This window comes from Candidatus Brachybacter algidus (assembly GCF_016707225.1).
Lineage (GTDB): Bacteria > Bacteroidota > Bacteroidia > Chitinophagales > Saprospiraceae > Parvibacillus > Parvibacillus algidus.
In genome coordinates, this window is the sequence record NZ_JADJID010000001.1 from 1,054,045 (window position 1) to 1,111,715 (window position 57,671).

The window sequence follows — 57,671 nt, forward strand, 5'->3', positions numbered from 1 at the left end:
CATTGATTCCGGCATTGTAGGGAGAGACATTGCTTCCCTGTATCCAATAATGTTTTTCTTATCAATGGCAATTCCCGGTAGTTCTTTTGCTCTTGCTCCTGTGGCGATTATTATATGATCTGCTTCATAAGTTGTCTTCGTGCCATCCGCGGCAGTTACTTCTATTTTTTTATCTTTTTTCAAGATACCATTGCCCATAATGGCGTCGATCTTGTTCTTTTTAAAAAGAAATTGAATTCCTTTGCTCATGCCATCAGCCACACCTCGGCTTCTTTTGATCACAGCGCCAAAGTCTGCCTTTCCGCCTTCAACAGTGATTCCAAAATCAGAAGCATGGTTCAGATATTCAAATACTTTAGCGCTTTTAAGTAAGGCTTTTGTAGGAATACAGCCCCAATTAAGACAGATACCACCCAAAGATTCGCGCTCGATCACTGCTGTTTTCAAACCTAATTGTGAAGCTCTTATAGCAGCTACATATCCTCCAGGACCACTTCCTAGCACTAAAACATCGTATTTCATTCTAAAGAATTTTATAGATTGAAGTCAATTTGGAATATTGACTTGTAATTTTAAAAATCGTGCAAATATAGTATTATAGTATAATAGTGGATAGTATTAGAGTATTAAAGTACAATAGTGGATAGTATAAGAGTATTATAGTTTAAGTTATACTAACGAACTGGTTAACTATAATACTTGTCAACTGGTTAACTATTATTCTGGCTAACTATAATACTGGTTAACTCTAATACTTTTTAACTTTAATACTTCTAATTCATACTCATTTCAGGATTTTCTTCCACCATTCCTACTTGCTGACGCCACATCGCAAAATAAAGTCCTTTTTTCTCTAATAATTGCCAGTGTGTTCCGGATTCTACTACCTGGCCAGCTTCCAGCACATAAATGCAATCGCTGTGCATGATGGTACTTAGTCGGTGCGCTATGAGAATCGTGATGCGCTCTTCATTACCTGGTAGATGAACTATAGTCTCATTGATTTCTTCTTCTGTTAAACTATCAAGGGCTGAAGTTGCCTCATCAAAGACAAGCAAATTGGGATTGCGTAGTAAAGCTCTAGCGATAGAGAGTCTTTGTTTTTCCCCACCCGATATCTTAATCCCGCCTTCTCCAATTGTTGAATAAATACCTTTATCTGCCCGATCAAGTAAATTGTGAGCTGCTGCCATCCGAAGCACTTTTTCAATTTCTGAATCTGTGGCATCAGGTTTAACGAAAAGTAAATTTTCTTTGATGGTTCCGGCGAATAAATGTGTTTCTTGAGTGACGATGCCTATCTGATTTCTTATTTCATTGATATTTATCTCTTCTACGGGAATACCACTGTATTTGACCTGACCGGCTTTTGGTTGATATAATCCGACCAACATTTTAATCAACGTGCTTTTCCCTGCACCTGAAGGCCCTACAAATGCTATTTTTTCGCCTTTATTTACTTTGAAATTAATGTCTTTAAGTGCAGGTTTGGCAGCAGTTGGATGCGTAAATGTCACTTTTTCAAATGCAATGGAATCTATGATACCAACCTTTTTAGGGTTTGATGGGAATATTTCGGGTGTTTTATCCATCAACATTTTAAAATTATTCAATGAAACAAGTGTCTCTGAATAAATATTTATCAGATTACCTATTTCATTTAAAGGACCAAATATGAAAAATGAGTACATAAATAAGGAGAAAAATTCTCCAACCGTGATGTTTCCTTTGAAAATTAGATAGGCCATAATGACGATGATCGTCGTTCGCAGAAAGTTTATCACAGTCCCCTGAATAAATGAAAGGCTTCTTACATATTTTACTTTTTTAATCTCCAGTTCAAGGATCTTATTTGTTGTTTCACTTAGCCTATTGATCTCTTGATCTACAAGTCCGGTACTTTTAACTAACTCAATATTTCTTAAAGATTCTGTGGTTGAGCCGGCAAGAGCTGTAGTTTCACCAACAATCTGTTTTTGTATGGTTTTTATCTTTTTAGTTAGGAAACTACTAAGAATGATTAGAATTGGTATCGTCAGACAGAACAGTGGTCCTACTGCCCAATAAACTGAAAAGGAATAAATCGTTACTGCTATGATTCCCACTAATGAAACAAACATTATGTTGATAAAAGTAGACAGTAACCTTTGGACATCTGTTCTTACCTTTTGTAATATACCCAATGTCTCTCCACTCCTTTGATCCTCAAATACTTCGAAAGGTAGAGATAGTGCATGTTTTAGTCCATCATTGTAAATCTCTGTACTTACACGTTGCGTGATAAGGTTAACAAAATAATCTTGAAATGCTTTTGCAATTCGGGAAACCATTGCCACTCCTATAATGGCTAATCCTAATGTAATCACACCTTGGATGAATTGATCTGTAGTATATTTATTAAGGTTTGATGTGTACTTGTCAATCATGAGTCGCATGATATATGGATCCATCATGCTGAACAACTGTCCAATAGTGGCCAGAAGCAAAGTTAATGCGATGAGCCAACGGTGCTTACGCAAGTACGTTAGTAAAAATTTCATTTATGGCTTAATTTATGAAGGGCAAACAATGGATTGGCGATTTAGTTGAAAGCAGACGCTAGATTATAGGCACTAGATTCTAGAAACTAGATGCCAGAAGTCAGAAGCTAGAAGTCAGAAGTTAGAAGCCAGAAGTTAGAAGTCAGAGATCAGAAGATAGAAACTAGATGTTAGAAGAGAATTTGATCGACATCTGGCGGCTTGCTAAAAAATATTAACAAAAATGTATAATTTGCATGACACCAATTATTTAAAAAAAAATCAAAGGCTTACTTTGTAGATGTTTTAAAGCTTAAAATTTCCAAAGCATAATAAAATTTTCATTTTATTATTTTTTGTAAAATAAAGCCAAGAGCCATCAGCTATCTGACATTACCTATAATCGTCATTTTCAATTTTCAATTCTTCATTTTCAATTACTTTTTTGTTTCTTCAATCTTCTTAAACGAAGTAATTATCCCTTTGATCAAGGATGAACTAAATCCCTGATGTTCCATTTCATTTAACCCTGCGATCGTGCATCCACGAGGGGTAGTTACTTTATCTATCTCTTGCTCTGGGTGAGTATTCCCCAGGATCAATAATTGTGCAGCACCTTTAACAGTTTGATTTGCAATGAAACTTGCCGTTTTAGCATCAAAGCCAATTTCAATTCCTCCTTGAACCATTGCCCTAATGAATCTCATGACATAGGCTATTCCACAAGCACCAAGCACTGTTGCACCATCCATCAGATCTTCTTTGATTACTACAGTTTCTCCAATTTTTTCAAAGAGAGACTTGATTTCTTCCAGATGCAACGAAGCGTTTTCGTCATTTGCGCAAATACAAGTTAATGATTCACTTACTCCTGTTGCTGTATTTGGCATAGCTCGAAGGATCGGAATTTTATCGCCAATGATGGACTGCATTTCTTTAATAGAAACTCCTGTTGCCAGTGAAACAAGGATTTTGTTTTGGTCAAGAGAATATTTTATTTCCTCAAGAATTTGAGGTACCATAAATGGTTTGACTGCCAATAATATTATTTGACTGTGATTAACTGCGTCAACATTGTTGTTCGTAATTTCAACCCCAATCTCCTGCAACGGCTGTAGTAGTTCGATCTTGTTTCTGGTGGCGATGACATGGAAATGATTTTCTTTGTCTTCTTTGATGCCTTTAGCAATAGCGCTTCCGAGGTTTCCACAACCTATGATAGAAATAGTTTTGGACATGTTATGGTATTTATGCCGCAAATATAGTCAAGCAAATGATTCAATTATGATAATATCCCCAAATTCAAGTCCTGACAATAGTTTAAGGAATTCCGATTTTGTTACTTTTATATTTTTTTATTAAATTTCACTAGTAATTGCAGCGATTTTAAATGAACCTTACTCTTAGATATAAGTACTTTTGCAAAAGACTTCAATTCTCTTTTTCAGAAAAATAATTAGTCATGAAATTTTTTAATTTAATAATAATATTTTTGTTTGTTTTCCTCAGTGCTTGTCACAAGGATGAAATATTTTACAATGAAGATGTATCAACACTCTTTACTGCTAAAATATATGAAGAAATCAACGGATCAGTCATCGGATACGTCTTCGACGAAGATAATAAGCCTGTCAGCGGCGCCACAGTCGAGACTTATAGTGCGACAACTACTACTAATGATTTAGGTGTTTTTATCTTAAAAAATATTAAGATGGATAAACAAGGCACATATATAAGAGTGAAAAAAGCAGGGTATATTATTGGCTCAGATAGATTATATCCAGACAAGTCAGCTCTTCATTCTTATATTAAATTACTAAAAGATACACAGGATAAAAGTTTTCCTTCTTCTTTAGGTGGTGAGATACAGATGACAGGCGGTGGTACAATAACTTTTGAGCCAAATTCAATAAAGCAAAGCAATGGAGAAGAATATAATGGTGAAGTTAAGCTTACTGCCAGATTTATAGATCCAACTAGTCCTTCGATTGGTGATGAAATGCCTGGAGGCCTCATAGGCATTGACTTCCAAGGAAGTACTGTAGTGTTGGGAACAGCCGGCATGTTTGTAGTAGAGATGAAAGGATCGAATGGAGGTAAACTTAATTTGAAGTCTGGAAGCAGAGCAAAATTCAGAATCCCTGCAAAATCTTCAAGTAAACCGAAGACTATAGCTCTTTGGTCTTTTGATGAGGGAGCAGGTGTTTGGAAGGAAGAAGGTGAATCTAGGTTGGAAGGCAGTGAGTATGTTGGAGAAGTTAGCCATTTCAGTTTTTGGAATTGTGATGCACCTTTTCCACTGGTTCAGGCGTGTGGTGGTGTCGTGGATCAAAATGGGAATCCTATAGTTAACGCACAGATTAGCATTAGTGCTTCTATTGGTGGAAATGAGCTCGGTGTTGGATTTGGTTATACTGATGAAGCAGGAAAGTTCTGCGGTAAAATACCAAAGGGAGCTATCCTTAAAATTAAAGCAGTGCCTTTTGGATGCAATTCTGATGAATCAGTAACGGTTACTGTCGGTCCATTTGATAATGATGTCGTTTTGGATGATATAGTCATCAATGTCAATTATAGTCAGGTGAGTGGCACTATTAAATGCAATGGAATACTGATCGAAAATGGCTATATTGTTTTGAAGCAAGATGATGTGACAGCTATAGTACCTGCACCGGGTGGAACATTTAATTTTAATTTAGAACAATATTTCTGTATTGCCGGGCCAAATCTTCAAATATTTGCATTTAATGGAGATGACAATAAGTCAAGTCTTGTGCAGCAGTTTGACCCAAATAATTTGAATTATGATTTTGAGTTATGCAATTTATTGTGTGACCTGAACGCAGATTTTTTAAATATATGTGGACCGATGACTATCAATGTAACAGGTGGATCTGGAAATTATAGCTATCTCTGGAGTAATGGTCTTACAACTGCCACAATTCCGGTGGACTCCACACACAGCTCAGTCTTCAGCGTGACAGTGACTGATATCGAAAACCCAACATGTACGCAGGTTTTTTCAAAAAATATACCAGGTGTACCTGAAGTTTATATCTTTTCTGGTAATTGCAGTAGTCCATATTACTTGTACCTACAGTCAGCAAATTATGCATCAATTCTGTGGTCAACTGGAGCTACAGGGCAGACTATAACTGTTACTCCTGGTTCTGCGACTGAATATTCTGTAACTGTTACAAATGCAGGAGGGTGCACAGCTAGTCAAACCATTTTAATTGATCCTTCACAATCAATTTATGTTTCGTCTCAGCCTGTAAGCTGTAACCAAAACATCTATAGTCTCGATGGAATGTTTGATTCAGGTGTCTTAAACAGCGGTCAACCATACAACTACACAAAAACTCTTTACGGTCCTCAAGATCTTATTAATTTGAACATTTTTGAAACTGGATATTTTATATACGGAAACTATTCTAATAGCAGCTGCCAAAGCGGCTTTGAAATGCAACTGCCAAACTTAACTTCATTAATCGTTACGAATATGGCAGATGATGTTACATTGATAGGTAATAAAATTGAATTTACCACTTCAGGTCCTTGCAATAATTGCACTGAAGGAAGTGTGGCGATATATGCAGAAGGTGATTTGAATACAAATTTAATTACGCAGAACAATACAACAGGCTTGGCTGCCGGAACATACTATGTAGTAGTGCCTGATGCATCTACCGGTTGTTTTGTTGCTCACAAAAAGGTAAAAATACTATAAGGGGTGAATTTAGACAATATTCTCCAAGGCTGTCTTCAACAACAGCAATCTAGTCAAGAGCTTTTGGTGCATATGTTTGCACCAAAGCTTTTAGCTATTTGTATGAGATATTGTCGCGATAAGGATCTGGCTAAAGATGCGCTTCAGGAAACCTTTATTAATATTTTTAAATATATCCATACCTACAATGGTGAATCAGAATTCATGGCATGGGCAAGGAAAATTGCAGTAAATAATTGTTTGAAAATCAACCAGAAATTTTTCAAGTTGAATTTCGTAGAAGATAAGGAGATCAATTTTAATGACCATTCATACATACCTGATGTTTATAGCAAATTATCTGTGGAAGCTATTATGGACTTGTGTAATCAACTATCAGAAAGCCAGTTTATTGTATTTAATATGTTTGCTATAGAAGGTTTTAGTCATAAAGAAATATGTACAACATTGAACATAACTGAGAGCTCGTCCAGGTCTTTACTCACCAGGGCAAGAATGAAATTAATAGAACTGATCAATAATATGGAAGACAATCACAACAAGACTATTTTTAATGCCAGAATTGCATTATTATGAATTATAAAGAATTAGAAAAAAGTATGCAGCAAAAGTTGCATGACCAGGAAATAAATATAGACACAAACCAATTTGTATCCGACTTCTTTGGCAAGAAAAAAAGAAGTCGCCCGATCCCTCTTTGGTTTTTGGCAGGTGCTGCTTTTTTGTTGACTTCAATCGGTGGATATTTCGCATATATTGAATATGATTCAAATAATCATTCTTTGCCTTCTCGTGAGAACGCTATAAATCTTAAAGCCATTAATGATCAAGATAAAGGTGTAAAAGCAGCAGAAAATACTGCATTGATTTCAAAAGTAATATCAAATGAAATTTCCCCATCGATAGGCGGTAAGGCGAGTAATAATGACGGTGTTATTGCAAAAATCAAATACTCTAATAAAATACCAATTAACTCTGATAATATAAAGACTAAAAGTACCTCATCAGATCTTTATTCTAATTCAGTAAATGATGAATTTAAAAAGATAGAGGCAAATAACTCCGGGTCTCAAATATTGAAAGGAGCAAATGAAGATTTATCTATAGTTTCCACTGATTTAGATAATGAATTTGGTCAAAATTCAAAAGTATCTCTACTGGAATTAAGTACTTTACCTAGTGCTTCATCGATATTAATATTAACAAATAATGATTTAGAGCCTCAAAGTAATTTACTTCCAGGTGTAAAATGTCCAAGTTTTAAAACCAAGAAACCCATTAGATATTCATTAATTCCAGAAATAGGTTATTTCTATCCTCTGACTACTTTCGGCAGCAGTGGGTCTGTGGCAAGTGAAGTATTGGATATTCGTAAGAAGAATGAAACTACTTTGGAAGGCATTCAAGCGGCTCTTTATGGGAAAGTCGGATGGAAAGCTATTCCATGGTATTTTAAAAGTGGTTTGAATTATGGAAGGATCACACGTAGAATGGATTTGGACCTAAGTTTTGTTAGGAAAGACACAACAATCGGTATTATCTCTATCACAGAATCACAAAATGGAGATACATTGACTGTGATAAGAGGCCCTATAATCACTGATACTAAAGTAACTAGAAAGGAAGTTAGGCATTATTACCATCACTTATGGAGTATACCAATAGTAGTTGGATATCAGAAAAATTATGACTACTTCTCATGGGCTGTAGAGGCAGGAATTAATTTTAATATGTCGTCGAAACAAACTGGATTTGTGATGACTACGCCGAATGAATTTGGGCTGGTCAACAATGCCGGCCTATATAAAAGCAAAGTGGGGATATCGTATTTAGCTCAGATTCAAGTAGGTAGATTTATCAACGAGCATAATATGTTGGGTCTAGCATTGCGTGCGAATATAAATCCAAATAATTTCGCCAATAATGCATCAACGATAGATGAAAAATATCAAATGATAGGGATAAATTTATTTTACGAATTTAAGTTTTAAGCCATCATTTATAGATAAATGTTCTTACTTTTTATATTATTAGTTTTGGTCACAAGTGACCCTCAGGTTATTAATTCAAAACACAAGCCAGATGCTAAAACTGGCTTGTGTTATTTCTCTAAATTAATTAATTAGTGGTCAGTGATCAGTAATTAGTAATCAGTAATCAGTAATTAGTAATCAGTAATTAGTAATTAGTAATCGGAATAAGCTTACTTTTATCCACTAATTTAACTTTTTGATTGTTGGCGAAATTAATGTCATAAAGCACTGACAACTATAAACTTATTTTTTTGTCTTTCGGAATTTTTACATTGTAAATAATACGCTTCTTGATCTGTTCTCCCGGTTTTAGACTGATTTTCCATTCAACTATTCCTGTTTCTTTGTTCAACTTACCACCACTTAAATCTTCAGCTTCAATCTCCATTTGACTGTCAGAAGTCAATGGAATTTGATCATAGATAGTCATTTCCACAGGACCTGGTTTATTATTTTTTATAGTAATTTCATAACCTGATTGGAGTTGTTTCTTGGAAGATAAAAATGTTGTTTTCTTAAAATCCTTCAATTTTTCTCTCTTTGTTGAAAGCGCGATATCAGGGCCCAGAGATATTTTCATGGTGTCTTCCACTGCTGCTGCATCCAGGTAAGTATTACCGACATAGGTACCCTCGAAATATAATTTGACTTCGCCAGAACTAAAATTATTCTGACTCCAATCTGAGATACTCGCTTGAAGATAGACCTTTGTATCTAATTTAGGAGATGCAATATAATCGTATTTTGCATCAAGTGAAATCTCATTCATTTTTACTTCGTGTGGTTTGCTGTCAGAAGGAATATCCATTCTATTAGGAATGGCATATTCCATAAAAGCTATATTTTCTCTACTGACCACATCATCTAACTCAGATTTAACTGCACCTTCTGCATAATAATTGCTAGCAGCATCTTTTGAACCTCTAAGTTGAGCTGCATTGTTGTAAGCTCCTAATTTTGTTTGATTGTATTGTTCAACATAATAGTACAAAAACCATGGTTTTATTTCCGGTAATTGCATATTTCTCCTGGGATCCCCGGATGATAGTGTTATTTTCACATCATCCCAATTCTCACCGGTGGATTGTGTGATCTTTCCTTTTGATATAAGATTCAATGGTTGTTTAAGACTCTCTAAGCGCAAGTCAAAACTAGAAGTCCAGGATGCTCTATTATCGATGTAAGATACTTCAAATACGTCTTCAATAGCATTTTTGGACATTACATCTATCACGATCTCGCCATTATTGATTGTTTTATTTTTGCCGGTCCATTCATTGATAGTTGATTGGATTTTATTAATTTCTTTATCGTAATCATTGAGTTTTCTTCGACTTTCTAATGCTTGTTGCTTAACTAAAAGTAACCTTGTTCTGTATAAGTCTGCCACTTTGGTGAGTTGTTCGCTTGATAGACCGCTGTTTTCCCCACTCACTTTTTTATTACTTATTAATAGACTTTCTTCTTCCTTCCATGTTTCATAAATGAGCGTTTCATTATCTTTTTTTCTGATTATTGTTTCAAGTTGATCCTTCCATGTCTTATAAGTTGGATTAGACTCGAAATCATCCTCAAAGTTTTTTCTAAAAGTGATAGAAATAATCTCGGCTTTAGCATTTGATTTGATTTGGATGCTGGATTCATCATAACCAGCCGGAAGATTTCCGAAGACAATGGTGTTTGAACCAGCTTTTAAGGCGACTTTACCAGTTCTTTTGATCTGCGCTCCTCCTCTGAAAACGACTACCTGTTCTATTTTAGATTTAATGGGCGTTTCTGCGATGATTGAGGACGTGATAACAAGAAATAATAAAACAAAGGAGCACAATTTTTTCATGATTTATTTTTATTGACTTAATAATACGTTATAAACGGAGAAAAGCTGTCTATATTATAATTATATAAAAAACAAATGTTAATTAATTGGTAACCAATGAATCAATAACTCAAGTTTCGATAGTCAAATTTTCTTTTTTAGTATTTTTAATTTAAAAAAAGGTGGTCGGGGGAGGGGGGGGGTGGGGGGGGAAAAAAAAAAAACCAAACTTGAGTCAATAACTAATAAGAAACTACATCTCAATTATCGTTTTTATGAAATCATCTATCTTTTGGAATATGTAATGCAATTCTTCGCTAGAAATGACTAAAGGTGGCATGATGTATAATACGTTACCCAGAGGTCTTAAGAAAACATTTCTTTCAAGAAAATATTCATTTATTTCATTGAACTGCGTACTAAAATATCCTTCATCTTTTGTTGGAATATCAATGGCAAATATAGTGCCACAATATCTCGCATTGAGGATAGGGTAGGAGGTTTGGTAACTTAGACTTTTAGCTCTAAGTATAGTTTTTATCTTTTCAAGATTTTCTATAAATGACGGCTCTTCAGTCAAAGAGATTGAAGCCAACGCGGCGACACAGCCCAAAGGATTTGCTGTATAGCTATGTCCATGAAACAATGCTTTCTTTTTCTCCTGTGAAAGAAAACCCTGAAAGATCATGTCATTGCAGACTGTAACAGATAGCGGTAGAAATCCGCCTGTCAATCCTTTTGCTAGACACAAGATATCTGGTTTCGTGTTTATCTGATCTGTTGCAAGAAAAGTTCCTGTCCTGTAAAAACAAGTCATTACTTCATCTGCGATTATTATTGCTCCACTCTTTTTTACTATTGAAATAGTCTTTTCTAATATTTCGGCATCATATATGACCATACCTCCAGCTCCCTGTACTAATGGTTCGAAAATGAATGCTGCAATATCATTACCAGCGGCGATTTTTGAAATTTTATCAAAAGTTTCCTCATCATCAGGTTTTTTTGGAATAGGTATCTTTATTGTTTCAAACATAAGATCAGTAAAAGCAGCATTTAAACCTCCTTGATCACTGACAGACATTGCGCCAAAAGTTTCACCATGAAAATCATTTTCCCACGTTAAGATCTTTGTTCTTGGCTTGTCTGAATTGTAAAAATATTGAATGGCCATCTTGACGGCAATTTCAACAGCTGTAGAGCCATTGTCAGAGTAATAAACCTTTCCATTCGGCATATTACACTTTCTCAATAATTCATTAGCGAGTTTAATTGCCGGTTCATGAGTGCAGCCGGCGAATATTACCTGTTCAAGTATTAATGCCTGTTCGCTGATAGCTTTAGCGATAGCGGGATTAGCATGACCGTGAATATTAACCCACCATGATGAGATGGCATCAATATAATCGACTCCTTGATCGTCCTTAATATAAACACCCTCTCCGCTAACTATTTTCAGCGGCTCTCGTGCAGTTTGCATCTGAGTATAAGGATACCAGATTGGTCCTGTAAGATCCATAATTCTATTTTTTGAGTTGATCAAAAATAGGTTAAATTTATTGAATCAATTCCGGCAAGTGTAATTGAAGAACTTCAGAAAAGATATTTTCAAAATAAGAGAGTGTCGATGGAGTAAAGTTTCCATTAAAGACAACACAGCATATTTCAATCTTTCTTTGCTTAAGAATTTCGTAGCTTAATATTGTGTGGTTGATACATCCTAGGTAATCTCTTATAACCAGTACGACTGGTAATCGCAGGTATTGAATAAGATCAATCATCAGATCTTGATCATTTAGTGGCACCATGAGTCCACCGGCGCCTTCTACCAGCAAATTATTTGATTTAGGTAATTCGAAATCTATAAGGTTGATTTCAACCTCATCTATTTCAGCAGCTGCATGTGGAGACATTGGCTTGGTTAGCTTATACCTTTCAGGCCAAATTTTAACTTCTGTAACATTGTTGGTTATAAAAATACTATCAGAGTTTTCTAAATCTCCGGATTGAATTGGTTTCCAATAATCATAGCCGAAATTCCCACACAAATACCCTGAAACAATAGTCTTTCCAATCCCGGTGCCGATTCCTGTTACAAATATTCTTGATGGAAGAGCATTTAGTATTTTTTCTTTATTAAGATTGCTTTTCACCTTGAGTTATATTTTCATTTATAAGTCTATTTTATTTACATCTAAGTCATTCATACATTTAAAATGACCTTTGGGACAATCATTTCTACCAAATTTTGAACATGGTCTGCAGCCTAGATCTTTAACTTCAAAATTTGTATTCAGATCTATTCCATCAGGATAATATGGCCAGAATCCATATTCTTTCAAGGTTCCTCCCCAAAGTGAGATTATTGGTTTTTTCAAGGCTGCAGCAATGTGCAACATACCTGTATCATTGGTTATAATAATTTCAGCTTCTGAAATGAGTAAAGCTGACTGCTGCAAAGAGGTAAGTCCCGCTAGGTTGATTACATTTTTGCCACATTGAGCTATAATAATATTTGCAGCTTCCTTTTCACCAGGTCCACCCAGTAGGACAAATTGAGTTGTAATATTATTATTTATTAGCTCTACCCATTTTTGAATAGGAAGCCTTTTTGTAAAATGTGTTGCACCGATGACAGCCACGCTATATGGTCCAAATGGTTTAATACCGCTTATATCTGTGCTTGGATCTATAAAAAAGTCGAGACCTTTATCATCGTTAATTACTCCTAATTTTTTTACTGCTTCTATATACCTGTCCACCACATGAAGTTTAGGTAGTATATCGATTTTGAAATTGACAATTAGAAATTTTTCCCAGATTGTTTTATTGTAGGTATATCTTTTTACACCAAGATTAAAACACAACTTTAGCGACCTAATATTCTTGTGAAGATCAATGACATAGTCGAATCTCTCTGCTTTTAATTGATCAGTTAAATTATTGAAATCATCATCCAATGTCCAAATTTTACTTATATAAGGATTACCTTCCAATAAACTTTTAAATCCCGGTTTTGTCAAGTAATGAATCTCCGCATTTATTTGAAGTGCACATGTCCTAATCACAGGTGTTGTAAGCACAATATCGCCAATAGAACTAAATCTTACGACAAGGATTTTCAATTTTTTATTTACTTCAGTATTTTGTTCAGACATGAATAATAATAAAAAACCCTTTCCCATCTGAAGACAGGAAAGGGCCAATTAATTAAATATGGAATTTAATTTTTCATGAATTTAACGGTTTTCTTGAGTTGACCTCTTTGAGCTTCAATAAAATAAGCGCCTGCTGGTAAATTGTCGAGTCTGATTGACTCGCTATTTTCGCCTTCTTTCAACTCAATACTCTTGGTAGTAAGGACATTTCCTTTTATATCAAGTACCTTTATGATTCCGCTAAAATTATTTTTTGTTGACCAGTTAAGTGTGATTTCATTTTTAGCTGGATTTGGATATACATTGATCTTATCTTTTAAAACTTTAAGACCAAAATTACTATTTATTACTCTTTCACCCGTGCCAAACCATGCACCCCAGTAAGAATCTCCGATCAACAAACTAGCCGATCCTGTTGGATTGATCTTACTTGATGTTAATTGCTGAACTCCAATTACTTCTTCACCATTGTTGATCGAGTTAAAGATGACGTATTTATCATCTTTTGAAAAGCAAGGGTAGGCCAAAGTATTATTCTCATAAATAACCCCAATATTGCCGGTTTCAATATTTGCTCCCCACAATTGGTTTATTTCCGGAGTGCCATCTTCAATATAATCAAAGGCGATGATGTTTGGTGAGTTTTTAGAAAAAACCGGATTTCCAACACTTACACCATCTGGCAATGAAGTAAATAACTTTTCAATTTCTCCATTACCATAATTTTTGGAACTATTATTCCAAACATTTATGAATGCAATATCCCAATATTCTGTCCCGGCAAAAAATAAACTACTTAAAGCATCATACATCAGATATTCGCCTGTGTGATCGAATTCCATTGCATCAGCATAATCCACATTGTCTGTAAAAATTCCTCCACTACCCGTAGTTGGGTTGTAAAGCTTAAATGATTCATTCGTTTGTGACAGTAGGTCGAATACATATATATAGGGTTCCTCACTGTCTAACAAAGCAGCAAGCCTGTTGCCATCTTTCGATATTACCACATTTCTCCAAGCATTCTGATCATCAAGTAAGCCAAAGTTATACTGACCTTGCGCCCAGTCAAATGTGATGGAATACATATTGTCGTCAGCACCTATAAACACTACTGAGGAGCCGTCATCAGAAACACTGGGCTTGCTTTTAACGCCATTAGGTGCCTGAAGGTCTATAATATTGCCATTACTAACTTGATATAATCCCAATGTGGAAAGGTCACTAGTTGCGAATATTACAAAATCTTCCCCAGGATTGGTGCCATAATCAGGAGGTTGCGTAGTGCCTCCACCGGAACCTATACCTACTTCTGAGAATGAATTTTCAATTTGAGCGATATTTGGTGAGTTATTTCCATATAGATCTTTACCTGCCTGAATCACCGCATTTCGGCAATCGATAAATTGTGAAGACTTGGTAAGGTATTTAGAAAGTGCTGCATAATATAGTTTTTCAGCATCGTCTTTCCCAAGCCTGGTGGCGACTTTAAAAAATGCAAAATTCAGTATGCCACTATTAATATGCACGCCACCATTGTCCTGGCTGCCAGTATACTTTTCATTCATGTGACTTGGCTGGTAACCGCCATCATTCAAACTATTACCTCCATTGTGTGGATCGGACATATCTCTTAAAGCACCACTAGGAAATTCTCCGAGTTTAACGACATCTTCTCCCAATTTGTAGTCATCTCTATCTATCAAAACACCAAATACATCAGCAAATGATTCGTTCATAGCTCCTGACTCACCTTGGTAAGTCAGATTAGCTGTAGCCTGAATAACACCATGAGACATTTCATGACCTGCCACATCAAGCGCACCGGCCAATGGTTTGAATCCTGTATTTCCGTTACCATAATACATTGCTGAACCATTCCAGAAAGCATTATCCATGCCGCTTCCATTGGATTCTGTGACATTTACTATGGAGATTATTGTTCCACCTGAGCCATTTATAGAATTGCGGTTAAATCTGGTTCTGAAATAATCGTATGCAATGCCACCATTATAATGGGCGCTGACGGCCACTTTGCTAGACCAAGTATTATTGGCACTGGTGACATGATTTGCAGAAAAATTATTATTTTCCGGTGATTTATTACCAGCATCGATAGTCATGATGGCGCCCTTAGGGTCATTAGGGATTGAATTCGGACTGTTAAACATCGGTCTGCTGGCATCTATGAGGTAATAATTTCCACTTTTTAGATAGGTATTTAATAATCTTGAGGTGCCGTTCAAATCTATTGCATTGGCAGTAGCTGCGCCATCCAATGGCGGATTCATTGAAAATTCCCACGAGACATGTAGCTCATTTGAATTGAATTTATATGAGATATTATCCTCTTTGTGATCATGAACAAGAGCGCAAGATGATTTAATCTCATCTATTAGTTTACCTGTATGTGCATCGATAAAATATTCATACCTGCTGACAAGATTTGGATGTGCAGTAATGTGGTAAGCCAATTGACCCTTTATAGATTTTTCGATTTGTGTATATATTACAAGAGATCCGAAAATGGGCACTTCCCCAATATACTTCAACTGCTCTTCAGTAAATTGTTGTATTGGCCTAATACTTTTTGCAATATTGGTGGCTACATCTAAGGTAATAGATGGCAGAATGTTAACATCCGCAGGTGTTGGGATAAATCTACCATTAAATAAATATGGTACACCGTCTTTTAGATGAAAACTAATTTCACTGTTCCAAACTTGAATTCCCTTATAATACTGCTGATATTTTATATGATTCAGTGCTCCATCCTGTAATTTACTTATCTGAACGAATTCTTCCTGAGGGTTTTCTATTTTAAGAACAGACTGATTTAATTTGATAAAGTTAAAGGCAGTTGCGTTGTTATCCTGTCTATTAATGCCGGATTCGGAAAGCAATACTCCTTCTATCCAGCATGGTAGACCAGTATCACTATATGCTTTAATAAAGGCCATTTTTGAAGAAGGTAGTACTGATCCAAGATTTTTTGGAGAAAAAGGAATATCAAAAGTTCTTCCCGGTGTCAAGGATCCTTTTAACTTACTATAATCAATATGTACATTCGCAGGACTTGAGGCCGGTCTTATACCTGGTTTAACTTTGCCTTCTTGAGCAAAAACGCCCATATTGAAGGAAAATATCAATATTATTATAAGTAATTTATTTTTCATTTTTCTACTGTTTTAGTTTGTTCAACTAATAATTTGTAAATAGAATTTGCTGCACCTAACTCGTTGACAGGCATACCGGACCAAACTATTTTATTAGAATCTTTTGGCGTTTTAAATTCCAGAAAGTAATAAAGATTCTGAGGTTCATTGTGTTTATACTTATCTAAGCCAAAGGTCCTGATGTTTTGAAAGACTTGTGTTGTAATCTTAGAACTAACTACTTTGAGCTGGTTCAATGAAGTTTTATCTTTTCCTCTTTCATAAAGCCGACCATCATCCAATAGCATGTATTCATTATAAGCTCCCGAAAATCCACCACCTGAGCCAAATATTAATTGTTCTTGTTTGTACTGATCGGGTGGGAGCAAAGTTGATTTACAGCTGAAGAATGTAAATATTATAAGTAATAAAATTGTGTTGCTTGACATTTATGAGGACGAATTTTGATTGTGAAAATTATTTTTGAAAAAACGTCTAAAAATATTTTTAGTTAAAATCGTATTAAAATAGCCAATAATGTTTCAAAGATAATACAGAATATTATATATTTGCCGTTAATTAAGTATGAATAAAATTAAATTAAATATGAAAGGTTTATTATTTGTTATTGCACTTGTTGGATTTTTTGGTTTTTCAAACGTAAATGCTCAATGTGCTAAAACTGGTTCTGCTTGTTGCGCTAAGAAAGGCAACGCTACTTCTATGGTTTCTGCAGAAGACATGTCTAAAGCTGCTAAAATGGATAAAACCATTACAAGCAAGAAAGAAAAAGATGGTACGATTACTTACCAAAGAAAAACTAAGGACGCTGCAGGTAAGAAAGTCTATGCTGACGTAACTTATGATGTTGCTTCTGCTAAGTTTGTTAACTCTACTCCTGAGGCTGGTAAGGCTTGTGCAGGTGAAGTAAAAGGAAAGGCTTGTGCAGGTGAGGCTACTAAGGGAGCTTGTTGCTCTAAAAAGGCTTCAGCTTCAGCAACTGTTCCGGCTCCGGTGAAAGATGCTTCAATGTAGTTTTAGCATTTAAAACATAAAAGCACATCAATTTTGGTGTGCTTTTTTTTTGCTTTTAAGTCAAAATGTGAATTTCCTTACCTTTCTATGTTATACGAAACGGAATTATATAATTTACCATTATTTTGCCGTATAATACCGAGCTGAAAGTCGTTTGTCCAAATTTATTTGGACTATTACGAATTTCCATTCGGTATTATATATAATGCCAATATAAAGAAGACCAAAAACTTCCAGTTAAATGCCGAGCTGAAATTCGTAATTGACTAAAATGTTTTAATCAAACGACGTTATACTTAGTATTTTGCAGGATTTATTAGCTTATTACAATCCCGTCGTGGTAAAAAAATAATTTAGCAGCCTTGTGCGCTAAATGTTTATCCATTAAGTGGTATTCCTATATCCTCAAATGAATGAGTAATTTCTACTAAAGTTATATTTTATAATTTTTAATCTTCATTGCTTTGAACTAAAATTATTCAATTACTAATTCAGTCATAAATTAGTATCCTATTATTCTATTAATATTACTTTCTGAGTATTAAAATTACCTTTATTATCAATTAACCTGATTATATATATTCCGCTGCTTTGTATGTCTTTTAGGTCTAATGAAATGAATCCCTTTTCGTCTCTCATTGATAGTATTTTTCTTCCATTCATATCAAAAACGTCAATGTATCTTATACTTTCGTTTGAAGAAATATTAATGATTGAATTTAATTTTGTTGGATTAGGATAAATATTAATGCTTAACCGTGGTGCTAAAACATTGGTTTTCACACTTCCATCGGTCCTTATCGTAGTGTTGAATATGGTCATCCCACCTCTTATATTACCGTTTACGAGGTCAATAAATCCATCATTGTCAAGATCTGTAAATACCGGAACATTTTGCCTTCCTGTATATATTTCATCTGACCATGAATCCAATTCCTGAAGTGCAATAGAAGTATCTCCATTCATTTCACTTAACAGGAAAATCTTTCCTTTCTGTGATCCTGATACTAGTAAGTCCTTACCATTTATTGTCAATATTCCCGGAGTGGCATCACCTTCTGTATCACCTGCACCCTTGGTACTGAATTTCCCAAATTTGTACTTATTTGGTGCAAGCTGAAAATTACCAACAAAATTCGGAGCTGTGCTAGTACCAATGTTTTTGAAAAATGTGAAATTGCCATTTTTATCTCCAATAAGTAAGTCTAATAAGCCGTCCCGATCCACATCATAAACTGTTGGAGCTGCCCTGGAAGGTACTTTTACATGAAAGAAAGAATCAGATTTGAATACAAAGTTTGCCTCCTCAGTCGATGGGGTAGAACTTTCATAATGAAGTAAAAATCCTCTTTCCGTACCAATAAGTAAATCGATAAATCCATTATTGTCTATATCACAAAAAGTAGGCTTGTAGCCATGCTGTGCTGAACCAAATTGCTTTCGGCTAAGAAAGTCGTTGTCTTTTAACTCAAATGAAATATTCCCTGGCGTGCTTGTATTTTTATAGTAAGCGAGATAAGCATATGTCGCAGAATTTTCAATCGCAAAAAGTTTGTTGCCAACAACCATGTCCTTGAGTCCATCTCCATCAAGATCCATAAAAGCCGGATTAAAATCAAGGCCCATATCGATATTGTTATTGAGAAGGAATGTCTTAGAATCCAATCTGAAGTTATTTTCTGCTGTTGGATCATAAGTATATAACCAGTTTAATTGTCTTTCATCAGCAAGTCCTCCGAAATTGCTTGAAGCTACAAGACTCTCCGTTCTCTCTTCTCCTAGATACAGTTCGTATACTGCCGGAAAAGGACCCAAATTAACGCGTTGTGGATTGTGAGGGAAATGCTCAACTGTATCTGTAATAAATGCTTGTAAATTACTCCCGGTGTTTCTTAAATATATCACATTATTATATGACAAGTCTCCAATTAAAATATCTTTTATTCCATCTTTATCAATATCTTTTATGAGTGTAGTAGAACCGGAGTGTCTGACTTCGAGCGGGTTGTCGTCAAAGGAATTTGGACATGAGTTGGGATTGCTACTTAGATTTATTTGATTAGTTGTACTATTTTCAAAAAACTTGCCATAACAAAGGTCTTTCTTTTCAAAAATGAGTGAGTCCCGACCAAAGCCTTTTTCAGCAGACATGTTTTTGTAAAACTCCAGATAGGCGCCGCCTTCATTAAATGTAAATATATCCAGGTCGCCATCGCCATCTATGTCATCCATGCATGGAATATCCGTATTGGCGCAGTAAACTTGCAGTTTGCCATTATTTCCAGGATAATAGAGCAAGTTATAAAATCCTTGGTTTAGGTTTAGATGATCAAAAACAGTAAGATTGCCAGATTTTCGGCCTTTCCAAACACCGAATCCAAAAGGTCCTTCATTTGGTAAAGCAAGAATATCCAATATTCCATCGCCATTATAATCTTTCATAACCACCCATGCCTCCAGTTTAGGAAACTTAATAGGCGGATCTATCATATATTGGTATCTTTTTTTAGTAATATTATATTCGTACACATTGAATACTTTTCCAACTCGGTCAAACATTAAGAGTTCGTCCAGACCGTCATTATTAAGATCAAATTGTGCAAATTGAGGGCTATTCATACCGCCATCCATAGCATTGTATAATGTGTCCTGATTTTTTTTGATTATTGCATTTGTAGGATAAAGTTCCTGTGAATATAGATGACCCGCGTTATTAATTAGAAGAAATATAAGTGCGAAAATGGATGTAAAGTATTTGTTCGTATTCATAGAATTATTTTTTTTGCGCACAATATTTATGCAAGAGATACAACTTGTAAATTTATAACGATTTAATTTGATAAATGATCATTTCAATATTTTCTTTTAATTCTTCTTCACTTATAGTAAGCGGTGGCGCCAAGCGAATGCTGCTATCGTTGAATAGAAACCAATCCACAAGTACACCCTTTTCAATTAAAGAATTGCAAACTTGCTGAACGTCATTGAAATCAGTTAATTGAATAGCAGCAAATAAACCCTTGATCCTTATATTTAGACCCGGTGCATTTTTGAAGTGGTTTTTAATAATTTCTTCCTTTGAGGCAATAGATTGAATCAACTGATGCTCCTCGATATATTTCAATGTGGCAAGTGATGCAGCACAACAAACAGGGTTACCTCCAAATGTAGTGATGTGTCCCAGGATAGGTCGATCCGCTATTGTTGACATTATCTTTTTATTTGCAATGAATGCTGCGAGCGGCAAGCCTCCACCTAAACCTTTGCCAACTAATAGGATATCCGGTTCTATTCCGTAGTGCTCAAATGCAAACCATTTGCCTGTCCGACCAAATCCTGTCTGGATCTCATCAAGAATGAGCACTGTATCGGTCTGATTACATCTCTGCCTAAGAGCTTTTAGGAAATTTTCCTCCGATAAAATAACTCCAGCCTCAGCCTGAATTACTTCGGAGACGACAGCGGCTGTTCTTTCAGTGATTAAACTTAGATCAGTAAAATCATTGAATTCAATGTGTTTGACATTGGGTATATGTGGTCTTGAAGGACCGGAGAATGTTGAATGAGACATTAAGGCGGCTGACCCTGCGGTACTGCCATGATATGCATTTTTACAGGAAATAATCTCAGTTCTTCCTGTATATTTTTTTGCTATTTTCAGAGCACCTTCCACCGCTTCTGTTCCCGAATTGACCAGATATACATTGTCTAGATGTGGTGGCAAAATAGTGGTTAGAAAGGCAGCCAATTGAGTCTGTGGCGACATTATATGTTCACCGTAGACCATGGTATGCATAAAATTTTGGGTTTGAGTATAGATGGCATTAATAATATCCACATTCCGATGGCCAATGATGCTGACACCAATACCACTGATCATATCGGCGTATTTCTTACCATCTTTATCTATCAGATATATTCCTTCAGAACCGGTGATTTCCAGGGAAAGTGGGAAAGGGCTGGTTTGAGCTAAATGTTTTTGAAATATTTGTCGGTCATTCATGGTTTAAACTGTCTTTTTTCAAAATTTAATCAATTTGAATTTGCCTGGATTTTTTTTGATAAAATGATGAATGATTAGATCCATTTCAGGATGATACAATACTTGTTTAATATGATCTTTCATATTTTCAACATTGCTGATTTGTGCCGTTTCGTCCAGATATTCGTAGCCGTAGAATTGTCCATTGTGAATCATGAAGATACACTTTTCTTCGGCGCTCCTTCCTTCTGCAATTAGCAGAAAGTCTTCGTCAAACCATAGAGAAATTTGAGATATAAATTTGTGAAATGTTGATTTTAATATTTCAGCACTTACCTCTTCCGTAACTTCCTGAAGCCCAAGCCACATATTTAAGAGTGAATTATTTCCTCGATCTTCCTCTTCATCAATTTCAGAAAAGCGAATCGCAAGTTCATTAACCTTTGAATTTAAATATATCTCTCCTAATTTTTTGTGTGTGAAATATTTGATCTTTCGTTGATCAGGTGCGGCATCCTTAGTCTTGATCAACTTCATTGTTGGTTTAATCCCTTTTTCGTCGATTATTAGAACGTAAGGATAACTTGCATTTCTTTGAGCTTTATTATATAAAGGATTCAAGGAACGGATTTCAATGGATTCCCGAATTAGCGCCGCCAGTTCATTGCCTGTTTCTACATAATCGAGTGTATGTGTACTTTGACGTATTTTGGTTGATTTTGCCGTGTGGTCGGTGAAATGCTGTGCTATCCTACTCTTAATATTTTTGCTTTTACCAACATAGATCAACGTCCCTTCATTATTTCTGAAATAGTACACACCATGACTTTCAGGAAGTCCAAGAATATCTTGCAATGTAATTCCCTGAGGGAGATTTGAAGCACGAATGCCCATGGCTATAAAGTTATTTACTGTGCCTTCATAAGCTCCGGATTCCATTATCATAGTGAATATCTGAGCAGTCGCCCAGGCATCATCAAGAGCCCTGTGACGATCTTTCACTGTTAAGTCAAATCTCAGAATGAGGTTACTGAGACTGTAAGATTTATGTCCCGGAAATGCCAATCTACTCAACCTTACTGTATCCAAGGTCGATCGGGTAAAGGTATAACCCAGACTTTTGAATTCTTCTTTCAGGAATCCGTAATCAAAATTTACGTTGTGTGCTACAAATATCCGACCTTCTGTCCACTCAATGATTTCTTTTGCTACTTCGTAAAACTTTGGGGCATTGGCCACCATGTCATTTGTAATGCCAGTCAAACCAATAATGTGGTAAGGAATTGATCTTTCAGGATTAACCAGCGTAGAATATTTATCTGTGATGCGCTCTCCATCGTGATGTACGATGGCAATTTCAGTGATTTTATCCCTCGCCGCTGTACCACCGGTGGTTTCAATATCGACTATGGCATAAAGTTTTTTCAATGAATAATGGCTCTTATATCAGACAAAGTAACATATAAATATTTGAAATATGTAATGACAATTAATTTATAAGTTGATTTGTTTTCAAATGCAATTCCATTGCATCTACAGCCTTCCAGCCTTCACTGCCCATATCATAGGAAAAGTCATTAACGTACAGTTCTATATGCGCCTGGGCTACTTTTGGATCCATTTCCTGAGCATGATCTGCCACATAATTTTTTATAGCGGAATAATCATTTTGTGCAAATAATATACTTTGCCTAACTAATTTTATGATATCTTCTTCAATCTCATCAGCGATATCCTGTCTTACAGCCAGACAGCCAAGTGGAATAGGGGATGAGGTGACAGATTCCCAGTGACTGCCCAAATCAACTAATAGTTGAAGACCTTTATCTGCGTAAGTAAATCGGTTTTCATGGATGATCACACCAGCCTCAACATCACCATTAAGTACTGCCTGTTCTATCTTATCAAAAGGGAATTCAATAAGTTCGGTATATTCAGGATTATAAAAATTTAATAAGAAATTAGCTGTTGTATTCTTTCCGGGAATAGCTATTCTTATGGAATTATGTCCTTGAAATTCATTTATATTTTTAGTTATTAAAAGCGGCCCAACACCTCTTCCCAGAGCACCTCCACATGGGAGTAATCTATAATTATCTTTTACATGAAAGTAATTATAGAAACTCATTTTGATCAAATCGGTTTTTCCAGTTTGAGCCATTTTGTTCAATGTCTCTATATCATGATAAGAAAATTCGAATTCATGTGGAGATTCAATTAGTTGATTTGCAATAGCACCATAAATAAAAGTATCATTGGGACATGGAGAAATAGCAAAGGATAGCGTCATCTCGTATTTTTATGTTTATTAACTGAAATTATACTGTAAATGTTTATCGTGGTTCACTTTTCTAAATTCAACACGTTAACTATGTATAAACTTTTTGGTTAATAAATATTATCAACCTTTGACTACCTTTGATTTTCAACACATAAATGGACCAACATGTATTCTTTTAATAAAGTAGCAAACTCCTTGCTTACATTATGTTTTTTATTTTCCCTTACCTCTTCCTTTACACAGCACGATGAGTTGAATGAAGTCTATTGCAATAAGGCACATTCAGCAAGAAATCTAATCGACCTACAGAAGTATTCCAATCCTTTAACTACAAATTATGATTTGAAATATTACCGATTTCAATGGGATATTGATCCTGCTGTATATGCTATTAAGGGTTCAGCAACTCCTTATTTCATTCCTTTAACTGATGGATTCAATGAAATGTATTTCGATCTTTCCAACGAATTGATCATTGACAGCATTATTTATAGACATAAAGCGATGTCTTATACCCAGCCTGATGATTATGTCTTAAAAATAGACCTAGGTCAGATATTGAATACCGGCCAACTAGACAGTATTTCTATCTATTATCACGGAGTTCCACCATCAGGTGGTTTTGGATCTTTCATTCAGAGTACCCATGGTAATAATAATGATCCTGCACTGTGGACTTTGTCAGAACCTTTCGGTGCCCAGGATTGGTGGCCTTGCAAAAATGGGTTGGATGATAAAATAGATAGCATCGACGTTTATGTCACTACCGGTTCTAAATATCGCGCGGCAAGTAATGGTGTTCTGACTGAAGAAAGATCACTTCCAGGCGATATGAAATTATTTCACTGGAAACACAGACATCCAATTGCTGCCTATCTTATTGCGATTTCAGTTACTAATTATGTAGCATATATTGATGATGTACATTTAAGCGATGGCAAAATAATGCCTATGGTAAACTATGTTTATCCTGAGAGCTTGAATGCTGCTAAGAATGGCACTGCCGATAATGTAAGAGTACTTGAATATTATGATAGTCTCTTCGTTTCTTATCCATTTAGGGATGAAAAATATGGCCATGCCCAGTTTGGATGGGGTGGTGGAATGGAGCATCAAACGATGAGTTATGTCGTTAGTTTTGACTGGGGATTACTTGCACATGAACTTGGTCATCAATGGTTTGGAGATTATATTACTTGTGGTGATTGGGAAAATATCTGGTTAAATGAAGGTTTTGCAACATATCTTGAAGGTCTTACGAGAGAGCATTTTCAATCAGCAGATACCTGGTACAACTGGAAACTTGGCAAGATCAATTCTATCACTTCTCAACCGGGAGGTTCTGTCAAAGTTAGTGATCCTACAAGTGTCAATCGTATCTTCAGTTCAAGATTATCTTACAACAAAGGTTCGTATTTGTTACATATGTTGAGATGGAAGCTAGGTGATGAGGATTTCTTTGCCGGGATGAGAAATTATTTAAATGACAAAGGGCATGGATTTGCTTTGACACCGGAATTTCAAGCGCAAATGGAGGCTATTTCCGGACAGGATCTTCAGGAATACTTTGATGATTGGTTTGTGGGTCAGGGATTTCCGACATATGAAGTTAAGTGGGATCAGGAGCCGGATAAGTTGTTGATAAAATTATCGCAAACTACATCAGATCCATCCGTCGACTTTTATGAAATGCCTGTACCAGTGAGATTAAAAGGCCAGGGACAAGAAACTATTGTTAGGTTGGAAAACACATCATCTGGCCAAGTTTTTATTTTAAATCCAGGATTTGTTGTTGAAACTGTGGAATTTGACCCTGAATTATGGCTTGCAGCTAAAGGTCAGGTCATCAAAGGAGATATCGTGTTAGGAAGTCATAAAGTGGATGATTTAGGAATGAAGATCTATCCAAATCCAGTTAGTGAATTTCTTCAGCTTGATTTTAAAAAATCCGCTTTAAATAATTTAACATGGAGCATCATTGATATTAATGGAAAATTAATTAAAAATGGCAAAGTTATATCTGCATTAGACAATATTAATGTGTCGAATTTACATTTCGGTTCATACAGAATGATGATTTACAATGGCAATGAACTCGTTTCAAATGCTCCTTTCATCAAGATATAATTAATTAATACTCCAAATTATAAAGTGATAAAAATAAAAGTCTAAAAACGAAAAATATCCGGCCAATCCAATATCCCCCTCTCATAGAGGGGGCCAAGGGGGAGTCTTTGCCACATAACCAAAATGCACTTCAAAAATTCATAATTCCCAACCTTTGATCGACCAGTTAGAACTTAAATCCCGCATCGTTTACGAAGACAATCACCTCATCGCCATCAATAAGAAGGCCGGCTGGTTAGTTCAGGGAGATAAGACAGGAGACATTTCGTTGGTAGATGCTCTGAAAATATATATCAAAGAAGCCTTCAATAAGCCGGGGGAAGTCTTTTTGGGTAGTATTCACAGGCTGGATAGACCGGTAACCGGTTTGGTAATCTTTGCAAGAACAAGCAAAGCACTTGAACGCATGAATTTACTCTTCAGCAGTAGAAATGTAACGAAAACATATTTTGCTGTCTTAGAAGGAATTCCTGCAAAGCCGACAGGAAGTCTGGAGCATTATTTACTTAAAGACCCAAAAACAAATACAGTTCGTTCATTTCCAACTACAGGTAAATATCCCAAAGAAGCAAAATTTGCCCAGTTGGATTATGAAGTACAAAGTTCAGTAAACAGAACATCACTCATTAAGATCACGCCACTTACAGGTAGGTCACATCAAATCCGTGTTCAGATGGCGTCTATGCGCACACCCATCATCGGTGATATCAAATATGGTGCTAAATCGCCTTTACCGGACCTATCAATAGCTTTGCACAGTCGATCTCTGGAATTCATTCATCCAGTGAAGAAAGAACTGATAACAATTGAGGCGGAATTACCAGAGGCAGTTTGGTGGCACTTGTATTAATAAATAACGAAAAATGAATAGTGAATAATGAGAGCCGACATTGTTCCTTGATTATGGATGCAGGCGATTTTCGAACATTCCACAGCAATCTCTGAATAACTAAAAGTAAGATAAGGAGCAGATGTCCCTCTTTGAAGCTAGGGATTATACACATCTTTTTTGTAAATTTCAAAGTAAACTTTGATGACACCCCGACGTAGGCTAACCTACGCCGAACCTCACGATCATAGTTTTTCTTTAAATTATTGTATATCATTCGCTATGGAACGCTGAGCTTAGGTAAAAGGCCGAGGGAGTGGGTTTTTTAATGAATAATGAAAAATGAATAATAGACGAACCTGCATTCACACAAGATCTTTGGCTCAGGCTATTTCTGATTATTCAATTTTTTTCTATCAATAAACAAAAGTAAGATGAGGAGCAGATGTCCCTCTTTGGAGCTAGGGTTTATACACATCTTTTTTGTAAATTTCAAAGTAAACTTTGATGACACCCCGACGTAGGTTAACCTACGCCGAACCTCACGATCATAGTTTTTCTTTAAATTATTGTATATCATTCGCTATGGAACGCTGAGCGAAGGTTACCCTATCCCGAATCGCACCTCTTGGGATTGTGGAACCGAGGGAGTAGACTACTTATTTATGAAGAATGAAAAGTGAATAATGATAATTATCATTGAAGCATTAGTTTATAAAGTATGTATTATTTGAAAATGATAATTTTTTGATAGGGAACAATCACTTTTAATGGTCTTAATTCCTGAATGTTTTCCGAAATAACTTAGTCATCAAAAGATCTAAGTTAATATTGCTAACCTCTTGCTTATTGTCTTACAAAGAACTTGCAAATGCGAAAAGAGAAGAAAATCTATAATCAATCAACGAATATTCAATTTCAGCCTGCTCTTCCAATCCATGCTCGATAAGTACAGTTAAAGCACCAAGCCTCCTGCCGAACTGCATATCACTTTTTGTATCACCGACCATGATAGATTTTTTCAGTTCGATACCCGGCATATCATGTGATGCGCGAATTCCCATATAAGGATTAGGCTTGCGGTGATTTGATGCCTTGGATGGTAAGTCAGTGCAGGCATAGATCTTGTCTACAAAAGCGCCATTGAGTTTTAATTCTGATTCAAGGTGGTTGTGAATGTCATCTAGATCTTTTTGGGACATTAACCTTTTTCCTACACCTGCCTGATTCGTGACGATGATAGTCTTGTAGAATAATTTATTGAAGATTCCGATGGCATCAATGACTCCCGGTAAAAACTTAAAGTCCTCCACCTTGGTGATGTAATGGCCCATGATACGCTCATTAATAACACCATCTCTGTCAAGAAAAATAGTCCATGACTTATCTATATCCGGTATTTCAAGAGATTGACTCACCAAAAAGTTTTTGTTCTGATAGTTCACAGACAATGTGTCCAATGAGTATGTGCATTTCCTGAATACGAGCTGTTACCGAAGAAGGAACTGCAATCAAAAGATCACAAAATTCCGACATCTTAGTATCATTTTTATTGCCGGTCATTCCAATACAGTACATGCCGTTTTTTCTCCCTTGTGATAATGCAGCGACAATATTAGGAGAGTTGCCTGAAGTAGAAAGTCCGATCAGGATGTCATTTTTTCTGCCTTGTGCTTCAACTGCCCTTGAATAAATATGCTCAAAGCCATAGTCATTTGCTACTGCAGTGATGTAAGATGTATTTGCATGCAATGCCTCTGCGTGTAACGGTCTTCTATCCAGTAAATATCTTCCTTGCCACTCAGCAGCGATGTGTTGTGCATCGGAAGCACTACCGCCATTACCACAAAGGAGGATCTTTCCATCAAGATTGTAACACTCTATTACTTTGTTGGTGAATATTTCTAAATTTTGTAGAAGTTTGGCATCATTTCTAACCGATTGTAGCACGGTATCATGTTCCGTAAGAATGTTGGCTATGTTCAGCATGTGGCTCATAAACCAATTTTTTCCTCAATCAGGTAATGATTGCGACTTGCTGAGTTTCTACTGATCAATTCAGCAACAAAGCCCGTTAGGAATAGCTGCGAACCAATTATAGTGCAAAGCATTCCAAGGAAGAATAAAGGTCTATCGGCAATTCCACCGATATTGAAAAATATCTTTTCAATGCTCAGTTCGATTAATATTATAAATCCAATGAAAAATGCAATGACACCAAGAGATCCGAAGAAATGCATTGGCTTCTTACCAAATTTTCCAACAAAAAATATGGACAACAAATCCAAAAAACCATTGATAAATCTGTTGAACCCAAATTTCGTTACGCCATACTTCCGCTCCTGATGTTGAACTACCTTTTCACCTATTTTACCAAATCCTGCCCATTTAGCTATTATCGGTATATAACGATGCATTTCGCCATAGACTTCAATAGAATGAACTACTTTGCCTTTATACGCTTTCAAACCGCAATTAAAATCGTGCAACTGAATATCGCTGATCTTTCTTGTCACAGCATTGAATAATTTCGTTGGTATCGTTTTGCTAAGGGGATCGTACCTTTTCTTTTTCCAACCACTTACCAGATCAAAACCATCTACAGTGATCATCTTATATAGATCGGGTATTTCCTCAGGACTGTCCTGAAGATCGGCATCCATCGTAATGACTACATTCCCTCGTGACATTGTAAATCCTTCATGAAGCGCAGCCGATTTGCCGTAATTTCTTTTAAAACGAATTCCTTTTATATAAGGATTCGCTGTAGAAAGCATTTCTACTATTTTCCAGGAATCATCAGTACTTCCATCATCTACAAGAATGACTTCATAGCTGAAATTATTTGCTATCATCACTTTTCTGATCCAGTCAGTAAGCTCAGGCAAAGATTCTTCCTCATTATATAGAGGGACGACAACAGAAATTTGAATTAATTCGGGATCCATTCAATTATTTTGAAAATGCTCACAAATGTAAGGTTTTATGCTTAACCTTTGCTATGAGTATTAAATACTTGTTTCTTCATTCAGGTCTTTGTAGACTTGAGTTGAATGTTGAACAGGCGGTGGCCATTTTTTCATAATTGCTCCAAAAATTAAACCTAAGATCGCTCCCCAAAATAGTTGTGCTAAAAGTGAAATAATAGCGATTGCCATTGGAGTTTTAAAAATTCCGGTCATTTGAGAAGCCATTTCCATTTGTTCTTCTGTCATACCTTGTTTTTCCATTTCGGCCATTTGCTGATTCATAGCTTCATCCATCATGCTTGGATCAATGTACTTCATTTGGATAAAAACAAAAATGCTGGTGACAATGGCTACAATTATACTAGCGAAAAAGACAAATTGAAACCCTCTTCCGAAAGTCATATACCCCCCTAATTCTTCGTCACGATATTTTTTTAACGTAATAAAATAAATAATAACTGTTATAAATAAAGAGATCATATTTATAGCTATTCCAAGTCCTTTGTTTTCAACGGTGTTGGCGAGAGATGGCGCCAACGCAAAGACTATACCTACCATAGCTAATAGGAAGCCGGTATTTAATACACTCTTGTGACTAATTGACAAAGGTGGCATTTCATAGGTATTATAATTCATATATTTAATTTTTTATGTGGTTCAATTTGTAATTAAAACTTCTACCGATAAAAGGGCTATTATAACTATTAGAGGCAAGTTCATTTATCCCAAAGTTATAATTTTCACATTTATCAAAGATTGCGATTTTGTCTTCTTGAAAATATACTTCCAATCCAAAAATACGAATAATATTATCGCTAAATACTTTTTGCAATATACTTATCGTCTCTTCTTCAGGGTATCTTGTCAATAATGCAATAATTGCTGTTTGTAATCCCATTGCTCCAAAGGATGCATAAGGGAATTCCAAATCCTTTTTTTCCGGTTCGAGGGCTCTGTGCTGAGAAGTTATCACATCGATCGTTCCGTCTTTTACTGCTTCCCAAAGTATTATGCAAGTTTCCTTCTCTCTAAGTGGGGGGAGAAGTTTTAGGTTGGAATCATATTCCAAAAGATCCTCTACAGAAAAAATTAGATTATTTACGGAAACAGAACATGTTACATCAAGTCCTTCTGCTTTAGCTTTTCTTATAAGTTCGACGCTTCCTTTAGTACTTATACAATTGATATGCAATTTTCCTTGTGTATATCTCGCCAGTTCGATGTCTCGGTGTACTATTATTTCCTCTGCAGGCGCAGGAATACCTGGAACTCCTAAAAGGGTTGAAATATAACCTTCATGAATCTGTCCTTTGGGGAATAATTCCATGTCATATGGAGTACTTAAAAGTACTTTTTGAATGCCCTTTATATAGTCAAATCCTCTCAACAACATTCCTCCATTTTTTACTGGATGGTTGCCATCAGAAAATGCAATTGCACCAGCTTCATTCATTTCCAGAATTTCAGCTAATTCTTCTCCTGTATTTGCTTTTGTCAATGCTCCTATAGGAAGGATTTGGATACCATGAAACTTACCTGACCTTGAACGAAGATATTCAATTGAAGACCGATTGTCAATGCTGGGGAAAGTATTAGGAAAAGATATAATTGCAGAAAAGCCGCCCAATGAGGCGGCTTCACATGTTTGTTCTAATGTTTCTCGGTATTCATGACCCGGCTCTGATATAGTTGTTCCAAGATCAATCATATTATTGAATACAATGGACCCATCCAAGTCTTTTATTTCGCTATCCAATGGTAAGTCGTTAGGAATTGTCTCCTGTATATTACCATTTGAAATAAAAATATCATTAAGTTGGCTTTTTTGTCCTGAAAAGGCAGTACAGGCATTTTTTAATAAGACGTTTGGCATCAATCCAACTACTTTACTTGATTAGTGCATCATTTTATTATGATGCACAAATATGACTAATTTATATGTATTCAATATTAATTACGAGGAATAAATATTTTGCCTGTTTCAAATCTTCTTCCAGTTTTTATTTTATAAAAGTAGACTCCACTCTTTAAACTGTTAATATTCAAAGCAAACTCATTGTTACCATTGAAAATATTGATCGATTTTTCAGTAATTTTAGCTCCATTACTTGCATACAATTCAACAATTCCTTTGATTGTCTCTCTCGATTGAATTTTAAGTATCATTTGGTCAAGGCCTTCATTTATATATGCACTGTAATCCAAATCTAATGATGTATTATTGACTGAAGCTAGGCACCCGGGAGAGCCAGCTGAAAGCAAATCGATTTCATATATGCCTGGAGCGATAGTAGCATCCGGGAAACTTAGTTGCTGAGCACCAAATTCAGTTGTAGTAAAAGTGAAGTTCAACTTAATAGGATATTTCTTTATAGCATTATCTGCAGTAGGAGTGCCATGGATGTTCATGCATCCTGTAGTGTTTTTTAACATTACACATCCGCTCGGATTGCAATCATATGTCAAACCATTAGGTAAGCCGTCGATCGAGTTAAGCGTAATTTTTTCTACATGAACTGTAAATCCTAAAAAAATTACTGAAGTAGGGATTTTTACTTGAAAAACTTGGCTATATTCAGTACCTATGCATGCTTTATTTGGAATTCCTGATCCGGGCACAGTATCTTGATATGGAGTCGGGTAAATAAATGAGGTCGATGGTATCTGAGTCGTGTCAGGAATGCAGGATTGACTGAATACCAATTGCGATAAAAACAGTATTCCAAGAGTAAAGATTAATTTCATTTTAGTAAGTTTTTTAAATACAATTGCTAAATTACGACAAATTTATATGATGCAACCAATTCGACACATGATTCGATCGATTTTTATAATTTTGTTTGTGCTTTTATATAATGCTTTAGCGGCACAAACAAATGTCACCGTACAGATATTCGATGCAGAAAATGACACTCCTTTAGAATTTGTTTCAGTTTATTGTGAAAGATCTGGAGGAAATACAGATGCCAATGGTAAAGTAAATATTGTTGTAAATAAGGAGGACTATAGTATTAAATGCACCTATGTTGGGTTCCAGACTTTCATAGCAGAAGGTAGAAAAAGTGAGTTAGTTAATAACTCGTTGGTAGTGAAAATGTCTGCTGTCCCAAATTTATTAGAAGAAGTTTCAGTAGTGAGCGGAAGATATGATAGACAGCTAATCAGAGAGATTGCCTCAGTAGAAATAATTAAGCCTGATCTTTTACGTTCTAACAATCTAAGTTCATTAGAAGATCTTCTCGATAGAATTCCCGGGATTCAAATGATCGATGGTCAAGCTAACATAAGAGGTGGGTCAGGTTTTGCTTACGGCGCCGGAAGCCGCGTATTACTGACAGTAAATGATGTTCCTGCTATGCAGCCAGATGCAGGTTTTCCAAACTGGCGAGACATTCCTATAGAAAATATGGCTCAAGTAGAGGTTCTGAAAGGAGCTGGTTCGGTATTATATGGATCAACAGCTATGAATGGTGTCATTAATTATAGGACGGCTTGGGCTACAAGTAAACCAGAAACAGTCGTAAGCACTCAATTTACTGGTTTTTTGTCTCCCAATGACAAGGCAAAAAAATGGTGGACGTCACTGCCATTCGAAAGCAATACAAGCATCGTACATCGACAGAAATTTAAAAAATGGGATGGTGTATTTGGAGGAAACTATTTTCATGCTGATAGTTATAATCAAGGGAATTACGAACATCAAGGCAGGATCTTCGCGAATATAAAATTTAATATTGCTCCCAAATTACAAGTTGCTATAAATACTCTTGTCAATAAAGGTGAATCCGATACTTTCGTGTATTGGAGAGATGGGGGAGACAATGCTTATCGGGGTGATACAACTTCTTATTCGCCTAGTAAAAAATTGCGTTTTTTTATTGATCCTGTATTGACTTATTTGGGAGGAAGTGGTGGTGAACACAAATTGATTGGAAGGTATTTCAGTATTAATAATAATGTAGCGAATGACCAATCTCAAAAATCAAATATGAAATATTTAGAGTACAGATACCGACATTCTTTGGAGAAGCTAAATATGGAATTTACAGCGGGTTTAGTATATACAGGTACTCGAATCGAAGCAAAACTTTATGGTGATACTGTTTATACATCCACCAATATAGCCGGATATGTTTCACTCGACAAAACTTTCTTTAAAAAGTTGACTATCAATGCTGGAGCAAGGTATGAATACAATAAACTAACAAGTCCTGAGATGGTCGATGGCATCGCGATTCCTAATGGTGAAACTTCGGAAAGCAAACCAGTTTTTAAATTGGGTGCAAATTTTCTACTTACCAGATATTCTTCTATTAGGGCATCATGGGGTCAAGGATATAGATATCCAACAGTAGCTGAAAAGTTTATCAAAACTACTGCCGGAGCTATCCGGGTCTCACCAAATCCAAATCTTGAATCCGAAACAGGTTATAGTGCTGAAATTGGTATAAAACAAGGACTTAAGATCGCTAATTGGAAAGGGTTTGTTGATGTTGCCTTTTTTAGATCTGATTATGATAATATGATGGAATTTGTTCTTCAAAATATAAGTAAAGGATTTCAATCTTTTAATATTGGTGATACGCGTATACAAGGATACGAGATCGGTATTCAGGGTGCTGGAAATATAGGAAATGTAACAATTAGGACACTTTGTGGATACACAAATATAGAACCGACGTATAGAAATTTCAGTGAGATTGACACATTTAAGTCCACTGTGACGTATAATGTCCTTAAATATCGAATGAAACATTCGTTTCGAGGAGATATAGGTTTGGTCTATAAAGGTTTCGAAGTGGGTACTTACTATCAATACAACAGTAAAATGGAGGCCATTGACAAAGTTTTTGATCTTGGAATTCCAGGTGTACACGATTTTAGAGCGAGCCACGATAGAGGGTCTAATGTCATTGGATTCAGAGTCATCGTTCCTGTAATCATGGATAAATTGACAGTAGGCTTCAATTTGAACAATGCTTTGAATGAAGAATATTCGACTAGACCAGGTCTGCTTGAGGCTCCGAGGAATTTTAGTATGAGATTGGATTGGAAGTTTTGAAATGGGTAATGGGTAATGGGTAATTGCTAATATGTAATACAATGGGTATTGGGTAATGAAGTGTTCTAAAAGAAATACCTACTCATTCCGGAACGCTTAATGGTATTAAAAAATAAAAATGTTTACTGTAGGGACAGGTCGCGACCTGTCCCTACAGTAAACATTTTTATTTTCAGTTACGAATAACCATCATTACCCTTTTTGCGACTTCTATACCTTCTAACCTCCTCACTTTCTCACCTTCTCACTCTTTCACTCTCTCACCTCTCTCACTCCCATTTCTCAAACAAATCCGGTCTCAACCTCTTTGTCTTTTCAAAAGCTTGCTGACTCTGCCATTCTTTAATTTTCATCTCATGGCCTGATGTTAGGACATCAGGAACCAAATGGCCTCTGAAATCTGCCGGTCTGGTATAAACCGGTGGAGCTAAAAGATCATCCTGGAAAGTATCTGTCAATGCTGATGTCTCATCATTAATAACACCAGGTATTAGTCTGCCTATGGCATCGACAAGGATAATAGCAGCAGTTTCACCACCACTCAATACAAAATCACCGACAGAAATTTCCAAAGTCACATAAATATCACGTATCCTTTGGTCGATGCCTTTATAATGACCACAGATGAATAAGATATTTCCTTTCAATGAAAGTGTATTGGCCATTCGTTGATCAAAAGTCTTTCCATCCGGAGTAAGATAAATTATCTCATCATAGCTGGTTTCTTTCAGCAAATCATCTATACATTCTGCCAAAGGCTCCGGCATTAGGACCATTCCTGCATGCCCGCCATATTGATAGTCGTCGATCTGATTATAATTGCCTTTGCCATAAGCTCTCAATGGTATAATATTGACTTCTAGAAGCCCTTTTTGACGGGCATTCTTAATAATTGAATGCTCAAAAAAAGAATTCATCAGATCAGGAACGACAGCAATTATGTCTATTCTCATAAAAGTTAATTCTGGTTTACCAGTAGATTATTGATACTGAACCACAAAAGGCAGTCTGGCTTGAATTTTATTATTCTTCAACATTTTCTTGGCTTGAATGTATTCAGGAGCAAGTTTAGCGATTTCAGCCTCTACGGCGCCTTTTACCAAGTCGTCACTTTCCTCTTTACCTGAGATCTTATCCATTATCTTTTGAAGAGGTGGTTTAGTTTCTGGATATTCCACAACTCTATATTCCTTTAGTTTTGTCATTTTAATTGCACTGGCAATAGCTGCATCAAGTCCTCCAATCTTGTCAACCAATCCGATTTTTAGTGCATCCTTGCCACTGTAAATCCTTCCTTGAGCTAGGCTATCAACTACAACCTGCGATAGTCTTCGACCTTTAGAAACTCTACCTGTAAATGTAGAATAGATTTTTTCGACAGATTTTTGAATTGCATTCGCCTCTGTTTGGTTGAGATCAAAATAAGGGCTCATTCCCATTGCATTTGGACCAGTCATTACAGAGTCCATCGTTATATATAATTTATCTTTGAAAAATCCTGAAAGATTAGGAATAATGCCAAATACACCTATTGATCCTGTAATAGTATTTGGATTTGCAAAGATTGAATCAGCATTGCACGATATATAATAGCCTCCGGAAGCAGCATAATCTCCCATTGATACAACGACTTTTTTACCTGCTTTCTTGATTAATTCGATCTCTCTCCACATTTGTTCAGAAGCAAAGGCAGAACCTCCCGGGCTATTCACTCGAAGTACTACAGCCTTTATCTTATCGTCAAATCTTGCTTTTCTCAGATATTGGACATAGGCTTGTCCTCCTATTTCACCATCATGCCCATTACCATCATTTATCTCTCCTTCTGCATAAATTACTGCTATTTTATCTGAAGCATTATAATCTTTGGATAGGGTAGTAGCGTCATAATATTCTGATAGTGAAACAAAATGTAGTTTATCCTTTTCTTTAAGTTTCAATTTTGCTTTTATTTCTGAAAATACTTCATCTTCATAAGCTATTTGATCTATAAACTTATATTTAAGAGCATCTTCAGGATCCTGAATGAGCAGCTGTGAAGCAATGTTTTTAATTTGTGCTACATCTATTTTTCTACTTAGAGCAATATCAGCAATTGTTTGATCAAACATTCCATTGAGAAAAGTTTTCAACTGAAGTCTGTTTTCAGTGCTCATATGATCAGCCCTAAGTGGTTCAGTGGCAGATTTAAATTTACCAACATAAAAAATATTCATTTTAATGTTGAGCTTTTCCAATAAGTTTTTAAAATACATCATTCCGATACTCATGCCTCTGAATGTTACATCGCCCATAGGGTTTAGAAATATTTTGTCTGCTACCGAACTTATGTAATAACCACCTTGTGTAAGGTTTTCTCCATATGCATAAACGAATTTTTTGGAAGTTTTAAAATCCATAAGTGCTTCATGCAAGTCTTTTATTGCGCTTGGCCCACTTACAAAATTTCCTCCGGGATTAATATAGATACCTTTTATTTTATCATCTGTTTTTGCGTGATTAATAAGTTTAATCGCATCTATTACTCCTACGAAAGTGTTGTTTTCAAATGAAAATGGTTCACTTGCTATGTTGTTAGTCTTGTCAGGCATCGGAGTACTCATATCTATTCTCAAAATGCTTTCTGAGTCAATAACTTTCGAGTTGCTGCTCATTGAGCTGGAAAAACTGCCTATTACGATTGCTCCAATTGCAAATACTGCTATGAATGCAAGGAAAATTCCAAGGCACGATCCTAATACTATTTTGAAAAACGATCTCATATAATGGGTTTTATAACTATAAATATTTAACAAGTATACAGCAATTGGGTCAATTTAGTTCACAGTTTTGGATAGATGTTGCAAAAAGCGGGATTAAAGCCAATAGTTTAATAAAAAAGCGGCTGGAATTGTCTTCTCAGCCGCTTTATATTTTACAATTAAAATAGATTCTTAAAACTTAATCATCTTAGATGGTTCAGGTTTGATATTCAATATCTCGATTTTCTTGCTGTCATTCTGACCAGTATCAGATGAAGTATGATTACCTAATATTGGCGCAATCGTAAGACCTATTAAACAAGTCAATTTGATCAAAATGTTCATTGAAGGACCTGAAGTGTCTTTAAAAGGATCACCAACTGTATCACCTGTAACTGCAGCTTTATGCGCATCGGAACCTTTGTAGGTCATTTCACCATTGATCATTACACCAGCTTCAAATGATTTTTTTGCATTGTCCCAAGCTCCACCTGCATTGTTTTGGAAAACAGCCCAAAGTACACCCGATACAGTAACACCTGCCATATATCCACCAAGCATTTCAGCAATCATTTTATTGTCATATCCAAGCAACATTGGGAAGATGACAATGATAATTGGAAATCCAATAGTCAATACCCCAGGTAACATCATTTCGCGAAGTGCAGCTTTAGTAGATATTTCTACGCATTTGCCATATTCCGGTTTTCCGGTTCCTTCCATAATACCAGGTATTTCTTTGAATTGTCTTCTTACTTCATATACCATGTCCATTGCAGCCTTACCTACAGAATTCATAGCTAATGCAGAGAATACAACTGGTATCATAGCGCCAACAAACAGCATGGCTAGAACCGGTGCCTTGAAAATATTAATACCATCTATACCGGTAAAAGTAACGTATGCGGCAAAAAGTGCAAGAGATGTCAAAGCAGCTGAGGCAATAGCAAAACCTTTTCCTGTTGCAGCTGTGGTGTTACCTACAGAATCCAGAATATCTGTTCTCATTCTAACTTCTTTTGGAAGTTCACTCATTTCAGCGATTCCACCTGCATTATCAGATATTGGTCCAAATGCATCTATTGCCAATTGCATTGCAGTAGTTGCCATCATAGCGGATGCTGCTAGTGCGACACCATAAAATCCAGCCAATGCATATGATCCCCAGATAGCTCCAGCGAAAAGTAAAACTGTAGGGAATGTTGAAACCATACCAGTAGCAAGTCCGGCTATTACGTTAGTACCTGCACCAGTAGAAGATTTTTGAACTATAGCCAAAACTGGTTTTGTACCTAATCCTGTGTAATATTCAGTAACGGATGATATCACACCACCTACTACTAATCCTATCAATGTAGCATAAAATACATTCATAGAAGAAATCTGTTTGCTTCCTTCTCCAAAGAAAGACATAGTTATTGTCTCAGGCAGCATATATTTAACCAAGAAGAAACAAGCGATCAAAGTAAGAACAATTGAAACCCAATTACCTACATTTAATGCACCTTGTACTTGTTTTTCTTTAGCTTCATTACTGGTTATTTTCACAAGCATTGTACCAACGATTGAAAATAGAATTCCAAAACCAGCTATTGACATAGGTAATAGAATTGGACCTATTCCGCCAAATGCATCCTGGATAGATCCGCCCATATCTTTTATGACATAATTACCAAGTACCATAGCTGCAAGAACTGTCGCAACATACGAACCAAAAAGGTCAGCACCCATACCAGCTACGTCACCTACGTTATCACCTACGTTATCAGCGATAGTAGCAGGGTTACGTGGATCATCTTCAGGAATACCTGCTTCAACTTTACCTACTAAGTCTGCTCCAACATCTGCAGCTTTAGTATAAATGCCGCCACCTACACGAGCAAACAATGCAATAGATTCTGCTCCAAGAGAAAATCCTGCCAATGTCTCAAGTAATATAGTCATGTCAGCATTATTGGTCCATTGACCTCCCATGAATACATGGTACAAAATAATAAAGAAACTTGTCAACCCCAAAACAGCTAATCCTGCTACTCCAAGACCCATTACTGTGCCTCCGCCGAAAGAAACTTTCAATGCCTGTGGCAAACTTGTTCTGGCAGCCTGTGTAGTACGAACGTTGGTTTTAGTGGCTATTTTCATACCCATATTGCCTGCTAATGCAGAGAAGAAGGCACCAAATATAAAGGCCACCACTATCAATATATGAGTAGTGGGAACAATGAATGATATACCTGCCAATACAATACTTGCAGCAATAACAAAAATGGTAAGGAGTTTATATTCAGCATTTAGAAAGGCAAGTGCTCCTTCATAAATATGTTCTGAAATTTCTTTCATTTTACCGTCTCCGGCATCTTGTTTTAAAACCCATGACCTTTTATAAGCCATATATCCTAAGCCGATGAGGGCAAATAAAATAGGTAAATAAATCATTAATGAATCCATATTACTTTTAAATATTTTTTGAAAATTATTTGAGCCTAAAATCAGGCCCACCAATTATTGGTTTTCTTAAACGGCTGCAAAGATAATATTTATCTTAACTTTAACAAATGATTCATATTTATTATATATAAGTATGAAAATTGTATAAACGTTTGAAATTCTGTTTACTTTGCTTTGAAATTAGTTATTGATGGGTCGTTATTTAAAATTTACATTTTTATTTTTTTGTGCCATTTGCTTATTTTCTTGCAATAAAACTTCTGTTTCCGATCAAAAAACCTTTAATGAGAATACCTCTGGAACTAAAGAATTAAGGCACGATTCAAGGAATTCTTCCTTTAAGAATACTTCTATCGAAAAAAATGATGAAGTACCCGACTACGTATTAGAAATATTGACTTATATTCGTATCAACAAAAGGGCTCCTCGCAATTATGTGGGAGGTCGTATATTCTATAACAGGGAGAAAAGACTCCCAATACTGAATGAAAATAGTCAGAAGATCAATTATCGAGAATGGGATGTCCATGAAAAAGTGAAAGGTGTAAATAGGGGACCAGAAAGGTTGATCACTTCAGAAGAAACTGCATATTATACAAAAGATCATTACAAAACGTTTATTTACATTAAAGAAATTCACTAAAACCACAATGAAATTTATCCGAATAGCCTCTCCGGAGACAGAATTCAAAAGAGGAAAGAACAAAATTATTGTTGAAATCGATGGAAATGAAATCAAGGACATTTCTGCCTTTTATGAACTATTAGTTGACAAGCTTAGCTTTCCCGGTTATTTTGGGGAAAATTTAGATGCACTCTACGACATGTTGCTCGATCTGCAATGGATTAAACATGAAGCTATCGAACTCATTATCTCATCATTTGATAGTTTTCTATCAGAAGAGAGCCCGGAGGACAAAGCCGATTTATTGTTATTACTTGAACAAGTTTGTGAAGGATGGCGCGATGGGGACTTTGATGATGAAGAGTGGGAAATGAAGAAATTCAGAGTATATATTATTGGTGACTCCAATGTTGAAGCTAATGTCAATCAAATGATTGCCAGCATAAGGGAAGAAGAGTAGGGTAGGCTGCGGTTTCATTAAATCTTGAAATAGGCGTTTCTGTTCAGATATATATATGTCTTAATCAAAATTAACCTTTATACCAATTATTCCTATTTTGATCAATGCACATTTGTCAAGAAATGTTGCCTCGATTTCGTATCCAAGAATAAATTCTACATCCATAAGTTATGCCCAAAATTTATCTTCCTCGTTATCATAAAATTTTCCTTCTGAATGACTGGTCTGTATAACTTCTAATTGCGCCTGAGTGGCTTTACTTTGAATCTCGTTGAATAAAATGCGCTCTTCAAAACGAATGTGTTTATCCAGATTGTCTGCTATCAGATTATATTTGTTTTCATTCTCAATAGTTTTTTCAAATAATAACTTTAAATTTTGATGCTCTGATAATGCTCTTTTAATGAGATCGTTTTCATTACCAAGAATAGGAAAAATAAATTTTTCTTCTACTTCAAAATGTGGAAGTATATGATATTCATAGAACCAGTCAACATACTTTTTTATTCGACTGATTTCAACATTTTTTTTAATACCTGATCTGATTTTCCAACAAAGCAACAATGAATGATGATGCTCTCGACTAATTGGAATTAGGAATTCATTTCGTTTAATAGGTTTTGTCTTAATGTGATTATGCAATAACTCGACGATCTTAGCTGTACTCGAGTCAGAGTAGGCACCATATGCATTTACAACTATACCTTTTATATCATGCTTAATGGAAGAAATGGCAAATATGATCATTTCATCTCCCGGATCAGTATCTCCTTCAAATCTGTATGTTTCATCGATTTCAAATTCATTAGGAGACAGTCTTGTGGCAGTCTTGTTGCAAACTAAGCATTCTTCATCCACCGATAGTTTGAAATCTGTAGTGTATCCTCTTATAGTGAGATCATTAATTGCTTCACTTACAGTATCATACGAGTATTTTGTCATGGCTTTCTAGTTAATACGCGTTGCAATATTATTACATGATTTACTTTTGGGTTTTTAGCTGCATATAATAAAGTAACTATCTTGTCTTTGGCAATATTGCGAATCCGCTGTAATTCATCTTTATTTAATTCTAATTCTTCTTCATAGAGTTTTGTAAATTCATCAAATCTTTCAGCTTTATGGTCAAACCATTTTCGCAAGTTTGCTGAAGGAGCTATAATTTTATCCCATTCATCTAGTGCAGCAGCTTCTTTACTTACTCCTCTGGGCCAAAGTCGATCTACTAGGATTCTGTATCCATCCCCTTTAACTGGTTCTTCATATATTCTTTTAGATCTTATGTTTTTCATTGCATCGTCTTTTCCAGTTCTATAGCCTTAGGAAATAAAATGTTGTTTTCTAAATGAATATGTAAATGTAAGTCTTCTTCGAATTCTTGGAGTAAAGCAAAGGTAACTTTGTAGGTGCTGCAAGCATCTTCTGGAGGTGTGTAGTTATTACTTAACTCAGCTATTAATCTGAACCTTTCACCTTCTGCAGTATGTTCGTCCATCATCACTTGAATAGGATTTTGTATTGTACCAAAGCTTGGCTTCTCTATTGCTGAACTATCCCTCTTTGCTTTGACAAGCATTCTTACCTGCGGAAATACAATTGTTTCCTCTTTTATCATATGATGTGCCAGCTCTTCAGCTGTAGCATTAAAATGTTTGTTGATTTCAAATAATTCAGGATGTTTTTCACCGTGAACTCTACATATTTTATCAAGGTAAGGTTTTATCTCAATGGTTTTTTCTTTCACATAGCTGTGGTGTATCTTTTCTATATAATCAGCTAATAGATCCAATGGCCATGAAGTGAAATCTGTGGCATTTGAATGCTGCACTTGATTAGCAGAGCCCAAATCTTTAATTACTGACTGTGGATCTATTTTCATTGGTATACATGCATCTGAAATAGTTCTATTTCCCTGGCAACAAAAATCTATACCATATTTTTTAAATACCGATGCGCTTCGATAATCCTGTGCTACCAATTCTCCTATTATTTGATCTTCTTTGATATTCATTTTATATTTTTTTGATAATTTCTTTCTTAATAAATAGTTGGGCTAATTAAGGTGTATGATAATTTAGATATGAATGTCACAATACTCTTTGGACTATTGAATCAATATTAATTGTCAGCTTATAATAATGGGACTGCAGGGTTACCCCTATAATAGTCTATTTTGTACTGAAACATTTCTGCCATTTTACCGCCTTGCCATTTAGCTCTTTCAGCTTTTTCACCAGCGAATAATTCGTCCACAGTGCTGAAAAATAGGCTTATCCAACTATCAAAATGTTCCTTGGAAACCGGCAGCTGTGCATGAGGAACAAATGGGCTTCCCATATATGTGTGTTCTTCCAACAGCACGGTTTGCCAAAAACGGTACATTTTCTCAAGATGTTCAGGCCAGCGATCTTCTATTTTGTTGTTGAAAATATCCTTTAACATTGGATCTTTTCGAACTTTTCCGTAAAAGCTATCCACGAGAAGTTTTACATCTGTAAGATTGCTTATATCATTTTTTTTATTAGTATTCATTTAAAGACTAAAGTTTGTAATTATAAAATATGCTGCCCACCCCACAAATGCGATTAATGCTATCCAAAGCCAACTAGGCACACTTTGGGGGGTTTCACTTCCATCTATTACAAATTTCTTTTGATTCCCCTTGTCGTATGCATTGATCATGATAGGTAAGACTCCGTCAACATTATCATTGTCTGATAGACCCTCTACAGAGATGGCTGGTCCGTTTCGAACAATAAATTTTATCTTTTTTATACCTTCTCTTCCAGTTGGAGATTTACTGACAATTTTTAATACATGTTCTCCATCTATCAATTTGCGTGTATCCAACTCAAATTGCACCGGTGCTGCTAATTCTGCAATTGGCTGTGCATCATCGTCAACAAATATGGTTATTCTGCTTTTATCTTCTTTCATCTTTTACTTACTAAGGATAGATTGCTTAATGTGGTCTGAATTGTGCTCACCTGGTTTGATCAAATATTTCAAAGAGTAAATAAATGTCAATAATGTAATAGCTGATATTACCCCAATGATCAACCAATCCCAATTGCTTTGTGGACCTGCTCCATGTGTCAACCCTTGTGTGATTTTTGGTTGTTGTTTTTCACATACTGGACAAGCTGACAAAATATGAAGTGATATAATAAAAACAAAGATTAAAAATGTTTTTAGTCTCATATGTCTATTCTTTAGCGGTTAGTTTTATGAAATCCATTATTTTCTTAACTTCTTCAGTTGATATTGGCTTTGCTTCATTACCCCAACTTGTTTTTTCATGATTGATGATGGCGGTAACTTCCTCAGGAGTTAACTCGTTGTCTGTTCCAACTGCGTTCATTACAGAATATTCAGGTCTAGCATCATATCCCAGCATAATTATATTAACGAATAAATCCAGGTCATCACCCAAAACTATAGGGCTTCCTTTCAATGAAGGAAATGCGCCTTTTAGGCCTTCTCCATTCGCTTGGTGGCAGCTCGAACAGTTTTTAGTATAAAGCAATCCACCATCCGGCAGGTTAGAGGCAATGCCACTTGCATCTTTTTTTATTTCTTTTTTATACAAGAACTCCATGGCAGGTTTGCCATCAGGTAAAGCTGTTTGTTTAAGACTTTGTAAATAAGCTACCAAATCTAGTGCTTCTTGACTTGCTATTATTTTACCTTTTATACCTTTTCTATATTTGTCAGGAACAACTACTTCGACATCGTCTTTATTAACACTATATACTTCCTTGAAAAGCCAAGGATATGCTGGCATAATGGATTGTTCTACTACAGCTCTTGGTTGATATAAATGAAGCAAGTTCCAAGCAAGACTTCCTTGTCTAACTCCTACATTGGTTAGATCGGGTCCGGTTCGCTCTGTCCCCATAAGTGTAGCAGTATTTCTCCAAAAGTCTGTCCTTTTATTACCAGCGTAATCAGCTGCTATGCCAGGTCTGTTTCCCCACATTTTATCCATATCAACATTTCTAACTTGTTGGGTATGACAGGCAACGCAACCATTTGCAATAAAAATGTTTTTTCCTGCAGTTTGACTACTGGTCAATGGAGTCGCATTAGGCAGAGGAGCATTGTTTTTTTGATTATTAATGGCAGGTAGAATTGCAACTACAAAAGTAAGCCAGAGAAACAACCCCAACGCAGTGCCAAATAACTTTTTATGATTATCAAAAAATTCCATTTTGTTTAACTAGTTTTTTTGTCTAATTCAGATTTTGCTTTTAATATTTCTATAGCTGATTTAGGGATTTCTATTTTTTCTTTTTTGCTCACCATTTCATAAAAATTATAAGCAAATATGATGTGAGAGATCCACATTAACGAACCACCTATCGCACGCCATAACCAGTATGGGGCCATAAGTGTCACGCTATCAATGAATGCTGCACCATCCATCCACATTAATCCTTTGAGCGTAGAGCCGTACATTAAAGGGAATGTATAAAATAAAAGACCAATGAAGGCCAACCAAAAATGTGCTCCTACTAATATTTGTGAAGGTTCTCTTCCAGTTAGCCTTGGTACGATGGTATAAATAAATCCCCAAAGCATAAAAGCTATAATACCATACATCGTCAGGTGTGAGTGTGCAACAGTAAAGTCTGTAAAATGCCATGCCAAATTAGTAAACCTAAACGCTTCCGCAGTGCCTTGCAAAGACCCGGTAAAATAAAAGATTATACCTATCAAGTAAAACGGCAATGTGTAACTTCCTGATATTTTATTCCACGAACCTTTAAAAGTCATTAAAAAGTTTGTAGTACCTGCAACCACAGGTATAATCATTCCGACACTTCCTACTATAGCTATGGTTTGAAGCCACCAGGGAATTGAACTAAATATAAAATGATGGGTGCCAATAAGCGTATAAAATAGAATTTGGGTCCAAAATGCTAGAATTCCTAAACTATATGAATATATAGGCTTGTTTAGTTGCTGTGGTAAAAAATAATACATTAGTCCAAGACTAAAAAGCATAAACCACATTCCAACACCTTGATGCATGTAATATCCTTGCACAATTGTCTCGCCCAAACCGTTCTGCCATGTCGGAACATAAGCTACTACTGCAATAACGATTACAAACATCATTGCGGATATTATATACCAATTGGATACGTATATTTCTTTGGAAGTTCGGTTAGCAATAGTTTTGAAAAAATTAATTAATGAGATGATAATGCCAATACCAAAAAGAAGCATAATTGGCCATATATATTCTCTGTATTCTCCACCACTATTATTAATTCCTGCCATCAGGCATATACTTCCAAGTACTACTGATGCATTTATCAGGCCGAGTGTCCAATAACCAATCTTTATGCTGAATATCGGCACATTGCTTACTCTTGGTACCACATAGTATGCCAATCCCATCATCGCCAGTGATGACCATCCCCAGAAAACAGCATTCGTATGTACAGGTCTCAATCTGCCAAAGCTCAACCAACTAAAAGAGTCTATATCTGGTGTGACGAACTTTATGCCAACATATTCGCCTACAGTAGTTCCAAATAAAAGCCATACAATAGCGCAACCAATATACCATAAAATCATTTTTGTAAGATCAGGTTCAATATTTGGCCTTGGTTGACTTCTTTTCTTTTGCTCAATAAAACGCAGTGTTGCTATTTCAGAAACATTTGATATTAAACCCTTACTGTCTTGTGGTGGATTATCCCCGGCTAATTCGTTATTTTTTAGATTGAATTCGAGTTCCTTTTGTCTTTGTTCCAACTCAAGCGCTTCTTCAGGACTTAATCTTTTTAAATAGGTATTAAATTTCTCTAATTCCTTTCTTTTAATAACATTATTGAAAGCCGCAAATGCTTTTAAAATAATGATAATAGACGCAACTATTAAGGGAATTAATACTAGGATTATTGTAATGATAATGCCTGTTTCGCTAAGTATACTTTTTGATTCCATTATTTTATATATTGGATATTGTTGTCCACTATTATGATAAATTTTTTTACCTCTTCAAGAAAGTTAGCCCATTTGCCAAGCCAGTAGTTAATGCTTTAACATTTGTTTCTTCAAGCATTTGTTTAAGTGAATTTCTTATTTCTTTAAACTGAAAGTGAACAGGGCATGGCATTTTCTCATTGCATTTTTTGAGTCCTAATCCACAACCTGTATATATATTGTTGCCGTCTATAGCAGAAACAATAGTGCTTAATGTAATGTTTTCCATCGATTGGTTGTCTAGCGAAAATCCTCCGGTAGGCCCTTTTGAAGAGTTGATAATTTTGTGCTTGGAAAGTTGTTGCAGAATTTTTGAAGTATATGCTTCAGGAGATTCAATTGCCTTGGCTACATCTTTCAAACTAACTTTTCTGTTACTAATTGATTGCTCAGCTATGTAGATAGTTGCTCTAATGCCGTATTCGCATGCTTTTGAAAACATCTGGTAGTAATTTACAATGCAAAGGTAATTATTATATTTATTAGTGGACAGAAATATCCACTAATATTTTTATTTTTAAAGGAGGTTGAGGAAAATTGATCCTGCTAGTATAAAAAAAACTTATAAGTGAATTATGCCGCTTTGTTGAACTATTATCAATTTTCAAATTAAAGTTATCTTAGCTATCAAATAAGACCAATTGACCAATTGACCAATGGCCATTAGCCATAAGGCTTATTAATAACACGAAATTAAAGAAGACCGCCCATTCTTAGCTCCATTTTCCATTTTCAATTTTCACTTTTACATTGTTAAAGACTGTCCAGCAAACTCTTCTGGACTAATTCCTGCAATTCCTTAAGTTTAATAAGACAGTCGATTGGAGTCATTAACTCGGGTTGTAGTTCCAGCAGTATGTTTCTGATTTCACCTATAGAAGGGTCATCTGTTTCAAAGATAGAAAGTTGATATACCGGTGCTTTGAGGGCTGACAATATTTCTTTTGTTTGTTTTTTACTGCTTCCGGATAGCGCTATGGATTTTTCTTCAAGCTGATGCATGATCTCATTAGATCTATCGATGACTCTTTGTGGCATACCGGCCATCTTGGCGACATGAATTCCAAAGCTATGTTCGCTGCCTCCTTCTACCAGTTTATATAGAAAGATCACCTTGTCCTTTGTTTCTTTTACAGCAACATTGAAATTTTTAACTCTTTCCAATTTATGAGTTAATTCATTTAATTCATGATAATGTGTAGCGAAGAGCGTCTTAGGTTTTCCTGCTTCATTGTCATGAAGAAATTCTGCCAGGGCCCATGCGATGCTTATTCCATCATATGTAGCTGTGCCACGTCCTATTTCATCCAGCAGAATAAGACTTTTATCCGTAAGATTATTCATGATGCTTGCTGTCTCATTCATCTCTACCATGAAAGTGGATTCACCTCCGGAGATGTTATCAGAAGCACCCACCCTGGTAAACAATTTATCAACAATGCTTAGTTTGGCTTTTTTTGCCGGTACGTAAGACCCTATCTGCGACATTAAAGCAATTAGTCCGGTTTGTCTCAATACAGCTGACTTACCTGCCATGTTGGGTCCTGTTAGGATAATGATCTGCTGGCTTTTCTGATCAAGAAGGAGGTCATTTGGAATATATGTTTTATCATGACCCATCATCGATTCAATTATAGGATGTCTACCTTGAATTATCTCTATTATACCTTCATCGTTGAACTCGGGTCTATTATAATCCAACATTCTGGCTTGATGAGCAAATGAAAGAAGACAGTCAAGACGTCCGAGCTGGGCGCATGTAGCTTGAATATTTTCTATATATTCATTGATTTTTATAATGAGTTGAACATACAAAGCCTCTTCGATTTCCTGCATAGCATTTTCTGCATGCAATATTTTTACTTCCAACTCTTTTAATTCTTCAGTAATATATCTTTCGGCATTTGCAAGTGTTTGCTTTCGTATCCATGTCTCAGGTGGCGTAACGTTCTTGTGTCTTGCAGTAACTTCGAAATAATATCCAAATACATTATTGAAGCCAAGTTTAAGGTTCGGAATTCCACTACTTTCAGTTTCTTTATCCAATACCTCCTGCATCACTTGCTTAGCATTTTTCACCAAATAGCGGTATTCATCAAGCGTTTCATCAACGCCATCTTTGATGAAATTACCTTTCATTACTAGGGTAGGAGCTTCCTCTTTTATAGTATCTTCTATGGAACTAATCAAATGGTGGCATGGATTGATGAGCTCTGACATGGTAATCAGATCTTCAACTTGAGTCTCGTGCAACAATAATTGAACATTATGACTACTAAGCAAAGCTTTCTTTATGTGGAGTGTCTCTCGGGGTTGAATTTTACCCATAGCTGATTTACTTATGAGTCTTTCCAAATCACCTATTTGTTTAAGAAAGGAACTGATCTGGATACAAAGTTCTTTGTGAGACAACAGATACTCAACAATATTCAAGCGACTGTTGATCATACTCTCAGACAATAGTGGAAGTAAGATCCATTTGCGCATCATCCTTGTACCCATCGGAGTCGAGCAATGATCTAGCACATCCACCAGGCTTCGCCCTTCAGAATGTAATTCAGTGACAAGCTCAAGGTTTTGAATCGTAAATCTGTCCAGCCACATGTAATCTTCTTGCGGAATCTTTGTGATCTTATTGATGTGCGAAATTTCCTTGTTTTGATTCATTTCGATATAGTGCAAGATCGCTCCTGCAGCTATTTGCCCACTATTCATTGAATCTATTCCGAAACCCTTTAAAGAGCTGACTTTGAAATGGTTGAGTAACTTATTGTAGCTGGTTTCATGGACAAATACCCAGTCATCAATATGAAATACCGGCCATTGATCTTTTATGATGTCCAGAATTTTCCTTTTATCCTTTTTGCTAAAAATAATCTCGGCAGGCTGAAAACGTTGAAAAAGACTTTCGATGACTGTTTGGTTGCCTTCTGCGATCATAAATTCTCCAGTGGACAGATCCAGGAAAGATACACCGAATTCATTTTCCCTTTCTATATGTATGGCACACAGGTAGTTATTTGCTTTGGAATGAAGTATTGAATCATCGAGTGTAAGCCCCGGTGTGATAACATTAGTGACGCCACGAGCTACAATTTTTTTCTCTTTGCTAGGTTTTTCCAGTTGATCGCATATAGCTACTCTATAACCTTCTTTTACCAGTCTTGGCAAATAAATGTCCAAGCTATGGTAAGGGAAGCCGGCAAGTTCAACATCATTTCCTCCATTATTCCTTGAAGTAAGCACAATACCTAGTATTGACGCTACTTTGACAGCGTCTTCGCCAAAGGTCTCATAGAAATCTCCCACTCTAAACAACAGCAGGGCGTCGGGATATTTTGATTTAATATCATTGTATTGGCGCATCAGCGGAGTAGTTCCATCTCCTTTGGTTGAATGGCTGCCTTTTGAATTTTTTGCCAAAATTTTATTTTTAAAAGGATGAAATTAGAAACAAGAGTATATATTTGTGAGGTATTTAGGTAATTTATTATGTAAATATCTAACAATTTTTCCTTAATTAGTTTAAAAATACTAAATCCTAATGGCAAAATACTTTGATACATTATCTCAAGAAGATAGACAGATACTTAAAGATGCTTTCGTCTCTATCACTTTGCTCATTGCATCAGCTGAAGGGAATCTTAATGATGCTGAAATAAACGAAGCTATCAATACCATTAAAGTCAGGGGCTATGAAGCAAATCATATTTTTTATGAGTTTTATGATGAAATCGGTCAGGATTTTACTCAGAAATTGACTGATGCTCGCACCACGGCAACAATTTCAAGAGAATCTGAAGATCTTTATGCCAATCAGATATCACGAGTTAATGCGGTTTTCGATAAATTGCCAAATTCTGTATCAAGAAGATTATATCAGGACTATCTGAGCTTTGCGCACAGAATCGCTAATGCATCTGGTGGTATTCTAGGGTTTGCTACTATAAGCAGAGAAGAACGTGTACTTATCCATCTACCAATGATCCATCCAATCATTAGCGAAGAAGAAGAGGAGTAAATTATCATTATTAATGACTTAAGTTTCGTTTAAGAGAAAATTTAAATTTTAATAAAATGTTAGATGTTAGAAGCTTGTCCGACAAAGCTATAGCGAAGGCGGGGTAGATTTTAGTCCCGCAACTGCGGGATCCATCAATCACATGGATATTTTTTCTATTAAACCTATTAAAGAAAAAATATCTATCAATTGACTAAACTCCCCGCCGTCACTTTGGCTAGTCGGGCAAGCATCTATCATCTAACATCAGCCATCTACCTTTATTACTTAACTGCCGAAACTTGAGATAATGATTAAAGTTGAGGTATTATTTTTAATAGATTTTTAAACTTTATAACCTGTTCGATCTGGTTAAGTAATATAGTTTGTTGATTACAACTAAGGGATCATCATTCTAATTTCTAATTTTTAACTTCTAACTTCAGATTGTAAAATGAAGGATTCGATTTCTATCAAATTAGAGTTGCTCGATAACCTTCATGGTTCGGATGAATCAGCTTCCATCCTGAAGGTCTTACTATTGGATCTATTAGGCAAAGAAGCCGCCTTCAAGCTCGAAAATTTAACAACAGAAGAAACCATCATATTAGACAATGCGCTCCAAAGAGTATTAAATGACGAGCCTGTGCAATACATCACAGGTAAATCTTGGTTCTACGGAGTTGAATTTTTTGTTGATCAAAGAGTACTTATTCCACGCCCTGAAACAGAAGAGTTGGTAGAAATAGCAATTGATTTTGCTAAGAAGTATGGTTACAAAAATGTATTGGATATTGGCACAGGGAGTGGATGTATTGCGGTAACGATTAAGAAGAATCTTCCGGTTTTAGGGGTCTCTGCAATGGATGTTTCTAAGGAAGCTCTTGAGGTAACTCGAATAAATTCCAATTTTCATAAAACAGAAATTCAACTTTTTGAAGATAATATCCTAGACCCAAAAGAACATTTTGAAACTAAATTTGATCTTATAATAAGTAATCCACCATATATTGAGCATTGGGAAAGTGATAGAATGAGTGCAAGCACACTCAGATATGAACCAGAGTTAGCACTTTTCTCTGATAATGCCCTTCAATTTTACAGAGCAATTCTTGAATTCTCCAAAATTCACCTTTCAGCTAACGGTGCGATATTAATGGAGTGCAATGAATTCTTCGCAAATGAAATACTTGATTTAGCTATTCATATTGGCTACAGTAGCGCAAAATTACAAAAAGACATCCAAGGTAAGAATCGAATGCTAGTCATTAAAATGTCTGAAATTAATTAAAGAATTTAAGTTTCGTAGTTGGTTAATATAAAGATAGTCAAAGATATAAATATTGTAAAGTTCATATAAAAACTTCTGAATGGTTTTATTTGCTAGACTCAATTTTCGAAGTTTCATTCTCTTATATAACTCATCTCAAAACACTGTTAATCAATAATATGTAAATAATAAAAATTATACATATCAATAACTCCCCCTTGGCCCCCTCTTGCAGAAGGGGATATTGTACTAAACAACTTTTTATATCATAAATATCAGCGGTATCTACGTTCCCTTTTTTTTAAGTTATCATTTTGGTTTTGGAAGCAAAGCATTCCAGGTGAACTAACTTCTAATTTTTAATTTCTAATTTATTTTGAGTAGTAGCAATAATCTTAAAACTTATTATTAACGCCGAAACTTGAGTTACTAATTATTATTTTCCTTTCCTATTTCATTAAAAAGGTTGAGATTATGAAATTGTGTTAATCTGACATCTATTACAACTGTCTTGGACCAAGTATCCTGCCATGGATGAGGTATAGAACTTAAAGCAGATAATGGACAAAATGGAATAATTTTGATCAAGCCTCTCATAAAACCCGTTATGAAATCGATTTTACTGCCATCCTTATTTACAGTAAGTGTTTTAGTTAAATACTTGCCAAATGTTTTTCCTCTTAATAATCCCTCTGCTGTGCCAATAAAAATACCAAATACAATTGTATATAGTAAATTACTATATATAGGATTTATATTTTCAACGTCTTGTACTATTTGTTTTGGAAGTAAGATTAATAGAATGAATCCAAAGACTAAAACAAAAACAATTAAATCGATCACATAATTTAGAAATCGCTTAAGTATTCCCGCACGTTCCAGAAAAATATTTTTAAAATTAGGGTTTGAATTATCCATTGTAATACATTTTTAAATATTTGATATTTACTTCACACTTCAAATATTACAATTTTATACAACAAATCTTACCTTTGGCATCAATATTAACAAGATTTAATGAAGGTAACTGAATACATAGCCGAAGCAAAAGGCAAAACTCTAATTTCTTTTGAAATACTTCCTCCATTGAAAGGTGGCAGTATGCAGACGATATTTAAAACTCTGGACCCATTAATGGAATTTAAACCACCATTCGTTGATGTTACATATCATAGGGAGGAGTTTTTATACCAAATGCAACCAAGTGGTTATTATCAAAAAACTTCCATCAGAAAACGTCCCGGAACCGTCGGCATTTGTTCCGCTATCATGCATCGCTATGGTATCGATGCTGTTCCGCACCTGATATGTGGTGGATTCTCACAAGAGGATACTGAGAATGCTTTGATCGATCTCAATTTTCTCAATGTGCAAAATGTACTGGCATTGAGAGGTGATGCAAGAAAATTTGAAGATAAGTTTATTCCTGAGACCAATGGTCATCATTATGCAGTAGACCTCATAAAGCAGATAGATGGCATGAATCAAGGAACTTATCTGGACTCCAACATAGAAAAGGGGAGTAAAACTGATTTCTGTATTGGTGTAGCCGGTTATCCTGAAAAACACTTTGAATCACCAAATCTTGACCTGGACCTTGATTACCTGAAAGCTAAAGTTGATGCTGGTGCTGATTACATCGTCACACAAATGTTCTTTGATAACCAAGCTTTCTTCTCTTTTGTTAAAGCATGCAGAGAGAAAGGGATTAATGTACCAATCATACCTGGACTGAAACCATTGACCAAGCTTTATCAACTGAACTCCATTCCAAGACATTTCTATGTAAATCTTCCGAATGACCTTGTGAAAGAGGCTCAAAAAGCAACTACTGATGATCAATTAAAAGCAATTGGCACTGAATGGTGCATTGCACAATCTAAAGAGCTCAAGGCGAGCGGTATAGAATGTTTGCACTATTATACGATGGGTGACACCCAAACTGTTAAAAAAATCTGTTCAACAATAGCTTAAATAATAACATGACGAGTTGGTTAAATATAGATCAGGATTCTGATTTTTCAATTTATAATATCCCTTTTGGAATAGGTCGCATTAATGGTCAATTTCAAATTGTAAGTCGCATTGGTGATCATGTAATTGATCTGGATGCGCTGCAAGACATAGGCATATTTGTTGACGATGAACTTCCTTATGGGATTTTTCTTGGTGAGACACTCAATGAGTTTATCGAGTTGGGAAAACCAGTGACAAATTCAATCCGATTTAAAATTCAAAAGTTTTGTGCTGATAAAACCTTCGCTTCCGGATTTAATTATGATTTTGAAGATGTTTTCTTCGATGCTAAGAGCGTTGAAATGTCACTTCCAGTGAATATTGGTGACTATTCTGATTTTTATTCCAGCAAAGAACATGCGACCAATGTAGGCATTATGTTCAGGGGAGTTGACAATGCCTTAATGCCCAATTGGCTCCACCTTCCTGTGGCTTACCATGGCAGATCTTCCTCAATAGTAGTTTCAGGCACTCCTATAAAGAGACCCAAAGGCCAAATTCCAAATAAAGAAACCGGTATTCCCAGTTTTGGGCCAACAAAAGAAATGGATATTGAAGTAGAAATGGCATTTGTTATTGGTAAAAAAACTCTACTCGGGGATTCAATCGCTGCAGCAAAGGCAGAAGATTATATTTTTGGAATGGTTTTATTTAACGATTGGTCAGCAAGGGACATACAAAGATGGGAATATGTGCCGCTTGGACCTTTTTTAGGCAAGAATTTCGGCTCTACAATTTCTCCCTGGATAGTTACGATGGAAGCATTAGAGCCTTTTAGGACTAGCGGCCCTGATAAGATTACTGAAGTTCTTGAATATTTAGTTACTGAAGGAGATAAGTCTTTTGATATAAATATTTCTGCTTCATTACAATCTTCCTTAGGAGTCGAAACAGAGATTTGCAAGACGAACTATAAAGATCTTTATTGGAATCCGTCCCAGCAACTAGCACATCACACTGTCAATGGTTGTAATATGAATATTGGTGATTTATTGGCGTCCGGAACCATCAGTGGCGAATCGCCAGATAGTTTTGGTTCCTTACTGGAATTAAGCTGGAATGGGACAAAACCTTTGCAATTGAATGATGGAACTACCAGAACGTATCTCTTGGATGGCGACATCGTTACATTAAGGGGCTATGCAATTAATGGAGAAATAAGAGTTGGATTTGGTGAAGCTATCGGTCAGATTGTTTCCTGATCAAAAGTTAACAAGGATTTTTCTTTGATTTGATTCGAATGCTTTTTCTATCAGGCTTATTGTCTGAATAGCATCTGAAGCAGTTACCGGATTAACATCATTCTTTGCTATGTAATTATATAATTCATCAAAGAATAACATATAATTACCCGGAGCAGAAAAGGTGTTTGTCTTTCCAAATATTTCACCTTCCAGTGCATGCAGCAAACCATCCGGCTCATTTAATTCAGGTACCCAAGGCTCATGATGTGGTTTAACTCCGGAAAGCAGCGCAGATTCTTGTTCATCAGATCTCTTTTGTATAAAAGATCCATGTTCACCGTGAATTACATAACCCGGACCTATTTCTTTTGTCATGACATTGCTGATCAAGCGGACACGCAACTGATCAGGATAATATAAAATTAGTTCAAAATAATCATCCGATTGTACATCCTCACGAATTATCATTAGATCAGCATACACAGACAATGGTTGACCAAAGAGTTGTAATGTCTGATCAATAATATGGGAGCCAAGATCATACAGAGCTCCTGAACCTGGAAGATCTGCTTCTTTGTGCAATTTCCCACCAGCCTTCGGTCGGAATCTATCAAATCGAATTTCTACTTCATGGATCTTACCAAGCTGCCCATTATTTAAAATATCCTTCACCGCTAAGTAATCTCTATCAAATCTTCTGTTTTGAAAAACAGTAAGACTTACATTATTTTCAATCGCAAGTTGATTGAGTAATCTTGCTTCAGCGCTTGTTACAGTATATGGTTTTTCGACTAAGACATTTTTACCATGGATGATAGCAGCTTTAGCATGTTCAAAATGAAGCTGTATTGGTGTATTAATGACAATTAGATCAATCGTTGGATCGATGATTAATTGTTCAAAATCAGATAAAATAATAGTTGCTGGATATTTTGATTCTGGACTTTGTTCTGATCTTTTTACAATGCTCCTAAGGTTAAAACCTGGATGAGCATGAAAAAAGGGAGCATGAAATAGTTTACCACTCATTCCGAATGCACTCAATCCAACATTTATGATCTTATCCAACTGCTAATCTCTAATATTTACTTTTATCCTTTTTTGTCTGTCGCCAGGACCATTTTGATTTTAAGTTTTGCACCAATCGACATTACATCTATCAGATCCTGGATCACAAGATCTTTATCCAATCTTAACATGATAGTGGGTTCTGTCACATTGGCTGTAGCTTCCTGAACTGCAGTTTCAAGCTCATCGAAAGAGTATTCCTTTTTATCGATAAAATACCTTTTCTCAGTTGTAACTGTCAACGTGATTTGTTTTTTACTCAATACCTCAGTAGAACCAGCTTTAGGCAGAAGTATTTTGACGACATTAGGGTTAGCTACAGTAGAAACGATCAGGAAAAAGAGCAATAAAAAGAACATAATATCACTCAACGAATCTGTAAAAACGTGAGGTTTATTTCTTTTTCTATTATTTAATTTCATCAGAATAGTTTAAAAACATTGATAATAATTTTTTGAAAATCTGTTATCAATTATGCCTTTTGTAGTAGTACAGATCTGAATGATTTAACCATTTCCTGCAATTTTAGAGCATATGAGTCGATCTTAGATTGTAGCAATTGATTGCCAATGAAGGCAAATATACCTACGATCAAACCTGATCCCGAAGCAATCATTTTTTCATATAGACCACCTGATATGACTCCTATACTGATATTATCTGTAACGCTAATATTATAAAATATCTTTATGATACCGGCAATCGTTCCAACGAAACCTAGCATTGGCGCTATACCGGCAATTATACCTAGGTAATTAAGTTTACTCTCCATTTTGCCCAATTCGATATTGGCAGTATCACTCATGTAAGTTTCTATCTCAGAATATGGATACCCAATGTATCTGATTCCTTCAGCGATTACTTTTCCTATGGATGAATTATTTGATTCTGCAAAGTCTTGAGCTCCTCTAACATTGCCATTGGACAGCATTGATTTAATGTTATTGAAGAAATTTGCTTCTACCTTAGTTAAATTTGATATTGCTAACCATCTTTCTATAATAAGCGCGAAGGCTATAATCGATAGAATAAGAAGTGGAATCATTATCACGCCACCTTTCAACATTAATTCGAAAAAAGTAAGTTTCGTGGTTGGTAATGCTATGGATTGTGTCGCAGTAGTATCTACTATTTGCAATAAAAACAATTGGAAAAAGTGCATAGAT

49 protein-coding genes (1 of these 49 running past the window's edge) are annotated in these 57,671 nt (G+C 35.7%); 13 read left to right on the plus strand and 36 right to left on the minus strand.

Annotated features, from left to right (window positions below; translation table 11 throughout):
* The 3 genes from lpdA to proC form a co-directional block, all read right to left on the minus strand.
* On the minus strand, nucleotides 1–522 hold the start of the coding sequence (gene lpdA, locus IPI15_RS04280; RefSeq protein ID WP_287419311.1) for a dihydrolipoyl dehydrogenase. 876 nt of this gene lie to the left of the window's left edge; 522 of the gene's 1,398 nt are visible here — the first part of the coding sequence; the start codon lies at nucleotides 520–522; its stop codon lies beyond the left edge, outside the window.
* A gap of 251 nt (nucleotides 523–773) precedes the next feature.
* Complete coding sequence (locus IPI15_RS04285; protein WP_287419312.1) at nucleotides 774–2,540, minus strand: ABC transporter ATP-binding protein; 1,767 nt, start codon at nucleotides 2,538–2,540, stop codon at nucleotides 774–776.
* A 416-nt stretch (nucleotides 2,541–2,956) separates the two neighbouring features.
* Complete coding sequence (gene proC, locus IPI15_RS04290; RefSeq protein ID WP_287400961.1) at nucleotides 2,957–3,757, minus strand: pyrroline-5-carboxylate reductase; 801 nt, start codon at nucleotides 3,755–3,757, stop codon at nucleotides 2,957–2,959.
* 224 nt (nucleotides 3,758–3,981) lie between these two features.
* On the opposite strand from proC, the gene IPI15_RS04295 reads away from it, so the two are divergent.
* The 3 genes from IPI15_RS04295 to IPI15_RS04305 are packed head-to-tail and all read left to right on the plus strand — an operon-like array spanning nucleotide 3,982 to nucleotide 8,240.
* The gene (locus tag IPI15_RS04295; protein WP_287400964.1) at nucleotides 3,982–6,249 is read left to right on the plus strand and encodes a hypothetical protein; all 2,268 of its coding nucleotides are present in this window, start codon (nucleotides 3,982–3,984) and stop codon (nucleotides 6,247–6,249) included.
* Nucleotides 6,250–6,252: 3 nt separating this feature from the next.
* On the plus strand, nucleotides 6,253–6,825 hold the full coding sequence (locus tag IPI15_RS04300) for an RNA polymerase sigma factor (RefSeq protein ID WP_287400965.1): 573 nt from the start codon (nucleotides 6,253–6,255) through the stop codon (nucleotides 6,823–6,825).
* Nucleotides 6,822–8,240: a hypothetical protein gene (locus tag IPI15_RS04305; protein WP_287400966.1), complete on the plus strand. Its 1,419-nt coding sequence runs from the start codon at nucleotides 6,822–6,824 to the stop codon at nucleotides 8,238–8,240. Before IPI15_RS04300 ends, IPI15_RS04305 begins: the two co-directional genes overlap by 4 nt.
* Nucleotides 8,241–8,517: 277 nt before the next feature.
* Here IPI15_RS04305 and IPI15_RS04310 read toward each other — a convergent pair whose 3' ends face one another.
* The 6 genes from IPI15_RS04310 to IPI15_RS04335 all read right to left on the minus strand — a co-directional run bounded on the left by IPI15_RS04310 (nucleotide 8,518) and on the right by IPI15_RS04335 (nucleotide 16,860).
* Nucleotides 8,518–10,119, minus strand: coding sequence for a DUF4139 domain-containing protein (locus IPI15_RS04310; RefSeq protein WP_287419313.1), 1,602 nt, complete (start codon nucleotides 10,117–10,119; stop codon nucleotides 8,518–8,520).
* A 232-nt stretch (nucleotides 10,120–10,351) separates the two neighbouring features.
* Nucleotides 10,352–11,617 carry an adenosylmethionine--8-amino-7-oxononanoate transaminase gene (gene bioA, locus IPI15_RS04315; protein ID WP_287419314.1) on the minus strand — a complete coding sequence of 422 codons (1,266 nt, stop codon included), beginning with the start codon at nucleotides 11,615–11,617 and terminating at the stop codon, nucleotides 10,352–10,354.
* Nucleotides 11,618–11,654: 37 nt separating this feature from the next.
* The gene (bioD, locus tag IPI15_RS04320; protein ID WP_287400972.1) at nucleotides 11,655–12,251 is read right to left on the minus strand and encodes a dethiobiotin synthase; all 597 of its coding nucleotides are present in this window, start codon (nucleotides 12,249–12,251) and stop codon (nucleotides 11,655–11,657) included.
* 18 nt (nucleotides 12,252–12,269) lie between these two features.
* Entirely contained in the window at nucleotides 12,270–13,256 is a 987-nt protein-coding gene (locus IPI15_RS04325) for a glycosyltransferase family 9 protein (RefSeq protein WP_287419315.1), read from the minus strand.
* Nucleotides 13,257–13,321: 65 nt separating this feature from the next.
* Entirely contained in the window at nucleotides 13,322–16,432 is a 3,111-nt protein-coding gene (locus tag IPI15_RS04330; RefSeq protein WP_287419316.1) for a M4 family metallopeptidase, read from the minus strand.
* Entirely contained in the window at nucleotides 16,429–16,860 is a 432-nt protein-coding gene (locus IPI15_RS04335) for a hypothetical protein (RefSeq protein ID WP_287400976.1), read from the minus strand. The genes IPI15_RS04330 and IPI15_RS04335 overlap by 4 nt, the downstream gene beginning before the upstream one ends.
* Nucleotides 16,861–17,017: 157 nt before the next feature.
* Between IPI15_RS04335 and IPI15_RS04340 the strand changes: the two genes are divergently transcribed.
* A complete protein-coding gene (locus IPI15_RS04340; RefSeq protein WP_287400977.1) occupies nucleotides 17,018–17,446 on the plus strand; it encodes a hypothetical protein in 429 nt (142 codons plus the stop codon).
* Nucleotides 17,447–17,959: 513 nt separating this feature from the next.
* Here the strand turns inward: IPI15_RS04340 and IPI15_RS04345 are convergent.
* The 4 genes from IPI15_RS04345 to IPI15_RS04360 all read right to left on the minus strand — a co-directional run bounded on the left by IPI15_RS04345 (nucleotide 17,960) and on the right by IPI15_RS04360 (nucleotide 23,718).
* Entirely contained in the window at nucleotides 17,960–20,215 is a 2,256-nt protein-coding gene (locus IPI15_RS04345; protein ID WP_287419318.1) for a T9SS type A sorting domain-containing protein, read from the minus strand.
* A gap of 52 nt (nucleotides 20,216–20,267) precedes the next feature.
* Nucleotides 20,268–21,449, minus strand: a complete 1,182-nt coding sequence (locus tag IPI15_RS04350; protein WP_287400979.1) for an aspartate aminotransferase family protein — start codon at nucleotides 21,447–21,449, stop codon at nucleotides 20,268–20,270.
* Between the two features lie 18 nt (nucleotides 21,450–21,467).
* Complete coding sequence (locus tag IPI15_RS04355; RefSeq protein WP_287400981.1) at nucleotides 21,468–22,856, minus strand: exonuclease domain-containing protein; 1,389 nt, start codon at nucleotides 22,854–22,856, stop codon at nucleotides 21,468–21,470.
* A gap of 61 nt (nucleotides 22,857–22,917) precedes the next feature.
* The gene (locus tag IPI15_RS04360) at nucleotides 22,918–23,718 is read right to left on the minus strand and encodes a 1,4-dihydroxy-6-naphtoate synthase (RefSeq protein WP_287419319.1); all 801 of its coding nucleotides are present in this window, start codon (nucleotides 23,716–23,718) and stop codon (nucleotides 22,918–22,920) included.
* Between the two features lie 156 nt (nucleotides 23,719–23,874).
* On the opposite strand from IPI15_RS04360, the gene IPI15_RS04365 reads away from it, so the two are divergent.
* Nucleotides 23,875–25,836 (plus strand): M1 family metallopeptidase, encoded by a 1,962-nt coding sequence (locus IPI15_RS04365; protein WP_287419321.1) that lies wholly within the window; start codon nucleotides 23,875–23,877, stop codon nucleotides 25,834–25,836.
* A 154-nt stretch (nucleotides 25,837–25,990) separates the two neighbouring features.
* The gene (locus IPI15_RS04370) at nucleotides 25,991–26,686 is read left to right on the plus strand and encodes an RluA family pseudouridine synthase (RefSeq protein ID WP_287400984.1); all 696 of its coding nucleotides are present in this window, start codon (nucleotides 25,991–25,993) and stop codon (nucleotides 26,684–26,686) included.
* A gap of 833 nt (nucleotides 26,687–27,519) precedes the next feature.
* Here IPI15_RS04370 and IPI15_RS04375 read toward each other — a convergent pair.
* The 6 genes from IPI15_RS04375 to IPI15_RS04400 all read right to left on the minus strand — a co-directional run bounded on the left by IPI15_RS04375 (nucleotide 27,520) and on the right by IPI15_RS04400 (nucleotide 32,379).
* Complete coding sequence (locus IPI15_RS04375) at nucleotides 27,520–28,083, minus strand: D-glycero-alpha-D-manno-heptose-1,7-bisphosphate 7-phosphatase (RefSeq protein WP_287400986.1); 564 nt, start codon at nucleotides 28,081–28,083, stop codon at nucleotides 27,520–27,522.
* Nucleotides 28,067–28,663, minus strand: coding sequence for a D-sedoheptulose-7-phosphate isomerase (locus tag IPI15_RS04380; RefSeq protein ID WP_287400987.1), 597 nt, complete (start codon nucleotides 28,661–28,663; stop codon nucleotides 28,067–28,069). Before IPI15_RS04380 ends, IPI15_RS04375 begins: the two co-directional genes overlap by 17 nt.
* Entirely contained in the window at nucleotides 28,660–29,598 is a 939-nt protein-coding gene (locus tag IPI15_RS04385) for a glycosyltransferase family 2 protein (protein ID WP_502711642.1), read from the minus strand. Before IPI15_RS04385 ends, IPI15_RS04380 begins: the two co-directional genes overlap by 4 nt.
* 75 nt (nucleotides 29,599–29,673) lie before the next feature.
* Nucleotides 29,674–30,270, minus strand: coding sequence for a DUF4199 domain-containing protein (locus IPI15_RS04390; RefSeq protein ID WP_287419324.1), 597 nt, complete (start codon nucleotides 30,268–30,270; stop codon nucleotides 29,674–29,676).
* Between the two features lie 4 nt (nucleotides 30,271–30,274).
* On the minus strand, nucleotides 30,275–31,507 hold the full coding sequence (locus tag IPI15_RS04395; protein WP_287419326.1) for a dihydroorotase: 1,233 nt from the start codon (nucleotides 31,505–31,507) through the stop codon (nucleotides 30,275–30,277).
* A gap of 77 nt (nucleotides 31,508–31,584) precedes the next feature.
* Nucleotides 31,585–32,379 (minus strand): T9SS type A sorting domain-containing protein, encoded by a 795-nt coding sequence (locus tag IPI15_RS04400; RefSeq protein ID WP_287400990.1) that lies wholly within the window; start codon nucleotides 32,377–32,379, stop codon nucleotides 31,585–31,587.
* 67 nt (nucleotides 32,380–32,446) lie between these two features.
* On the opposite strand from IPI15_RS04400, the gene IPI15_RS04405 reads away from it, so the two are divergent.
* The gene (locus IPI15_RS04405) at nucleotides 32,447–34,696 is read left to right on the plus strand and encodes a TonB-dependent receptor (protein WP_287419328.1); all 2,250 of its coding nucleotides are present in this window, start codon (nucleotides 32,447–32,449) and stop codon (nucleotides 34,694–34,696) included.
* A 269-nt stretch (nucleotides 34,697–34,965) separates the two neighbouring features.
* Here the strand turns inward: IPI15_RS04405 and trmD are convergent, their stop codons facing one another.
* From trmD to IPI15_RS04420, 3 genes are all read right to left on the minus strand, one after another.
* Nucleotides 34,966–35,649 (minus strand): tRNA (guanosine(37)-N1)-methyltransferase TrmD, encoded by a 684-nt coding sequence (gene trmD / locus IPI15_RS04410; protein WP_287400992.1) that lies wholly within the window; start codon nucleotides 35,647–35,649, stop codon nucleotides 34,966–34,968.
* Nucleotides 35,650–35,676: 27 nt separating this feature from the next.
* Complete coding sequence (sppA, locus tag IPI15_RS04415; RefSeq protein WP_287400993.1) at nucleotides 35,677–37,458, minus strand: signal peptide peptidase SppA; 1,782 nt, start codon at nucleotides 37,456–37,458, stop codon at nucleotides 35,677–35,679.
* A gap of 171 nt (nucleotides 37,459–37,629) precedes the next feature.
* Nucleotides 37,630–39,885: a sodium-translocating pyrophosphatase gene (locus IPI15_RS04420; protein WP_287400994.1), complete on the minus strand. Its 2,256-nt coding sequence runs from the start codon at nucleotides 39,883–39,885 to the stop codon at nucleotides 37,630–37,632.
* A 190-nt stretch (nucleotides 39,886–40,075) separates the two neighbouring features.
* Here IPI15_RS04420 and IPI15_RS04425 point away from each other — a divergent pair, with 190 nt between their 5' ends.
* Nucleotides 40,076–40,528, plus strand: a complete 453-nt coding sequence (locus IPI15_RS04425) for a ribonuclease domain-containing protein (RefSeq protein ID WP_287400995.1) — start codon at nucleotides 40,076–40,078, stop codon at nucleotides 40,526–40,528.
* Between the two features lie 7 nt (nucleotides 40,529–40,535).
* Nucleotides 40,536–40,970, plus strand: coding sequence for a barstar family protein (locus tag IPI15_RS04430; protein ID WP_287419330.1), 435 nt, complete (start codon nucleotides 40,536–40,538; stop codon nucleotides 40,968–40,970).
* A gap of 168 nt (nucleotides 40,971–41,138) precedes the next feature.
* On the opposite strand, the gene IPI15_RS04435 is transcribed toward IPI15_RS04430, so the two are convergent.
* The 10 genes from IPI15_RS04435 to mutS all read right to left on the minus strand — a co-directional run bounded on the left by IPI15_RS04435 (nucleotide 41,139) and on the right by mutS (nucleotide 50,390).
* Nucleotides 41,139–41,912 (minus strand): hemerythrin domain-containing protein, encoded by a 774-nt coding sequence (locus IPI15_RS04435; RefSeq protein ID WP_287401001.1) that lies wholly within the window; start codon nucleotides 41,910–41,912, stop codon nucleotides 41,139–41,141.
* Nucleotides 41,909–42,262 carry a DUF488 domain-containing protein gene (locus tag IPI15_RS04440; protein ID WP_287401003.1) on the minus strand — a complete coding sequence of 118 codons (354 nt, stop codon included), beginning with the start codon at nucleotides 42,260–42,262 and terminating at the stop codon, nucleotides 41,909–41,911. The genes IPI15_RS04435 and IPI15_RS04440 overlap by 4 nt, the downstream gene beginning before the upstream one ends.
* The gene (ric, locus tag IPI15_RS04445) at nucleotides 42,259–42,981 is read right to left on the minus strand and encodes an iron-sulfur cluster repair di-iron protein (RefSeq protein ID WP_287419332.1); all 723 of its coding nucleotides are present in this window, start codon (nucleotides 42,979–42,981) and stop codon (nucleotides 42,259–42,261) included. The genes IPI15_RS04440 and ric overlap by 4 nt, the downstream gene beginning before the upstream one ends.
* A gap of 119 nt (nucleotides 42,982–43,100) precedes the next feature.
* Entirely contained in the window at nucleotides 43,101–43,502 is a 402-nt protein-coding gene (locus IPI15_RS04450; RefSeq protein WP_287401006.1) for a group III truncated hemoglobin, read from the minus strand.
* Entirely contained in the window at nucleotides 43,503–43,907 is a 405-nt protein-coding gene (locus tag IPI15_RS04455) for a hypothetical protein (RefSeq protein WP_287401007.1), read from the minus strand.
* A 3-nt stretch (nucleotides 43,908–43,910) separates the two neighbouring features.
* The gene (locus IPI15_RS04460; protein ID WP_287401008.1) at nucleotides 43,911–44,171 is read right to left on the minus strand and encodes a hypothetical protein; all 261 of its coding nucleotides are present in this window, start codon (nucleotides 44,169–44,171) and stop codon (nucleotides 43,911–43,913) included.
* A gap of 4 nt (nucleotides 44,172–44,175) precedes the next feature.
* Complete coding sequence (locus IPI15_RS04465; protein ID WP_287419334.1) at nucleotides 44,176–45,180, minus strand: cytochrome c; 1,005 nt, start codon at nucleotides 45,178–45,180, stop codon at nucleotides 44,176–44,178.
* A gap of 5 nt (nucleotides 45,181–45,185) precedes the next feature.
* Nucleotides 45,186–46,928 (minus strand): cbb3-type cytochrome c oxidase subunit I, encoded by a 1,743-nt coding sequence (locus tag IPI15_RS04470; protein ID WP_287419335.1) that lies wholly within the window; start codon nucleotides 46,926–46,928, stop codon nucleotides 45,186–45,188.
* Nucleotides 46,929–46,974: 46 nt separating this feature from the next.
* Nucleotides 46,975–47,409 carry an RrF2 family transcriptional regulator gene (locus IPI15_RS04475; RefSeq protein ID WP_287401011.1) on the minus strand — a complete coding sequence of 145 codons (435 nt, stop codon included), beginning with the start codon at nucleotides 47,407–47,409 and terminating at the stop codon, nucleotides 46,975–46,977.
* A 311-nt stretch (nucleotides 47,410–47,720) separates the two neighbouring features.
* Nucleotides 47,721–50,390 (minus strand): DNA mismatch repair protein MutS, encoded by a 2,670-nt coding sequence (gene mutS, locus IPI15_RS04480; protein ID WP_287419336.1) that lies wholly within the window; start codon nucleotides 50,388–50,390, stop codon nucleotides 47,721–47,723.
* A gap of 121 nt (nucleotides 50,391–50,511) precedes the next feature.
* On the opposite strand from mutS, the gene IPI15_RS04485 reads away from it, so the two are divergent.
* Together IPI15_RS04485 and prmC are read left to right on the plus strand one after the other, a co-directional pair.
* Nucleotides 50,512–50,988: a hypothetical protein gene (locus tag IPI15_RS04485; RefSeq protein WP_287401014.1), complete on the plus strand. Its 477-nt coding sequence runs from the start codon at nucleotides 50,512–50,514 to the stop codon at nucleotides 50,986–50,988.
* A 433-nt stretch (nucleotides 50,989–51,421) separates the two neighbouring features.
* A complete protein-coding gene (gene prmC / locus IPI15_RS04490; protein WP_287401016.1) occupies nucleotides 51,422–52,258 on the plus strand; it encodes a peptide chain release factor N(5)-glutamine methyltransferase in 837 nt (278 codons plus the stop codon).
* 408 nt (nucleotides 52,259–52,666) lie between these two features.
* On the opposite strand, the gene IPI15_RS04495 is transcribed toward prmC, so the two are convergent.
* The gene (locus IPI15_RS04495) at nucleotides 52,667–53,155 is read right to left on the minus strand and encodes an RDD family protein (protein ID WP_287401018.1); all 489 of its coding nucleotides are present in this window, start codon (nucleotides 53,153–53,155) and stop codon (nucleotides 52,667–52,669) included.
* A gap of 99 nt (nucleotides 53,156–53,254) precedes the next feature.
* Here IPI15_RS04495 and metF point away from each other — a divergent pair, with 99 nt between their 5' ends.
* Together metF and fahA are read left to right on the plus strand one after the other, a co-directional pair.
* A complete protein-coding gene (gene metF / locus IPI15_RS04500; RefSeq protein WP_287401019.1) occupies nucleotides 53,255–54,211 on the plus strand; it encodes a methylenetetrahydrofolate reductase [NAD(P)H] in 957 nt (318 codons plus the stop codon).
* 8 nt (nucleotides 54,212–54,219) lie between these two features.
* The gene (gene fahA, locus IPI15_RS04505) at nucleotides 54,220–55,455 is read left to right on the plus strand and encodes a fumarylacetoacetase (protein WP_287401020.1); all 1,236 of its coding nucleotides are present in this window, start codon (nucleotides 54,220–54,222) and stop codon (nucleotides 55,453–55,455) included.
* On the opposite strand, the gene IPI15_RS04510 is transcribed toward fahA, so the two are convergent.
* Genes IPI15_RS04510 through IPI15_RS04520 form a run of 3 tightly spaced genes read right to left on the minus strand, consistent with a single transcriptional unit; the run spans nucleotide 55,456 to nucleotide 57,667 of the window.
* Nucleotides 55,456–56,505, minus strand: coding sequence for a Gfo/Idh/MocA family oxidoreductase (locus IPI15_RS04510; protein ID WP_287401021.1), 1,050 nt, complete (start codon nucleotides 56,503–56,505; stop codon nucleotides 55,456–55,458).
* A 23-nt stretch (nucleotides 56,506–56,528) separates the two neighbouring features.
* A complete protein-coding gene (locus IPI15_RS04515; protein ID WP_287401022.1) occupies nucleotides 56,529–56,927 on the minus strand; it encodes an ExbD/TolR family protein in 399 nt (132 codons plus the stop codon).
* Between the two features lie 50 nt (nucleotides 56,928–56,977).
* Nucleotides 56,978–57,667 carry a MotA/TolQ/ExbB proton channel family protein gene (locus IPI15_RS04520; protein WP_287401024.1) on the minus strand — a complete coding sequence of 230 codons (690 nt, stop codon included), beginning with the start codon at nucleotides 57,665–57,667 and terminating at the stop codon, nucleotides 56,978–56,980.
* Nucleotides 57,668–57,671: the final 4 nt, after the last annotated feature.

Excerpts from the sequence above, each read along its gene's own strand:
- IPI15_RS04285 (WP_287419312.1), bottom strand. The coding sequence starts at position 2,540 with ATGAAATTTTTACTAACGTACTTGCGTAAGCACCGTTGGCTCATCGCA.
- sppA (WP_287400993.1), bottom strand. The coding sequence starts at position 37,458 with ATGAGATCGTTTTTCAAAATAGTATTAGGATCGTGCCTTGGAATTTTC.
- IPI15_RS04325 (WP_287419315.1), bottom strand. The coding sequence starts at position 13,256 with ATGTCTGAACAAAATACTGAAGTAAATAAAAAATTGAAAATCCTTGTC.
- IPI15_RS04460 (WP_287401008.1), bottom strand. The coding sequence starts at position 44,171 with ATGAGACTAAAAACATTTTTAATCTTTGTTTTTATTATATCACTTCAT.
- IPI15_RS04465 (WP_287419334.1), bottom strand. The coding sequence starts at position 45,180 with ATGGAATTTTTTGATAATCATAAAAAGTTATTTGGCACTGCGTTGGGG.
- IPI15_RS04380 (WP_287400987.1), bottom strand. The coding sequence starts at position 28,663 with ATGAGCCACATGCTGAACATAGCCAACATTCTTACGGAACATGATACC.
- IPI15_RS04425 (WP_287400995.1), top strand. The coding sequence starts at position 40,076 with ATGGGTCGTTATTTAAAATTTACATTTTTATTTTTTTGTGCCATTTGC.
- IPI15_RS04440 (WP_287401003.1), bottom strand. The coding sequence starts at position 42,262 with ATGAAAAACATAAGATCTAAAAGAATATATGAAGAACCAGTTAAAGGG.
- IPI15_RS04335 (WP_287400976.1), bottom strand. The coding sequence starts at position 16,860 with ATGTCAAGCAACACAATTTTATTACTTATAATATTTACATTCTTCAGC.
- IPI15_RS04450 (WP_287401006.1), bottom strand. The coding sequence starts at position 43,502 with ATGAATACTAATAAAAAAAATGATATAAGCAATCTTACAGATGTAAAA.
- IPI15_RS04435 (WP_287401001.1), bottom strand. The coding sequence starts at position 41,912 with ATGACAAAATACTCGTATGATACTGTAAGTGAAGCAATTAATGATCTC.
- IPI15_RS04295 (WP_287400964.1), top strand. The coding sequence starts at position 3,982 with ATGAAATTTTTTAATTTAATAATAATATTTTTGTTTGTTTTCCTCAGT.
- IPI15_RS04365 (WP_287419321.1), top strand. The coding sequence starts at position 23,875 with ATGTATTCTTTTAATAAAGTAGCAAACTCCTTGCTTACATTATGTTTT.
- bioA (WP_287419314.1), bottom strand. The coding sequence starts at position 11,617 with ATGGATCTTACAGGACCAATCTGGTATCCTTATACTCAGATGCAAACT.
- IPI15_RS04485 (WP_287401014.1), top strand. The coding sequence starts at position 50,512 with ATGGCAAAATACTTTGATACATTATCTCAAGAAGATAGACAGATACTT.
- prmC (WP_287401016.1), top strand. The coding sequence starts at position 51,422 with ATGAAGGATTCGATTTCTATCAAATTAGAGTTGCTCGATAACCTTCAT.
- IPI15_RS04310 (WP_287419313.1), bottom strand. The coding sequence starts at position 10,119 with ATGAAAAAATTGTGCTCCTTTGTTTTATTATTTCTTGTTATCACGTCC.
- IPI15_RS04470 (WP_287419335.1), bottom strand. The coding sequence starts at position 46,928 with ATGGAATCAAAAAGTATACTTAGCGAAACAGGCATTATCATTACAATA.
- IPI15_RS04305 (WP_287400966.1), top strand. The coding sequence starts at position 6,822 with ATGAATTATAAAGAATTAGAAAAAAGTATGCAGCAAAAGTTGCATGAC.
- IPI15_RS04515 (WP_287401022.1), bottom strand. The coding sequence starts at position 56,927 with ATGAAATTAAATAATAGAAAAAGAAATAAACCTCACGTTTTTACAGAT.
- IPI15_RS04395 (WP_287419326.1), bottom strand. The coding sequence starts at position 31,507 with ATGCCAAACGTCTTATTAAAAAATGCCTGTACTGCCTTTTCAGGACAA.
- IPI15_RS04455 (WP_287401007.1), bottom strand. The coding sequence starts at position 43,907 with ATGAAAGAAGATAAAAGCAGAATAACCATATTTGTTGACGATGATGCA.
- ric (WP_287419332.1), bottom strand. The coding sequence starts at position 42,981 with ATGAATATCAAAGAAGATCAAATAATAGGAGAATTGGTAGCACAGGAT.
- IPI15_RS04495 (WP_287401018.1), bottom strand. The coding sequence starts at position 53,155 with ATGGATAATTCAAACCCTAATTTTAAAAATATTTTTCTGGAACGTGCG.
- IPI15_RS04390 (WP_287419324.1), bottom strand. The coding sequence starts at position 30,270 with ATGAATTATAATACCTATGAAATGCCACCTTTGTCAATTAGTCACAAG.
- IPI15_RS04405 (WP_287419328.1), top strand. The coding sequence starts at position 32,447 with ATGATTCGATCGATTTTTATAATTTTGTTTGTGCTTTTATATAATGCT.
- trmD (WP_287400992.1), bottom strand. The coding sequence starts at position 35,649 with ATGAGAATAGACATAATTGCTGTCGTTCCTGATCTGATGAATTCTTTT.
- IPI15_RS04430 (WP_287419330.1), top strand. The coding sequence starts at position 40,536 with ATGAAATTTATCCGAATAGCCTCTCCGGAGACAGAATTCAAAAGAGGA.
- IPI15_RS04340 (WP_287400977.1), top strand. The coding sequence starts at position 17,018 with ATGAAAGGTTTATTATTTGTTATTGCACTTGTTGGATTTTTTGGTTTT.
- IPI15_RS04475 (WP_287401011.1), bottom strand. The coding sequence starts at position 47,409 with ATGTTTTCAAAAGCATGCGAATACGGCATTAGAGCAACTATCTACATA.
- proC (WP_287400961.1), bottom strand. The coding sequence starts at position 3,757 with ATGTCCAAAACTATTTCTATCATAGGTTGTGGAAACCTCGGAAGCGCT.
- IPI15_RS04330 (WP_287419316.1), bottom strand. The coding sequence starts at position 16,432 with ATGAAAAATAAATTACTTATAATAATATTGATATTTTCCTTCAATATG.
- IPI15_RS04360 (WP_287419319.1), bottom strand. The coding sequence starts at position 23,718 with ATGACGCTATCCTTTGCTATTTCTCCATGTCCCAATGATACTTTTATT.
- metF (WP_287401019.1), top strand. The coding sequence starts at position 53,255 with ATGAAGGTAACTGAATACATAGCCGAAGCAAAAGGCAAAACTCTAATT.
- IPI15_RS04520 (WP_287401024.1), bottom strand. The coding sequence starts at position 57,667 with ATGCACTTTTTCCAATTGTTTTTATTGCAAATAGTAGATACTACTGCG.
- fahA (WP_287401020.1), top strand. The coding sequence starts at position 54,220 with ATGACGAGTTGGTTAAATATAGATCAGGATTCTGATTTTTCAATTTAT.
- IPI15_RS04420 (WP_287400994.1), bottom strand. The coding sequence starts at position 39,885 with ATGGATTCATTAATGATTTATTTACCTATTTTATTTGCCCTCATCGGC.
- IPI15_RS04350 (WP_287400979.1), bottom strand. The coding sequence starts at position 21,449 with ATGAATGACCGACAAATATTTCAAAAACATTTAGCTCAAACCAGCCCT.
- IPI15_RS04345 (WP_287419318.1), bottom strand. The coding sequence starts at position 20,215 with ATGAATACGAACAAATACTTTACATCCATTTTCGCACTTATATTTCTT.
- IPI15_RS04400 (WP_287400990.1), bottom strand. The coding sequence starts at position 32,379 with ATGAAATTAATCTTTACTCTTGGAATACTGTTTTTATCGCAATTGGTA.